This window comes from Caenispirillum salinarum AK4, from assembly GCF_000315795.1.
GTDB classification, from domain to species: Bacteria; Pseudomonadota; Alphaproteobacteria; order Rhodospirillales; family Rhodospirillaceae; genus Caenispirillum; species Caenispirillum salinarum.
On record NZ_ANHY01000007.1, the window covers coordinates 170,554 to 225,342 of the forward strand.

A 54,789-nucleotide genomic window follows, 5' to 3' on the forward strand; every position below is an offset into this window, starting at 1 on the left:
CACCGACGGCGAACCGCCGCCTCCCGCTTCGGAGAGGCGGCGGAGTTCCGCGTTGGTGCTGTCGATGGCGTCGAGGGCCACGAGCCGCCATCCGGGCGGCAGGGTGACGTTCGACAAGGCCTGCGCCTCCTCGCGCGGGAGAGGATGCCGGGCCTCAGCCCGGCATCTGGAACAGCGAGGCGGCGGCGGCCGACGCGGCGGCCAGGATTGGCGCCGGGTAGACGATGAACAGCGTCACGAACAGGCCGCAGATGCCCAGGATGGCGCTGGTCGCGCGGCTCGGGCGGTCAAAGGCCTCAACCGGTTCGTCGAAGTACATCACCTTGATGATGCGCAGGTAGTAGAACGCGGCCACCACGCTGGTCAGCACGCCGATCACCGCCAGGCCGTACAGCTCCGCCTGAACGGCCGCCAGGAAGACGTACAGCTTGCCGAAGAAGCCGGCCAGCGGCGGGATGCCCGCCATGGAGAACATGAAAATCGCCAGCCACAGCGCCATCACCGGGTGGGTCTTGGACAGGCCCGACAGGTCGCTGATCTGCTCCGTCGCCCGGCCCTTGAACCGCATGGACAGGATGACGGCGAAGGTGCCGACGTTCATGAACAGGTAGATGGCCAGGTAGATGAGCATGCCGCGCACGCCCTGCTCGTCCGCCACGGCGAGGCCAATCAGGGCATACCCGACGTGCCCGATGGACGAATAGGCCATCAGACGCTTGATGTTGGTCTGGGTGATCGCGGCGAAGCCACCGATGAACATGGACAGCGCGGCCACCAGCCAGACCACCTGCTGCCACTGGTCCGCCATCTCGTAGAACGGCCCCATCAGCACGCGCGCCATGAGCGCCAGCGCGGCCACCTTGGGCGCGATGGCGAAGAAGGCGGTGACCGGCGTCGGCGCGCCCTCGTAGACGTCGGGCGTCCACATGTGGAACGGCGCGGCGGAGACCTTGAAGGACAGACCGGCCAGGATGAAGACCAGGCCGACGAGCACGCCCGTACCGGCGTGACCGGCGCCAATCACCTCGGCGATGCCGGCAAAGGTGGTGGTGCCCGTGAAGCCGTAGAGCATGCTCATGCCGTACAGCAGCAGGCCCGAGGCGACGGCACCCAGCACGAAGTACTTCAGGCCGGCCTCGGTGGAGCGCAGGTTGTCGCGGTTGAAGGCGGCGATCACGTAAGCCGACAGCGACTGCAACTCCAGCCCCAGGTAGAACGAGATCAGGTCGTTGGCGCTGGCCATCATCAGCATGCCGGTCGTGGCGAACAGCATGATGATGCAGAACTCGAACCGCGCGATCTTCTCCGCCTTCAGCCATTGCAGGGCCATGATCAGCGTGAACGCGCCGCCCGCCAGGATCAGCACCTTGGCGAAGGCCGAGAAGCTGTCGGTGATGAACGACCCGCCGAAGACGAGCTGGTTGGTCTCGCCGGTCACCACGAAGATGGCCGCGACGATGAAGGCAATGACGGTCATCCACCCGACGGAGGTGGTGGTGTCGCCCTTCCGGAACACGCCGTACATCAGCAGGGCCATGCCCGCGACGGCCAGGAAGATTTCCGGGAGCGCGGCACCCAGGTTCAGAGCCGAGGTCATGATAATTCTCTCTCCCTCAAATCCTCAGCGGGCCGCCAGGGGCTGGCTGCCGGCGGCCTCGAGCGCCACCTGGTAATTGGTAATCAGGTTTTCCACGGCGACGCTCATGGGGTCCAGGAAGCTGGCCGGATAGATGCCCATCCACAGGACCAGGACCACCAGCGGCGCCAGGATGGCGATTTCGCGCTTGGACAGGTCGAGCATCGCCTTGACGTCGTCCTTTTCCAGCTTGCCGAAGATCACCTGGCGGTACAGCCACAGCATGTACATGGCGCCCAGGATCAGGCCGGTGGCGGCCAGCAGGGCGACCCAGGTGTTCACCTGGAACACGCCGAGGATGATCAGGAACTCGCCGACGAAGCCCGAGGTGCCCGGCAGGCCGACGGAGGCCAGCATGAAGATCATGAACACCAGGGCATAGCGCGGCATGTTGTTGGCAAGGCCGCCGTAGCGGGCGATCTCGCGGGTGTGCAGGCGGTCGTAGACGACGCCGACGCACAGGAACAGCGCGCCCGAGACGATGCCGTGGGACAGCATCTGGAAGATGGCACCCTCCACCGCCTGCTGGGTCAGCGCGAAGATGCCGATGGTCACCATGCCCATGTGCGCCACGGACGAGTAGGCGATCATCTTCTTCATGTCGTTCTGCACCAGCGCCACCATGGAGGTGTAGACGATGGCGACGACCGACAGGGTGTAGACCAGCGGCGTGAAGGCCTCGGTGGCCTCGGGCAGCATGGGCACCGAGAAGCGCAGGAAGCCGTAGCCGCCCATCTTCAGCAGCACGCCGGCCAGAATGACCGAGCCCGCCGTCGGCGCCTCGACGTGGGCGTCCGGCAGCCAGGTGTGCACCGGCCACATGGGCACCTTCACCGCGAACGAGGCGAAGATGGCCAGCCACAGCCAGATCTGCATGCCGTAGGCGAAGTCGTAGGCCATCAGGCTCGCGATGTCGGACGTGCCCGCCGTGAAGTACATGGTCAGGAACGCCAGCAGCATCAGCACGGAGCCGAGCAGCGTGTACAGGAAGAACTTGAACGCGGCATAGACGCGGCGCGCGCCACCCCAGACCCCGATGATGATGAACATCGGGATCAGGACACCCTCGAAGAAAATGTAGAACAGGAAGGCATCCAGCGCGCAGAACATGCCCACCATCATGGTCTCCAGGACCAGGAAGGCGATCATGTATTCCTTCACGCGCTTGGTCACCGCCTCCCAGCTCGACAGGATGCAGATGGGCGTCAGGAAGGTGGACAGCAGGACAAAGAACAGCGAAATGCCGTCAATGCCCATGCTGTAGCCGATGTTGAACGCCGGAAGCCACTCCTGCTGCTCGGTGAACTGGTACTCGGCCGTCGTGTTGTCGAAGCCGAACCACAGGAAGAGCGACAGGATGAAGGTGGCGACCGAGGTCAGCAGAGCCACGTTGCGGGCGTTGGCGGCCACCTGGGCCTCCTCGCCGCGCACGAAGAGGATGAACCCGGCGCCGACCAGCGGCAGAAAGGTGATGATCGTCAGAAGCGGCAGATCGGTCATCTTGGGGTCATCCCTTGATCATGTACCAGGTCACGAAGACGAACAGCCCCGCGATCATGAAGAAGGCGTAGTGGTAGACATAGCCCGACTGCATGCGCGACAGGCGCTGCGCCACATTCTTCGCCGCCGCGGCGACGCCGTTGGGTCCGACGCCGTCGATCAGGGCGCCGTCGCCCGACTTCCAGAAGCCACGGCCCAGGTACCAGGTCGGGCGGACGAAGATCGCGTCGTACAACTCGTCGAAGTACCACTTGTTCAGCAGGAACTTGTAGACCGGCTGGAACGTCCGGGCGAGCATGCCCGGAATGCCGGGCGCCAGCATGTAGAACACGTAGGCGGTCAGGATACCCGCCACGCCCATCGCCGCCGGCAGGATCGGCACCCAGCCCGGCACATGGTGGGCGGCGCCCACGCTGTCGTTGTCGGCCAGGATCAGGATGCTCTCGCCCCAGAACTCGCCGCGCGCCGGGCCGACGAAGACGTCATACCCGATGTAGCCGGCGAAAACGGCACCCACGGCCAGCACGATCAGCGGAATGGTCATGACCGCGGGGCTTTCGTGCACGTGGCTCATCACGTATTCGTCGGCGCGCGGCTTGCCGTGGAAGGTCATGATCAGCAGGCGCCAGCTGTAGAAGGCCGTGAGGAACGCGGCGATGATGCCGATCCAGAAGGCGAACATGCCGACCCCGGAGTGCGCGCCGTAGGCGGCCTCGAGGATCATGTCCTTGGAGAAGTAGCCGGCGAAGAACGGCACGCCCGCCAGCGCCAGAGAGCCGATCCACATGACGGCATAAGTCAGCTTGATGTGCTTCCAGATGCCGCCCATCTTGCGCATGTCCTGCTCGTCGGACATGGCGTGAATGACGGAACCGGCACCCAGGAACAGCAGCGCCTTGAAGAAGGCGTGCGTCATCAGGTGGAAGATCGCCGCCTGATAGGCCGAGACGCCGATGGCGAAGAACATGTAGCCCAGCTGCGAGCAGGTCGAGTAGGCGATGACGCGCTTGATGTCGTTCTGCACGCACCCAACTGTCGCAGCGAAGATGGCGGTCAGCGCACCGACCACGGTGACAATGGCAAGCGCCGTCGGCGCGTACTCGAACACCGGCGACATGCGCGTGACCATGAACACGCCGGCCGTCACCATGGTGGCGGCATGGATCAGCGCGGAGACCGGCGTCGGGCCTTCCATGGCGTCCGGCAGCCAGGTGTGCAGGCCGAGCTGGGCCGACTTGCCCATGGCGCCGATGAACAGAAGGATGCCGATGATCGTCAGCGCGTGCCACTCGACGCCGAAGAAGGTCACGGTGGTGTCGGCGTGCTGCGGGACGGCGGCGAAGATCTCGGAGAAGTTCACCGTGTCGAACAGGAAGAACACGCCCGCGATGCCCAGCGCGAAGCCGAAGTCGCCCACGCGGTTGACCAGGAACGCCTTCATGGCGGCCGAGTTGGCGGACGGCTTATGATACCAGAAGCCGATCAGCAGGTAGGAGGCGACACCGACGCCCTCCCAGCCGAAGAACAGCTGGATCAGGTTGTCGGACGTCACCAGCATCAGCATGGAGAAGGTGAAGAACGACAGGTAGGCCTGGAACCGCGGGATCGACGGATCATGATGCATGTACCCGACCGAGTAGATGTGCACCATGAACGACACCCAGTTCACGACGATCAGCATGACCGCCGTCAGGGTGTCGATGCGCAGGGCCCAAGACGTGTCCATGTCCCCGGAGCGGATCCAGGTGAACAGTTCGATGACCTGCGGGTTTCCGTTCAGCGCGACGGTGACGAAGATCGGCACCGACAGGATCGCGGCGGTGCCCACGCCGAGGATGGTGACGATCTGGGCACCACGGTCGCCCAAGAAGTGGCGGCCGAAGCCCGCCACGATCGCGGCGAGCAGCGGCAGGAAGATGGCTGCGACGTACATCGGGTGCCCCTTAGCCCTTCATCTGGTTGATGTCTTCAACTTCGATGGACCCGCGGTTGCGGAAGAACACAACCACGATGGCGAGACCGATGGCGGCTTCCGCCGCGGCCACGGTCAGCACGAACATGGTGAACACCTGGCCCACCAGATCGCCCAGGAACGCCGAGAACGCCACCAGGTTGATGTTGACGGCCAGCAGCATCAGCTCGACCGACATCAGGATGATGATCACGTTCTTGCGGTTCAGAAAGATACCGAACACGCCCAGCGTGAACAGGATCGCGGCCACCGTAAGGTAGTGGCTGAGTCCGACGGCCATCATCATCAGATGCCCCTCCCCGTCTCGACCTTCTTGACCTCGACCGACGCCGCCGGATCGCGCGCCAGCTGCCTGCCGATCTTCTGCTTGCGCACACCCTCACGCGAGCGGTGCGTCAGCATGATCGCACCGACCATGGCGACCAGCAGGATGATGCCCGCGGCCTGGAAGAAGTACACATAGTCGGTGTAGAGGATGTGGCCGAGCGCCTCGGTGTTGCTCAGGCCGGCGGCCTCTGCCGCGGCGATCGGTGCCGCAAGCTGGCCTTCGACCTCGGGCAGCAGCGCCCAGCCCGCACCAACGGTCGCCAGTTCCACCAGCAGGACGAGGCCGATGGCAAGACCCAGCGGCATGTACTGCTGGTAGCCCTCGCGGAAGTTCAGCGTGTTCAGGTCCAGCATCATGACCACGAACAGGAACAGGACCGCGACGGCGCCCACGTACACGACCACAAGGAGCATGGCCAGGAACTCCGCCCCCAGAAGGACGAACAGGCCGGCCGCGTTGAAGAAGGCCAGGATCAGCCACAACACCGAGTGAACGGGGTTCTTGGCCGTGATGACCAGGAGGCCGCTGATCACAGCGACCACGGCGAACAGATAGAAGGCAAAGGTGGCGATAATCATAGACCCCCCTTCCCGGCGGCTCCGGGAGCCCGCTCCATAACCATGATCAGTCCCGTCTCTTTATCGTTGGCGCGCCCGCCGCGGGAGGCCGCGGGCGCCGGCGTCGTCAGCGGTAGGGCGCGTCGAGTTCGATGCGCGCGGCCAGCTCCGGCTCCCAGCGGTCGCCGTTGGCCAGCAGCTTGTCCTTGTTGTACAGCAGTTCTTCGCGCGTCTCGGCAGAGAACTCGAAGTTCGGGCCCTCGACGATGGCATCCACCGGGCAGGCCTCCTGACAGAGGCCGCAGTAGATGCACTTCGTCATGTCGATGTCGTAGCGCGAGGTCCGGCGGCTGTTGTCCTCGCGCGGCTCCGCCTCGATGGTGATCGCCAGCGCGGGGCAAATGGCCTCGCAGAGCTTGCAGGCGATGCAGCGCTCTTCCCCGTTGGGGTAGCGGCGCAGGGCGTGCTCACCACGGAAGCGCGGGCTCAGCGGACCCTTTTCCATCGGGTAGTTGATGGTCACCCGAGGCTTGAACATGTACTTGAACGACAGCGCCATGCCCTGAAGCATTTCCAGCAGCAGGAAGCTGCGCGCCGTCCGGTCGATGAAACCCATGTCGTCAGACTCCTCGGATCACTTCGGCAGCTGGTCGGTGAACAGCAGGAACCCAGCCGTCAGGACCACCCAGATGCCGGAGAACGGCAGGAACACCTTCCAGCCCAGGCGCATGAGCTGGTCATAGCGGTAGCGCGGGAACGCTGCACGCGCCCAGATGAAGACGAAAAGGCAGAGCGCCACCTTCAGCGCGAACCACACGACGCCCGGCACCCAGGTGAACGGCGCGACCTCGAACGGCGCCAGCCAGCCGCCCAGGAACAGGATCGTGACCATCCCGCTCATCAGGATCATGTTGGCGTACTCGCCCAGGAAGAACAGGGCGAAGGTCATGGACGAGTATTCGACGTTGTAACCGCTCACCAGCTCGGCTTCGGCCTCGGGAAGGTCGAAGGGATGGCGGTTGGTTTCCGCCAAGGCCGAGATGAAGAACAGGATGAACATCGGGAAGTGCGGAATGAAGTACCACAGACCCTCGCGCTGCGCCTCGACGATGGCCGACAGGTTCAGCGTGCCCGCCGTCAGCAGCACGGAGATGATGATCAGGCCGATGGAGACCTCGTACGACACCATCTGCGCGCTCGACCGCATGCCGCCCAGGAAGGCGTACTTCGAGTTGGAGCCCCAGCCGGCCATGATGATGCCGTAGACGCCCAGCGAGGACACCGCGAACAGGTACAGCACGCCGACGTTGATGTCGGCCAGCACCCAGCCCTCGTTGAAGGGAATCACGGCCCAGCCGATCAGCGCCAGAATGAAGGTCAGCATCGGCGCCAGCACGAACACCGCCCGGCTGGCGCCGGTCGGGATCACCGTTTCCTTGAGGAACAGCTTCGCACCGTCGGCCAGCGGCTGCAGCAGGCCGAAGGGACCCACCACGTTGGGACCGCGACGCAGCTGCATGGCACCGATGACCTTACGCTCGGCATAGGTCAGGTAGGCGACCGCCACCAGGATCGGCAACACGATCGCAAGAATCTGCGCGATGATGATCGCGCCCGGCCAGATGTAGCCTTCCCACAGCTCAGTCATCGGTTCCCGTCTTCTTCTCGTCGTTGCCGTTGATGTACACGTCGGTGCACTCCGCCATGATCAGCGACGCCCGGCTGATGGAGTCGGTCATGTAGAAGTTCTCGATGGGCAGGGCGAACGCCTTGGCATCGGCCGACAGCGGCGTGTCGTCGCCAAAGGTCGCCCATTCGGCCGGCACGATCTCGTCGATGCGGCCGAACACCCCGTTGGCGGCGGTCATGCGGTCGCGGAGTTGCGCCAGCGTGTTGTACGGCAGGGTCTTGCCCAGCACTTCGGACAGGGCGCGGATGATGGTCCAGTCCTCACGCGCCTCGCCGGGCGGGAAGACGGCCAGGCGGCCGCGCTGCACGCGCCCCTCGGTGTTGACCCAGGTCGCGTTCTTCTCTGTGTAGGCCGCGCCCGGCAGGATCACGTCGGCGCGGTGGGCGCCGCGGTCGCCGTGGTGGCCCTGATAGATGACGAAGGCCTTGCCCAGACGCTCGCCGGCGATCTCGTCGGCATGGTGCAGCCACACGACCTCGATGTCGCCCTTGGCGGCACCCTCGACGATGGCGTGGGTGTCGCGGCCGCCCTCGCCCGGCACGAAGCCGACGTCCAGGCCGCCGACGCGGCCGGCGGCCGTGTGCAGGACGTTGAAGCCGTTCCAGTCCTCGGTCACCGCGCCCACGGCATCGGCCAGCTTGCGCGCGGCACCCAGCACCTGAAAGCCGTCGTCGCGCATCAGCGCACCGGTGCCGACGATGATCATTGGACGCTTGGCGCCCTTCAGAACCTCGGCGAAGGAGTGCTTGCCGTCCACCAGCTCCTGCAGGGTCGCCGGGCCGGTGCCCAGGTGGTCCACCTTGTAGGTCAGGTCCACGTTCTGGCCGATCAGGCCGATCTTTAAGCCGCCCATCAGGTAGCGCTTGCGGATGCGGGCGTTCATCACGGCCGCTTCCCAGCGCGGGTTGGCGCCCACGATGAGCAGCGCGTCGGCCTCTTCAATGCCGGCGACGGTCGAGTTGAACAGGTAGCTCGCGCGCACCGCCGGGTCGACCTTCATGCCGTCCTGGCGGCAGTCGATGGAGGTGCTGCCAAGACCCGTCATCAGGTCCTTGAGCGCCGCCATGGATTCCACGTCGGCCAGATCACCGGCGATGGCCGCGATCTTGTCCCCCGACAGGCCGTTCAGCTTCGCGGCGATGGCCTCGAAGGCTTCCTTCCAGGTCGCCGGCTTCAGCTTGCCGTCCTTGCGGACGTAGGGGCGGTCCAGACGCTGACGCAGCAGGCCGTCGACGGCCTGGCGGGTCTTGTCGGAGATCCACTCCTCGTTCACGTCGTCGTTGACGCGCGGCAGGACGCGCATGACCTGCGGGCCACGGCTGTCGACGCGGATGTTCGACCCCACCGCGTCGAACACGTCGACGCTTTCCGTCTTCTTCAGCTCCCACGGGCGGGCGTTGAACGCATAGGGCTTGTTGGTCAGCGCGCCCACCGGGCACAGGTCCACCACGTTGCCGGAAAGCTCGGAATGCAGGGCCTTCTCGACGTAGTTGGTGACCTCCATGTGCTCGCCACGGCCCGTCGCGCCCAGTTCGGGCACGCCGGCCACTTCCTGCGCGAAGCGGATGCAGCGCGTGCAGTGGATGCAGCGCGTCATCTGCGTCGCCACCAGCGGGCCCAGGTACTTGTCCTTCACCGCGCGCTTGGCCTCGGCGTAGCGGCTGGTGTCGGCGCCGTAGGCCATGGCCTGGTCCTGCAGGTCGCACTCGCCGCCCTGGTCGCAGATGGGACAGTCCAGCGGGTGGTTGATCAGCAGGAATTCCATGACGCCCTTGCGGGCCTTCATGGCCATCGGGCTGTTTGTCTTGACGGTCATGCCGTCGGCCACGGGCATGGCGCAGGAGGCCGCCGGCTTCGGCGGACCCGGCTGCACTTCCACCAGGCACATGCGGCAGTTGCCCGCGATGCTGAGACGCTCGTGGTAGCAGAAGCGCGGGATTTCGACCCCCACCTGCTCGGCGGCCTGGAGGATCGTCGTCCCCGGCTCGACCTCGACCTCGATGCCGTCGATCGTCAGCTTAGGCATGTGATCTCACGTCCCCCAAATCAGGCCGCGGCGCCGGCGGCGGCGCGGTTGCGTTCCAGGATCTTCTGCTCCATTGCCGGGCGGAAGCGGCGGATGAGGCCCTGCACCGGCCACGCCGCGGCATCACCCAGAGCGCAGATGGTGTGGCCCTCGATCTGCTTGGAGACGTCGAAGAGCATGTCGATCTCCTCCACCGTCGCGTCGCCGCGCGCCATGCGCTCCATGACGCGCCACAGCCAGCCCGAGCCCTCGCGGCACGGGGTGCACTGGCCGCAGCTTTCGTGCATGTAGAAGCGCGACAGGCGGGCGATGACCTTCACGATGTCGGTGGACTTGTCCATCACCATGACGGCGGCCGTGCCGAGGCCCGACCCCGCATCACGGAGCGAGTCGAAGTCCATCAGCACGTCGTCGGCGGTCGCCTTGTCCAGCACCGGCACCGAGGAACCGCCAGGAATGATGGCCAGCAGGTTGTCCCAGCCGCCGCGCACGCCGCCGGCGTGCTTCTCGATCAGCTCCTTCAGCGGGATGCCCATTTCCTCTTCCACGTTGCACGGATTGTTCACGTGGCCGGAAATGCAGAACACCTTGGTGCCGGTGTTCTTCGGGCGGCCCAGGTTGGCGAACCACTCGCCGCCGCGCCGCAGGATGGTCGGCACCACGGCGATGGACTCGACGTTGTTCACCGTCGTCGGGCAGCCCCAGACGCCGACGCCGGCCGGGAACGGCGGCTTCAGGCGCGGCTGGCCCTTCTTGCCCTCCAGCGACTGGATGAGCGCGGTTTCCTCGCCGCAGATGTAGGCGCCGGCGCCCCGGTGCACGTAGCACTCGAAGTCCCAGCCCGAGCCGCAGGCGTTCGGCCCGATCAGGCCGGCCTCGCGGGCCTCGGCGATGGCGTATTCCAGGTTCAGGGCTTCCTGGACGAATTCGCCGCGGATGTAGATGTAGGCGGCATGGGCGCCCATGGCGAAGGAGGCGAGCAGGCAGCCCTCGATCAGCTTGTGCGGATCGTGGCGCATCATGTCGCGGTCCTTGCAGGTGCCCGGCTCGCCTTCGTCGGCGTTGACCACCAGGTAGTGCGGACGCTCGCCCACTTCCTTGGGCATGAACGACCACTTCAGGCCCGTCGGGAAGCCGGCGCCGCCGCGGCCGCGCAGGCCGGAGTCCTGGACTTCCTTGATGATCGCCTCGCGGCCCCGCTCCAGCAGCGCCTTGGTGTTGTCCCAGTCGCCGCGCTTGCGAGCACCGGCCAGACGCCAGTCGTGGAAGCCGTAGAGGTTGGTGAAGATACGATCCTGATCGCGCAGCATCAGCTGTCTCCCTCGGGCTTGAAGCCCTCCGTGTTCAGCGAGGTCAGGCCACCGGCCGGCGCCGAGGTCTGCCGCCCGATCTGGGAGCCGGGCTTCGGCGACTCGCCACGCTTCAGCGTGTCGATGATCGCCTTCATGCTGTCCTTGTCGAGATCTTCGTAATAGTGATCGCCGATCTGGATCATCGGCGCGTTCACGCAGGCGCCCAGGCATTCGGCCTCGGCCAACGAGAACTGGCCGTCCTCGGTCGTCTCGCCCACGTGGATGCCCAGGTGGTCCGAGCACGCGCCGACGATCTCGTCGGAGCCGCGCAGCATGCAGGCCACGTTGGTGCACACCTCGATGTGGTGCTTACCGACGGGCTTGAGCTTGTACATGGTGTAGAAGGTCGCCACCTCGTACACGCGCATCGGCGGCACGTCGAGCATCTCGGCGATGGTGTCCATCGCCGCTTTGCTGACCCAGCCTTCCTGGCGCTGCGCGAGATCGAGAAGCGGCAGGGTGGCGGAACGCTGGCGGCCTTCCGGATATTTGGCGATGATGGCCTTGGCGCGGTCCATCATCTCGTCCGTGAAGGCGAAGGTCGCCGGCTGCTGGATATCCTGGTCTACTGCACTCATCGGTCAATCTCACCGAACACGACATCAATGGAGCCGATGATCGCCGGAATGTCGGCGAGCATGTGTCCCTTGGCCATCATGTCCATGGCCTGCAGGTGGACGAACCCCGGCGAGCGGATGTAGCAGCGGTACGGCCGGTTGGTCCCGTCCGCCACCAGATAGACACCGAACTCGCCCTTGGGCGCCTCGGTCACCGTGTAGGTTTCGCCGGCGGGCACGTGGAAGCCCTCGGTGAACAGCTTGAAGTGATGGATGAGCGCCTCCATGGAGCGCTTCATCTCGCCGCGCTTGGGCGGCGTCACCTTGTTGTTCTCCACGCGCACCGGGCCGGGCTTCATCTTGTCGAGGCACTGCTCGATGATGTCGAGCGACTGGCGCATCTCCTCGACGCGCACGAGATAGCGGTCGTAGCAGTCGCCGGCCTTGCCGACCGGAATGTCGAACTCGACCTGGTCGTAGGCATCGTAGGGCTGCGACTTGCGCAGGTCCCACGCGTAGCCGCAGGCGCGCAGGTTCGGACCGGTGAAACCCCAGTCCAGGGCCTGCTCTGGCGTCACCACGCCGATGTCGACGGTGCGCTGCTTGAAGATGCGGTTGCCCGTGATCATGGTTTCGAGGTCACGGATGTACTGGCGGTAGTGCGGCACCCAGGTGCGGATGTCCGCCTCCAGACCCTCGGGCAGGTCCCACGCCACGCCGCCGGGGCGGAAGTAGTTGGCGTGCATGCGCGCGCCCGATGCCCGCTCGGTGAACTCGAACAGCGTCTCACGCTCCTCGAAGCCCCACAGCATGGGGGTCATGGCGCCGACGTCCATGGCGTAGGAGGTGATGTTGAGGATGTGGTTGGCGATGCGCGTCAGCTCGGCGTACAGGGTGCGGATCCACTTGGCCCGCTCCGGCACCTCGATGCCCAGCAGCTTCTCCACGGCCAGCACCCAGGAGTGCTCCATGTTCAGCGGCGAGCAGTAGTCCAGCCGGTCGAAGTACGGCCCGGCCTGGAGGTAGGTCTTGTACTCGATGAGCTTCTCGGTGCCGCGGTGCAGCAGGCCGACGTGCGGGTCGGCGCGCTCCACGACCTCGCCCGCCAGCTCCAGGACCAGGCGCAGCACGCCGTGGGCCGCCGGGTGCTGCGGGCCGAAGTTGACGCTGGTCGAGGTGTTCAGCGTGAGGTTCTTGATTTCAGCTTCGGGCATGTCACTTCTTCCCCTTGTCGCCCAGCTGCACCTGATCGGGCTCGGTGGCCTTCTCGTCGCCCGGCAGGCTGTAGGGATGGGTCAGGCCTTCCCAGGGGCTGAGGAAGTCCCACGAGCGGAAGTCCTGCTGCAGCTTCACCGGCTCGTAGACGACACGCTTCTGTTCGTCGTCGTAGCGCAGCTCCACATAGCCGGTCAGCGGGAAGTCCTTGCGCAGCGGATGCCCCTCGAAGCCGTAGTCCGTCAGAATGCGGCGCAGGTCCGGGTTCTCGGCGAAGATCACGCCGTACATGTCCCACACCTCGCGCTCGAACCAGCCGGCGGTGGAGAACACGGGCACCATGGTGGGCACCGGCGTCATGGCGTCGGTGGTGCACTTCACCATGATGCGGGTGTTGTGCTTCATGCTCAGCAGCATGTAGATCACCTCGAAGCGCTCCTCGCGCTCGGGGTAGTCTGCCCCGGTGATGCCGACAAGCTGCGAGAACAGGCAGTTGCTGTCGTCACGCAGGAAAGTCAGCACCTTGGGCACCGCGCCGCGGGTCACGGACACGATCAGCTCGTCCTGAGCGAAGTCGGTCGTGATGACGTCCTGCGGGAACTGGGCGGCGACGTATTCGCCGAGGTCCCGCAGCGTCTGGATCTGTTCGTCGGTCTGAATCATGGGTCCTTCGCCGATCGTTCCGGGCCTCAGCGCAGCAGGGTGCCGGTGCGCTGGATCTTCTTCTGCAGTTGCAGAATGCCGTAGACCAGCGCCTCCGCCGTCGGCGGGCAGCCGGGCACGTAGACGTCGACCGGCACGATGCGGTCGCAGCCGCGCACCACCGAGTAGCTGTAGTGATAGTAGCCGCCGCCGTTGGCGCAGCTGCCCATCGAGATCACCCAGCGCGGCTCGGCCATCTGGTCGTAGACCTTGCGCAGGGCCGGCGCCATCTTGTTGCACAGCGTGCCGGCGACGATCATCACGTCGGACTGGCGCGGGCTGGGGCGCGGCACGACGCCGAAGCGGTCGAGGTCGTAGCGCGGCATGTAGGCGTGCATCATCTCGACGGCGCAGCACGCCAAGCCGAAGGTCATCGGCCACAGCGAGCCCGTGCGGGCCCAGTTCACAAGCGAATCGACCGTGGAAAGGACGAAGCCCTTTTCCGTCAACTCGTGCTGGACGCCCTTAATCAGGGCGTCCTGATCCGCGGTCGGGGGAACGGCGCCGGTCGGCTGAGGACCGGCAACACCCTTGTTCACTCCCATTCCAGTGCTCCCTTGCGCCACTCGTAGATGAAGCCGATGGTCAGCACGCCCAGGAAGACCATCATCGACCAGAAGGCGAACTCGCCGGTCGCACCCAGGCTGACGGCCCAGGGGAACAGGAAGGCGATTTCCAGGTCGAAGATGATGAACAGGATCGCCACCAGATAGTAGCGGACCTCGAACCGGCTGCGCGCGTCGTCGAACGCCTCGAAACCGCACTCGTAGGCGGAGTCCTTTTCAACATCCGGGTGCTGCGGCGCGACGATGTACGACGCTCCGACGGCGACCGCCGAAACGACGACTGCGATCCCGATAAAGATCAGGATCGGCAGATATTCCCGGAGCAGATCCTCCATGGCGATGCTCCTGCTCTCCCAACTGCGTTGGCGGCTGCGTTACTCGGCGGGCTGTACGGTGTCGGCGGTTCCGTGGAGCATCCGACGGGGTAGGAAATGCTCCGGCGAGGCCTTGGGGAGGGACCCGCGCGCATCCGGGTTCGAAGAACCCGGCGTCGGAAATGGCAACGCCGCTGTTTGCCTGGGCCGCGTAATGCCTCCGTGCCTCGTTAAGACCGATCCGCGGCAGCCCGACCGTTCCCAAAAATGGGCGTCGCGTGGTCGGAACCCAACCACCCGACCGGGTGGACTCCCCCGCGGGATGCGGCGATGTAACCCGCCGCTTCCTGCCAAGTCAAGAGAACAAGCCCGTTGACAAGCAAGTTTCCGCACTGCCGAAATCAGGCCGTGCAACGGTGGTGCGGCCCCACCGGCAGAGGTGCGAGGATGCTCCGTGCCGGCCGGCTCGCCGCGCCGCCATTCGACCCTGAGACAGGAAGGCCGCCCCCATGCCCGCCCGCACCGTGTCGCGTACCGTTCCGTACTCGCCGGAGCAACTGTTCGACCTTGTGGTCGATGTCGAGCACTACCCGCTGTTCGTACCCTCCTGGGCGGCGGCGCGCGTCATCAAGCGCCTGCCCGACGGCGGCTACCGCACCGATCAGATCCTGCGCGTCGGCCCCATGCGCGAGGAGTTCATCACGGAGACCCACGTCGACCGCCCCAACCGCATCGAGGTGGTGGACGTGAAGGGCCCGTTCGATCATCTTCACATTCTCTGGAATTTCACGCTGGTGCCGGAAGGCGCCTGCCATATTGACCTGTCCGTCGACGTGCAACTGCGCTCGCGGGCGCTGCGGGCGTTGAGCAGCCTTCTGGCCGGGGACAGCGTGGAGCGGCTCGTGCACGCCTTCGAGGAACGCGCCCGCCACGTCTACGGCCCGCCGCATCCGCTGGCGCAGGCCGTCGCCCGCGACGCCGACACCGCCGCCGCTCGCTCTGACCGCCTGGACGGGTAGAAGGAAAGAGACCTTGAACGACCGTTTCGTGCCCCGCACCACGCCCGCCGACGACGCTTCAGATCCCATCAGCCGCCCCGCCCCCCGCGCCGCCGCCACTGCGCCGGCGGCGGGGTCGTGCGGAGCCGGCGGCCTCGCGGTTCCGGCCTACCTGAGCGATACCTACACCTGGGCCTATCTCAGCGACCTGGGGACCAGGGTGTTCGACAAGCACCTGATCGTGCAGGCCATTCTGTGGGGCAATGCCGACCGGCTGATCGACAGCGTGGTTGCTGAACTGAAGCCCGGATGGCGGGTGCTGCAGCCGGCCTGCGTCTATGGCGATTTCAGCCTGCGGCTCGCGCGGGCGCTGGGGCCCGCGGGCCGGCTGGACGTACGGGACATCGCGCCCATCCAGGTGGCGCTGACTCGGCGCAAACTGGCCGGAGTCGCCCAGGCGACCGTCGACCAGGAGGACGCCGCAGCCCCGGGAAAGGGCCCCTACGACGCCGTCGCATGCTTCTTCCTGCTGCACGAGGTGCCGGAGGAATACAAGCGCGCCATCGTCAACAACATGCTGGACGCCGTGGGGCCCGACGGCACGGTGATCTTCGTGGACTACCACCGACCGCACGCCGCGCACCCCCTCAAGCCGGTAATGAGCCTGGTGTTCGACCGGCTGGAGCCGTTCGCGAAGGCCCTGTGGAACAACGCGATCGAGGACTATGCCGACCGCCCCGGTGACTGGACCTGGACGAAGACCACGGTATTCGGGGGGATGTACCAGAAGGTGATCGCGCGGCGCCGATCGCAACCTCGGGTTACCCGACCTTCCCGCTCATGTATCTGAAACAAAACGATATTTCGCAATCCGCTCGTAGATTAGAGGATTCGAATTTGCTATAGTTCCCCGTGGACGTGGCTCCCGGAGGACCGCGTCCGCATGGTTCATTCCGACCCGGGGGACAGGGCGATGATCACGCGAACACAGCGTCCCGGCCTCGGCCGTCTGGCCGCGGCGGGACTGACCGCGATGAGCCTCGCCGTCCTCGTCTGGACGACCCCAGCCGCCGCCGCGGACGTGATGGCCCAGCTGCCGTCCGCGACGACCGCCACGGCTTCCAAGACGACGACGGCGGATCACAGCAAATTCAAGGAATTGGAGGGGCCGTTTGCCACCGGGCCCGAGGTGACGGAAGCGTGCCTCGAGTGCCACACGGAAGCGGCCGACCACATCCAGCAGACCACCCACTGGACCTGGGCCTTCGACCATCCGGTCACCGGTCAGGACTTGGGAAAGCGCAACGTCGTCAACAACTTCTGCGTCGCGACCGCCACCAACTGGCCGCGCTGCACCAGCTGCCACATCGGCTACGGCTGGACCGACGACAAGACCTTCGACTTCGCCGCCGAGCGCAACGTGGACTGCCTCGTCTGCCACGACACCACGGGCAACTACAAGAAGTTCCCGACCGGCGCCGGCCATCCGACCTATGAGCCCAAGGAATTCCCGCCCAAGTCCGGCAACGTCTGGCAGCCGCCGGACCTGGTGAAGATCGCGCAGAACGTGGGCCCCACCAGCCGCGAGACCTGCGGAGCCTGCCACTTCTACGGCGGCGGCGGCGACGCGGTGAAGCACGGCGACCTCGACAGCACCATGGCCCGGCCCAGCAAGGCGCTGGACGTGCACATGGCGCCCGACGGGCTGAACTTCCAGTGCTCCACCTGCCACACCACCGGCAGCCACGAAGTCACCGGCAGCCGCTACGTCACCAAGGCCGTGGACCGGCTTGGCATCGACGTGCCCGGCCACACCGACGACACCCGCGCCACCTGCGAGTCGTGCCATGCCATGACGCCGCACGAGGAGGCCAAGCTGAACGACCACACCGACGTGGTCGCCTGCACCACCTGCCACGTCCCGGAATTCGCGCGCGGCGGCAAGGCCACCAAGATGTGGTGGGACTGGTCGACCGCGGGCAAGCTCAACGAGGAAGGCAAGCCCTTCACGGTCAAGGAGGGCGCGGACGTCATCTACGACACCAAGAAGGGCGACTTCCTGTGGGAAGCGAACGTCGTGCCCGAGTACCGCTGGTTCAACGGCGCCATCGAGTACACGCTGATCGACGACACCATCGACCCGTCGGGCGTCGTGCCCATCAACACCCTTGGCGGCGGCCCGGACGATCCCGACTCGCGCATCTGGCCCTTCAAGGTCATGCGCGGCAAGCAGCCCTACGACTCGGTGAACAACGTGCTGGCCGTGCCGCACCTGTTCGGCAAGGACGAAAGCGCCTTCTGGGGTGCGGGCAAGTTCGACTGGATCAAGGCCATCGAGGCCGGCATGCAGGCCCGCAACGTGGACTTCAGCGGTGAATACGACTTCGTCGAGACAACGTATCACTGGCCCATCGTGCACATGGTCGCGCCCAAGGACGAGGCCCTCGAGTGCGAGGCCTGCCACGCCGAAAACGGCCGCCTGGCCAACCTGGGCGGGTTCTACATGCCCGGCCGCGGCGACTTCGGCTGGCTCAACACCCTGGGCTGGTCGCTGGCCGGCCTGACCCTCATCGGCGTCATCGTCCATGCGCTGCTGCGCGTGGTCGGCGCAAGCCGCAGGAAATAGGAGGCAACCATGGCACGCGAGGTCATGTTCACCCGTTTCGAGCGGCTGTGGCACTGGACCCAGGCCCTGATCATCGTCGGCCTGGCGATCACCGGGTTCGAGGTGTTCGGCAGCTGGACCGTCTTCGGTTATGAAACGGCGACGGAGGTGCACCAGATCCTGGCCTGGCTACTGCTCGGCCTGTGGGCGCTGGCGATGTTCTGGCACATGACGACAGGCGAGTGGCGGCAGTACATCCCCACGTTCAGGAACATGGGCGCGGTGATGCGCTACTACACCGCCGGCATCTTCGACCCCAGCATCGAGCACCCCTACAAGCCGACGCGCAAGGCCAAGCACAATCCCATGCAGCGCCTGGCCTACCTGGGCTTCCTGGTGGTCATCATGCCCGTCCTGTGGATCACCGGCCTGTTGTACATGTTCTACAACGGCTGGGAGGCGCTGGGCCTCGGGTTCCTCAGCCTGGGCGCCGTCGCACTGGTCCATGTGATGGCGGCCTTCGCCCTGGTGATCTTCTTCATTGGCCATGTCTACATGGGCTTCACCGGCCGTCCCGCGACGGCCTACGTCAAGGCCATGATCACCGGCTACGGCCACGACCACTCCGAAGGCGAAACGCCCTCCACCGGCCGGACTCGGCCCGCCGAGTGAGCGCGGCACCACACACGCCCTACCCCAACGGGCGGGGCCGTCGCGGAAGCGTGGCGGCCCCGTGGTGCGTGCGGACCAGGCCACGCCTGGATTCTTCAAAGACCATGAAATCTCTGTAACTTTCGGTGAAGGGCCCGCCCCTGCCCTTTTTGCAGCGATAATCTTTGGTATGGTGTTGGGGCTGCGGCACAGGAGGAGAGGTTTTCCATGGACGTGATCAAGACCGACGTCGCCATCGTCGGCGCCGGCGGAGCGGGCTTGCGGGCGGCCATCGCCTGCGCCGAGGCCGACCCGTCGCTCAACGTGGCCCTGATCAGCAAGGTGCTGCCCATGCGCAGCCACACGGTCGCCGCCGAGGGCGGCGCGGCGGCGGTCATCAAGGAGAACGACAGCCTCGAGAACCACTTCAACGACACGGTCTCGGGCGGCGACTGGCTGTGCGACCAGGACATCGTGGAGCTGTTCGTGAACGAGGCCCCCAAGGAGATGATGCGCCTGGAGCACTGGGGGTGCCCCTTCTCGCGCGATCCCGATGGCCGCATCGCGGTACGCCCCTTCGGCGGCATGAAGGTGGAGCGCACCTGCTACGCCGCCGACAAGACGGGCTTCCACCTGCTGCACACCCTGTTCCAGACCTCCATGAAGTTCCCTTCGGTCAAACGCTACGACGAGTTCTTCACCGTCGATCTGATCGTGGAGGACGGCCGCGCCCGCGGCGTGGTCGCCATGGAGATCCGCACCGGCAAGCTGTTCGCCTTCGCCGCCAAGGCGGTCATCATCTGCACCGGCGGCGCCGGCCGCGTCTTCCCCTTCACCACCAACGGCGCCATCAAGACCGGCGATGGCATGGCCATGGCCTACCGCGCCGGCGTGCCCCTGAAGGACATGGAATTCGTCCAGTACCACCCGACGGGCCTGCCGGGTACCGGCATCCTGCTGACCGAGGGCTGCCGCGGCGAGGGCGGCATCATGGTCAACAAGGACGGCTACCGCTACCTGCAGGACTACAACCTGGGCCCGCCGGACCCGTGGCCGCGCAAGAAGGCCATGGAGCTTGGCCCGCGCGACCGCCTGTCCCAGGCCTTCTGGCACGAGCAGCAGAAGGGCCGCACCATCAAAGGCCCCTACGGCGACGTCGTGCACCTGGACCTGCGCCACCTGGGCGAGGAAAAGATCAACGAGCGCCTGCCCTTCGTCCGCATGCTGGCGAAAAGCTACGTGGGCGTCGACCCGGTGACGGACCCCGTGCCGGTGCGTCCCGTCATCCACTACACCATGGGCGGCATCGACTGCGACATCGACGCGGCGACGCCCCTGCCCGGCCTCTACACCGCCGGCGAGGCCTCGTGCCTGTCCATCAACGGCGCCAACCGGCTGGGCTCCAACTCGCTGACGGAACTGCTGGTCTTCGGCCGCCGCGCCGGCGAGCACGCCGCCGCCTTCGCGCGCTCCACCGAGGGCCGGACGGGCGGCGAGAAATCCGTCGCCGGCGCCGCCGACGCCCTGGCGGGCCGCGTCACCGACCTCCTGGACGAGCGCCACGGCACCGAGAGCATCGCGGGGCTGCGCAAGGAGATGACGGCCACCATGGAGTCGGGCTGCGGCATCTACCGCTCCGAGGACACGCTCAAGGAAACCACCGCCAAGCTGGCCGAGCTGCGCGAGCGATACCAGCGTGTCCACGTCACCGACAAGAGCCGCGTCTTCAATACCGAGCTGATGCACGCCATCGAGCTGGGCAACATGCTGGAACTGGCCGAGGCCATGGCGCATTCGGCCCTGGAGCGCAAGGAAAGCCGGGGCGCCCACCAGCGCCTGGACCACACCGCGCGCGATGACGCCAACTACCTGACCCATTCCATGGCGGTCCGCGGCGATGGGCTGGAGGCGCCGCGCATCGAGTACAAGGACGTGGTCATCACCAAGTCCCAGCCGGCCGAGCGCGTCTACGGCGGAGAGGCGAAATGACGACGGAACGCATGATCGAGTTCGAGGTGCTCCGGTATCGCCCGGACACCGACCACGAACCCGTGTTCGAGACCTACAGGGTCCCCTGCAACGAGGACTGGGTGGTGCTGGACGCCCTGAACCACATCAAGGACGAGATCGACGGCACGCTGTCGTACCGCTGGAGCTGCCACATGGCCGTCTGCGGGTCCTGCGGCATGCAGGTCAACGGCGAGCCCAAGCTGGCCTGCAAGGCCTTCGTCCGCGACTACGGCAACCGCATCCGCGTGGAGCCGCTGGCGACCTTCCCCATCGAGCGGGACCTGGTCGTCGACATGGACGACTTCACCGACAAGCTGCAGAGCGTCAAGCCCTGGATCATCCGCGACGACGGCGAAAAGCCGGCCGAGGACGGCGAATACCGCCAGTCCATGGGCGAACTGCGCAAGTACCGGCAATTCAGCATGTGCATCAACTGCATGCTCTGCTACTCGGCCTGCCCGCAGTACGCCCTGAACCCCGAGTTCATCGGTCCCGCCGCCCTGGCGCTGGCGCACCGCTACAACCTGGACAGCCGAGACCAGGGGGCCGAGCAGCGCCGCGACGTGGTCGCCAGCCACGCGGGCGTGTGGGACTGCACCTTCGTCGGCCAGTGCTCCGCCGTCTGCCCCAAGGACGTGGACCCGGCAGCGGCCATCCAGCAGGGCAAGATCGAAAGCTCGAAAAACTTCTTCCTCGACCTGCTGAAGCCAAAAAAGACGGGAGCGAAGTGACATGGCGAGCCCCGACACCTCCCACACCTCCGCCCCGGCTGCCGACCGCCCCACAACCGCCGCCGGCGGACAGCGGAAGCCCTTCCGCCGCCCGTGGAAGAACGACTGGTGGCTGCACAAGCGCGCCTTCACCCTCTACATGATCCGCGAGTTGACGTGTGTCGCGCTGGCCGCCTATTCCGCCGTGCTGATCTACGGCCTGGGCCAATTGGCCGAAGGCCGCGCGGCCTGGGAGGGCTTCGTGGACGCCCTCTCCTCCCCGGCGTTTCTCACCTTCCATGTCCTGGCCCTGGCGCTGATGCTCTACCACACCATCACGTGGTTCAGCCTGACGCCCAAGGCCATGCCGATCATGCGGGGCGACAACTTCGTGCCCGGCCGCTACATCATAGGCGCCCATTACGCCGTCTGGGCGGTGGTGTCGCTGATCGTGCTCATCATCGCGGGGAGCGTCTGAGCCATGATGCACCGTAGCAAGTCAAAGCCCATCTTCTGGGGCCTGTTCGCCGCCGGCGGTACCGTCTCGGCCTTCCTGGCACCGGTGATGATCCTCATTGCCGGTATCCTGGTGCCACTGGGGATCATGACGGACGCCCTGTCCTACGACTCCATGCACGCACTTGCCGACAACTGGATCGGCAAGATCATCCTGTTCGGCGTGCTGACCCTGTTCCTGTGGCACTTCGGCCACCGGATGCGCGTGACCCTGCACGACCTGGGCATCCACAACAAGGGCCTCGCCGTCGTGGTGTGCTACGGCGTGGCCGGAATCGGAACTCTCTGGGCGCTGGTGACGCTGTTGAGCATCTGAGCGATCGGGCGCCTCCGGCACCCGCCCCAGCCCCACGGCCGGCAGGGACAGGCTCGCCGCCCTTCCAGCGGTTGCGGGGGAACGGGCGGCGCCCCCGCCGTCCGGCCGATTTTAAAAATGCGATGGGGTGGAGGCGTGGAGGCGTCAGCCGCCACCGGGCGCGCGGCTCGGCCCGCGCCGCAGGCGATCAGGCTGGCGCGGCCGCTTCTCCGGTCTTCCCGCCAAGCAGCTGGACAAGAGCCGCCTTCTTGGGCAGGCCCGTGACCTCGATCCTGGCTTCGAACACCGTGTTCGCGTTGATGTTTCGCAGGGTCTCGATGCCCTTGCGGTCCAGCAGGCCCTCCAGAACCGATCCGGCGGCGGGGATTTCGCGGCAGTCGGTCATCAGGCTGCACCCGCCCCCGTTGACCTCGACCAGCGCGACACGGCGCCGGGCGTTGACGGCAATCACCACTCCGAGCATGGCGTGTCCTCCCGTCGGACCATCGTTTGTTATCACTAAGGGTCCCGCTATCCGGGCGGATCGTCAACGATGCCTTACGGCCGTATGCCCTCCGGCACAGCCGCCATGCGACCTATTCGGCCGCGGCGCCCAGGCAGTCGCTGAGGAACTGCCGGTCGCGCTCGAGGTAGGCCACCAGCAGCGTCGCCACGCCAGCATAGAACCCGTCCGGGTCATGGGCGTCGCAGGCATCGCGGAAGGCCGGCAGCCAGGACAGGAGGTTGTCGTCGATGAAGGTGCGCTGCTCGCGGCAGGTGGCCACCAGATCCACGACAGCGTCCACGGGGGTATCAGACGCCGCTTCGGCAGGATGCGCCTTGCGCCAGACCGCCAGGCTTTTCTCCGACGTCTGCGCCATGACGTCCAGCAGCACCGCAACGTGGTCCGGGTCGCTCGGCAGGCTCGGCCGCAACCCCAGCCCGGAGTGGCGTAGCAGCGCCTTCATGCGTCCCAGAATGTCGGCCTTGTGGGGCGCGACCGGCGGCTCCGCCGCGGGCGGCGCGTCCCCTTTTCCATCGTCGCCTCCGCCGGAGCGGTTCCAGATGGAGGCGCGGGGAATGGCGGCGCCCTTCTCGAACAGTACATGGAAATCGTCGGCAAGCGCCGCGGCCAGATCCTTGTCGGACGCGCCATGGTCGAGCGCGGCTTCCATGCGCCTGGCCCCGTCAGACAGCGCGGGCTGCGCTGCCAGATTATCCAGCACCGCCCGCCCCGGGCCCTGCCGGTAGGCACGCAGCAGCACCGGGTCCAGCCGGTCGGCGAACAGCCCGGCGAACCACCGGTACAGTTCCGCCCGTCGCAGGCTTTCGCTGATGAAGGCGGCGCTCGTGGGCGTCGCGGTGCTGGAGGATGGGGAATTCGTCATGCGCGGGCTCCCGACGGCCGCGCACTCGGGGCACGGCCGGTGGTTCCCGCGCGGCGCGGACAGTACTCTTTGGCCCCTGCGGAGCCGCGCCCCGCACCGGGCGGGAGGATGGTGGGCGGTGACGGGTTCGAACCGCCGACCCTCTCGGTGTAAACGAGATGCTCTACCAGCTGAGCTAACCGCCCGTCGAAGCGGCACCGTCATAACGACAGCCGCCTGATATGAAAAGAAAAACCGCCGCGATGTTCCGTGTCAAGCGTCGCGGGAACGAAGAAGGCCGGCCCCCCGGGCCGGCCTTCTCCGCAGGATGCGTCCGACCTTAGCCGTTGACGGCGTCCTTGAGGCCCTTGCCAGCCTTGAACTTGGGCTGCTTCGAAGCCGGAATCTTGATGGTTTCGCCGGTGCGCGGATTGCGGCCTTCGCTCGCGGCGCGCTCGGCAACCGCGAAGGTGCCGAAACCGACCAGGCGCACTTCGTCGCCCTTCTTCAGGGCGTCGGTGATGGAGTTGAACACACCGTCCACGGCCTTGGTGGCATCGGCCTTCGACAGGCCGCTGGAATCCGCGACGGCGGCAACGAGATCGTTCTTGTTCACTAGAGGGCCCCCTCTGCTAAAAGCAAAGACAAAAACTCGGTCCAATCAATTCGGTCAATTAGACCCTTGATTTAACGGAAGGGAGTTTAAGGCGGGCCTTCCAAGCCCGTCAATCCGGGAAACGCCGTTTTCCCCAGTTTTTCGCCATTTTCAGGCCCATACCCCTGTTCAGAGACGGGTCTTTCACGTCACCTGAGGCTGATCGGGCCCAAGAAAAGATAAACTTTTACGCTCTTTCTCCTTCCGATTCGGAAAGGATCACCACAAGAACTCCCAAGCATAAACTCGGACGGCCACGAAAAAGGGGCCGGACGTGCGCCCGGCCCCGATAATGCGGTCCTGCTTAAGGATCAGTGGGTAATAATCGCGTCCCCGCCATCGCCCTCGGTCGACTTGACGGCCGGAGCCGCTTCGTCTTCCGCCTCGCTCCATTCAATGGGCGTCAGGTCGTTGACAAGCGCGTGTTCCAGAACCTCGTCCACAGTGGACACGGGAATGATCTTGAGGCCGCGCTTCACGTTGTCGGGAATCTCCGCGAGATCCTTCTCGTTGTCGCGCGGGATCAGCACCCGCTTGATGCCGCCACGCAGGGCCGCCAGCAGCTTCTCCTTCAGGCCGCCGATAGGCAGGACGCGACCACGGAGCGTGATCTCGCCGGTCATGGCGATGTCCTTGGCCACCGGGTTGCCCGTCAGCGCCGAGACGATGGAGGTGCACATGGCGGTGCCGGCCGACGGACCGTCCTTGGGCGTCGCGCCCTCGGGCACGTGAACGTGGATGTCGCGCTTTTCGAACACCGTCGGCTTGATGCCGAAGGACACGGCCCGCGAGCGGACGTAGGACCGCGCCGCCTGGATGGACTCCTTCATCACGTCGCCCAACTGGCCCGTCAGCGTGACATTGCCCTTGCCGGGCAGCACGACGCTTTCCACCGACAACAGTTCGCCGCCGACTTCGGTCCAGGCCAGGCCGGTAACGACGCCCACGAGGTCCTCGCGCTCCGCCTCGCCGTAGCGATAGCGGCGCACACCGGCGTACTTTCCGAGGTTGCGGCGCGTGATGCCAATCTTCTTGAGCTTGCTTTCCACCAGGCGCTTGATCGCCTTGCGCGACAGGTTCGCCAGCTCGCGCTCCAGGTTGCGGACGCCGGCCTCGCGCGTGTAGTACCGCACCAGGTCGCGCAGCGCATCGTCGCTGATGGTGAACTCAGCCTTCTTCAGGCCGTGCGCCTCCATCTGCTTGGGAATGAGGTGGCGCTTGGCGATCTCGACCTTTTCATCCTCGGTGTAGCCGGACAGCCGGATGATCTCCATGCGGTCCATCAGCGGCTGCGGCATGCGCAGCGTGTTGGCCGTAGTGACGAACATCACGTCCGACAGGTCGTAGTCGACCTCAAGGTAATGGTCGGCAAAGGTGGAGTTCTGCGCCGGGTCCAGCACCTCCAGCAGCGCCGACGACGGGTCGCCGCGCCAGTCCGCGCCCAGCTTGTCGATCTCGTCCAGCAGGAAGAAGGGGTTCGACGACTTGGCCTTCTTCATGCCCTGGATGATCTTGCCGGGCATGGAGCCGATGTAGGTGCGGCGGTGGCCGCGGATCTCGCTTTCGTCGCGCACGCCGCCCAGCGACATGCGCACAAAGTTGCGGCCCGTGGCCTTGGCGATGGACTCGCCCAGCGAGGTCTTGCCGACGCCCGGCGGGCCGACGAGGCACAGGATCGGACCCTTGAGCTTCTTGGTGCGCTGCTGCACCGCGAGGTACTCCAGGATGCGTTCCTTGACCTTTTCCAGGCCGTAGTGATCGTCGTTCAGCACCTTGCTGGCGCGCTTCAGGTCGTAGTTGACGCGCGTCTTGTTCTGCCAGGGGATCGAGAGGATCCAGTCCAGGTAGTTGCGCACCACCGTGGCTTCCGCCGACATGGGGCTCATGGTGCGCAGCTTCTTCAGCTCCGCCTGGGCCTTTTCCTTGGCTTCCTTCGAGAGCTTGGTCTTGTTGATCCGCTCCTCGAATTCCGCGGCCTCGTCCTTGCCTTCCTCGCCCTCGCCGAGTTCCTTCTGAATGGCCTTGAGCTGCTCGTTCAGATAGTACTCGCGCTGGGTCTTCTCCATCTGCCGCTTGACGCGGTTGCGGATCTTCTTCTCGACCTGCAGGACGCCGATCTCGCTTTCCATGAAGCCGTACACGCGCTCCAGGCGCTCGGCGACCGTGGTGCTCTCCAGCAGTTCCTGCTTGTCGGCGATCTTCAGCGACAGGTGGCTGGCGACGGTGTCGGCCAGCTTGGCCGCGTCCTCGATCTGGTTGATGGAGACCAGAACCTCGGGCGGAATCTTCTTGTTGAGCTTGATGTACTGCTCGAACTGCGCCACCACCGAGCGCGACAGGGCCTCAAGCTCCTGGTTGTCGGCCTGCTCGTCATCCAGCAGTTCGACCTCGGCCTGGAAGAAATCCTCCGTGCCGGTGTAGTTCTTGATGCGGGCGCGCTGGCCACCTTCGACCAGCACCTTGACGGTGTCGTCGGGCAGTTTCAGCAGCTGCAGCACGGTCGACACCGTGCCGACGGTGTAGATGTCGTCGGGGTCGGGGTTGTCCTGGGCCGCGTTCTTCTGCGCGACCAGCAGGATCTGCTTGTCCTCCGCCATGACGTCTTCCAGGGCCTTCACCGACTTCTCGCGGCCGACGAACAGCGGCACGATCATGTGCGGGAACACCACGATGTCACGCAGCGGCAGGACGGGGAGGATGTCTTCGCGACCAGTCTCCACGACAGTATCCCTCTTTTATTGCTTGGCGGCCGGTTGACGCACCGCCAGATTGACCGGCTCGTCCGACCGATATGGGAGGCTCGGACGCCGGCGACCAGGGGTGGGAAGCACACAAGGCCCGGTCGCCCCGGTGCTGGGCGCGACCCTGTCCGGGCGCTGGCGCTTGTAAGGAAGGGCGCCTATGCGCCCTTCCCCACTTCCTCGGAGCGGTCCGAGTAGATGTAGAGCGGCGTGGCGCGGTGCTCGGCCACCTCGCGGTTGACCACCACTTCCTCCACGCCTTCCATGCCCGGCAGGTCGAACATGGTCTCCAGCAGGATGCCTTCGATGATGGAGCGCAGGCCGCGGGCGCCGGTCTTGCGCTCGATGCCCTTGCGCGCGATGGCGCGCAAGGCGTCGTCCGTCAGGCTGAGCTTGACGTCTTCCATCTCGAACAGCTTCTGGTACTGCTTGACCAGGGCGTTCTTGGGACCGGTGAGGATCTCGACCAGGGCGTCCTCGTCCAGGTCCTCCAGCGTCGCGATGACCGGCAGGCGGCCGACAAATTCGGGGATCAGGCCGTACTTCAGCAGGTCCTCGGGCTCGACGCCGCGCAGGATCTCGCCCATGCGGCGCTCTTCCGGGTCCTTTACGTCGGCACCGAAACCGATCGACGTGCCCTTGCCGCGCTGGCTGATGATCTTGTCCAGGCCCGCGAAGGCGCCGCCGCAGATGAACAGGATGTTGGTCGTGTCCACCTGCAGGAATTCCTGCTGCGGATGCTTGCGGCCACCCTGCGGCGGCACGCTGGCGACCGTGCCTTCCATGATCTTCAGCAGGGCCTGCTGCACGCCCTCGCCCGAGACGTCGCGGGTGATGGACGGGTTGTCGGACTTGCGGCTGATCTTGTCGATTTCGTCGATGTAGACGATGCCGCGCTGCGCGCGCTCGACGTTGTAGTCGGCGGACTGCAGCAGCTTGAGGATGATGTTCTCCACATCCTCGCCCACGTAGCCGGCCTCGGTCAGCGTGGTGGCGTCGGCCATGGTGAACGGCACGTCGAGGATGCGCGCCAGCGTCTGGGCCAGCAGCGTCTTGCCGCAACCGGTCGGGCCGACCAGCAGGATGTTGGACTTGGCGATCTCCACGTCGGGCGACTTGCCGCCGCCGTGCTGGAGCCGCTTGTAGTGGTTGTGCACCGCCACCGACAGCACCCGCTTGGCGTGGGGCTGGCCGATCACGTAGTCGTCCAGCACGCCGAGAATGTCGCGGGGTGACGGGACGCCGTCGCGGGAACGGACAAGACTGCTCTTGTTCTCCTCGCGAATGATGTCCATGCACAGTTCCACGCATTCATCGCAAATGAATACCGTCGGACCGGCGATGAGCTTGCGCACCTCGTGCTGGCTCTTCCCGCAGAACGAGCAGTACAGGGTGTTCTTGGATGAATCGCCGCCAGAGGACTTCGTCATCGTGTCTCCACTCCGTGCGCGGCCGAAAATGCCGGCGCGCCCTGATCTTTTCGCGGCCTGCCGGCCCGCTGGACTTCCATGTTAGCCGGACCGTCCGGCCCAAAACAATGCCTAAAACCTCTACGCCCTTGCCAGCGTAACGGATCGGTCATCGTTGGTGCAACATGGGGAGATGGCGGCAGGGCCGCAAGGTATTGGCAGGTTTGCCTGATCGTCCCGAAAGGCGGGTCAGGCAGGCGGCGGGCATGGTCCGAGGCGGCGGTCAGAGACCATACCCTGGTACCGGCGACGACGGACGGAGAACGTCCGCCGCGCCGATTGTGGCGCCGGCACCCGCGTGGTGCCGGCCGGGGTCGGGTTACTTGTCGCCTTCGCCCTCGCCCTTCTTCTGGGCCGCCTCTTCGCGGGCCTTGGCCTCGGCCTCGCGGCTGAGCACGACACTGTCGATCAGGCCGAAGGCCTTGGCCTCCTCGGGCGTCATGAACTTGTCGCGTTCCATGGCCTTCTCGATTTCCTCGAGCGGCTGGCCCGTGTGCTTGACGTAGATCTTGTTCAGCCGGTCGCGGATGGACAGGATTTCCTTGGCGTGGATCTCGATGTCGGCCGCCTGACCCTGGAAGCCGCCGGACGGCTGGTGGACCATGATGCGCGAGTTGGGCAGCGAGAAGCGCTTCTCGGGCGCGCCGCCGGCCAGCAGCAGCGAGCCCATGGACGCCGCCTGGCCGATGACCATGGTGGCAACGTCACAGCGGATGTACTGCATGGTGTCGTACATCGCCAGGCCCGACGTCACCACGCCGCCCGGCGAGTTGATGTAGAACGCGATGTCCTTCGACGGGTTGTCGGCCTCCAGGTACAGCATCTGGGCGCACACCAGGGCGGAGACGTTGTCCTCCACCGGACCGGTGAGGAACAGGATGCGCTCCTTCAGCAGGCGGGAATAAATGTCGTAGGACCGCTCCCCGCGGTTGGTCTGCTCGACCACCATGGGGACCAGGTAGTTGTTGTAGACGTCGATCGGATCACGTTCTCTCATCGGCTCCATCCATTGCTGTGGTTCCCCGATATGCGGGGCGATCCGCTCTCATGCAATCGGGGCGGCGGCCGGAAAGCCACCGCCCCGACAGTCTCATGCGACGCGAGGGGACGCGACGGACGCCGTCACGCGGACGTCTCGCCCTCGTCCTTGCCCGCCTCGTCCTCGCCGGCCTCGGCTTCGTCCGCCTTCTTGGCGGCGGCCTTCTTGGCAGGCGCCTTCTTCTTGGCGGCGGCCTTCTTCTTGGGCTTGTCCTCGCCCTCGCCTTCGGCCTCCTCGCCGTCCTGCTTCATCAGCTCGTCGACGCTGACCGGCTTGTCCTCGACCTTCGCCACCTCGAGGATGTAGTCGACGACCTTGTCCTCGTAGATGGGGGCGCGCAGCTGGTTGATGGCGTCCTGGTTCTGCAGGAAGTACTGGAACACCGCCTGTTCCTGGCCCGGGTACCGGGTCGCCTCGGCCATGATGGCGCGGTTCAGGTCGTCCTGGTTGACCTGGATCTCGTTCTTCTGGCCGACCTCGGACAGCAGCAGGCCCAGACGCACGCGGCGCTCGGCCAGCTTGCGGTAGTCGTCCTTCAGCTCGTCGTCGGACTTGCCCTCGTCCTCAGGGTCCAGGTTGCCCTGTTCCTTGGCCTGCTCGACCTGCTTCCAGATGCCGTCGAACTCCATGTCGACCATGGACTGCGGCACGGGGAAGTCGTGGGCGTCGGACAGCTTGTCCAGCAACTCGCGCTTGACCTTCTGGCGGGCGACCTTGTCGTACTCGCCCTGGATCTGCTCGCGGATGGCGGTCTTCAGGGCCTCCAGGTCGTCCATGCCGACCTTCTTGGCCAGCTCGTCGTCGATCTCGGGAACCTTGGGCTCGCGGATTTCCTTGACGGTGACGTCGAAGGTGACTTCCTGGCCCGCCAGGTGTTCGGCCGGATAGTCCTCGGGGAAGGTCAGGGTGACGACCTTTTCCTCGCCGGCCTTCATGCCGACGACCTGGTCCTCGAAGCCCGGAATGAAGGTGCCCGAGCCGATTTCCAGGCTGTAGTCCTCGGCCTTGCCGCCTTCGAACTCCTCGCCGCCCTTCTTGCCGACGAAGTCGATCACGGCGACGTCGCCGTTCTTGACCTTGCGGGCCTTGCTGGCGACCGGCTCGCTGGACTTCTGGCCCTCGGCGATGCGGGTCAGCGCGTCCTCGACTTCCTTGTCGTCGACGTCGGCCTTGGGGCGGGTCAGCTCGAGGGTGGAGAAGTCCACCGGCGTGATCTCGGGCAGGACCTCGACGGACATGGTGAATTCCAGGTCCTTGCCCTCGTCGAAGGTCTCGATGTCGATCTTGGGCTGCATGGCGGGACGCAGCTCACGCTCGGCCACCGTCTTCTCGGCGGCTTCCTGAACCGACTGCTCCAGAACCTCGCCCAGGACGGCGGACCCGTAGCGCTTCTTCATCAGGCTGACGGGCACCTTGCCGGGACGGAAGCCCGGCATCTTGACCTGCGTGCTCAGCTCCTTCAGGCGGGCTTCGCTTTTCGCGGCGATGTCGGCGGCGGGCACAACCACCTTGAAATCGTGCTTCAGGCCCTCGGCGTTGGTTTCAGTAACCTGCATCTAGAGTCTCTATTCGTGAATTCGTTGATCGACTCGGCGGGCGAGCCACGGCGTGGCGCGGTTATAGCAGACTAAACCCCCGCCGCAACGGGGTGAGGCAAAAAACGGCGCCGCGTGGGCCCGCCACCGGCCGGAAGGAGGGCCGGCGCGGCATGAATGTTTGGTGCGGCCGGAGGGACTCGAACCCACACACCTTGCGGCGCTGGAACCTAAATCCAGTGCGTCTACCAGTTCCGCCACGGCCGCGTCGGAAACCGGTCTTGTGCAACGGATGGCCCCGCACGTCAAGGGCTGGTGCCAGCCCGCCGCCGCGTCGGGCGGACCCTCGGCCATGCACCTTGGTATACATCGATACGCTATATGACCTCCACATACCCCTCCCGGCCTTTTCGCCGGCTGGAAAATCGTATATGACAATCGTCGACAGCGCGGCCGTGGGGACAATTCGGGGCGCGCGGGGGATGACGCACAAGCGGAGAAGACGATGGCGGACGATCTGGATCGCGTCGGGCGGCTGCAGTTCCTGCAGATCGACGAAGAGACGCGTGCTCTGTTGCGCGAGTTCCGGGGCATCCTGGAACAGCATATCGACGAAGTGCTTGACGCCTTTTACGGCTACATGACCAAGCACCCGGACATGGCCGCCATGTTCAAGTCCGATGCATCCATGCGTCACGCCCGCGACGAGCAGCGCAAGCACTGGCTGAACAACGTCTTCACCGGCGAATTCGGCGACGACTACTTCCGCACCGTCACCATCATCGGCCGCACCCACGAGCGCGTTGGCTTGGAGCCGCGCTGGTACATCGGCGCCTACGCCTTCACCATGAACAAGCTTGTGCAGTTGGTCTTCAGCCGCTACCGCAAGAAGCCGGAGCGCGCCTCGGCCATCATCCAGGCCATCAACAAGGCCGTGTACCTGGACATGGACATTTCCATCTCCGTCTATATCCGCACCGCGCGGGAGACGGCGGCGCGGACGCTGAACGAGCACGCCTCGAAGTTCGAGAACGAGGTCCACGCCATGGTGGAGATCGTTGCCGCCGCGGCGACGGAGCTTCAGTCCACCTCGCAGAACATGGCCGAGACCGCCGACCGCACCTCCAGCCAGTCGGAAGTGGTCGCTTCCGCCGCCGACCAGGCCGCCGGCAACGTCCAGACGGTCGCCTCGGCCGCCGAGGAACTGCACGCCTCCATCTCGGAGATCAGCCGCCAGGTCGCCGAGGGCAACCGCATCAGTTCAGAGGCCGTGGAAGAGGCCGAGCGCACCAATGAGATGGTCAACGGCCTGGCCGCCGCGGCCGGCAAGATCGGCGAGGTGGTCAAGCTGATCAACGACATCGCCAGCCAGACCAACCTGCTGGCACTGAACGCCACCATCGAGGCCGCCCGCGCCGGCGACGCCGGCAAGGGCTTTGCCGTGGTCGCCAACGAGGTCAAGAACCTCGCCAACCAGACCGCCCGGGCCACCGAGGACATCTCCAAGCAGATCGGCGAAGTCCAGGGCGCGACCGAGCAGGCGGTCGGCGCCATCCAGGGCATCGGCGGCACCATCGGCCGCATCAGCGAGATCACCGGCGCCATCGCCGCGGCGGTGGAGGAGCAGTCGGCCGCCACGCAGGAGATCGCCCGCAACGTCCAGGAGGCGTCCAGCGGCACGACGGAAGTGACCAGCAACATCTCCACCGTCACCGAAGCCGCGACCGAAACCGGCCACGCCGCCGGCGAGGTGCTGACCGCCGCCCGCGAACTCTCCAACCAGTCCGAGCGACTGAAGGCGCAGGTGGACGAGTTCCTGCACGACATCCGGGAAGCCGTGTAAGCGGCTGCAGCGCAAACAAAACGAGGGGACCGGCGTGATCCCCTCGGGCGCCCCGCGCTGCGGGAAAGGATGAAGGGCCGGCACAGCGCCGGCCCTTTTCGAGTCGTCAGGCGTGAAGCGCTTCGTACTTGGCCCTCAGCTGGTCCTCGGTCTCCTGATGCGCCGGGTCCTTGACGATGCAGTCCACCGGGCAGACCAGCACGCACTGCGGCTCGTCGTGGGCGCCGACGCATTCCGTGCAGCGGTCGGGGTCGATCACGTAGATTTCGTCGCCCTGATAGATCGCCTCGTTGGGGCACTCCGTCGGGCAGGCGTCGCAGTTGATGCAGGTGTCCTGGATGACAAGGGCCATGATATCTCTCGCTGTCTCGATCTCTCGACGAACCGCCACCGCGCCTTCCGAAGCGTCAGGATGCCAGCAGCAGGCGCCGCTTTTCGGCCAGACGCTCGCGCGATTCCCGCAGGGCGGCGTCAGGGGCGATGCATTCCGTGGGGCACAGCGCCGCGCACTGCGGCTCCGGAAAGGCGCCGACGCACTCCGTGCAGAGCGCCGGATCGATGACGTACCCGTCCTCGACGCTTTGCAGCGCGATCGCCATGTTCGGGCACTCGTCGACGCAGCCGCCACAGCCGATGCAGTCCTCGCCGATGCTCATTGCCATTGTCGCACCCCACTCCGCAGCACGAATTGATAATTCGCAGAATCGAAAGGGTTTTTCCGATCCCTTTCACGGGTCACCATACCCCAGCATAGGCTGAAATTGCGTTAAACCTTTCGGCATATCCGGGACGGCCGGGCGAGGTCGACGGAAGGGCTGGAGACGGGTGCAGTGCAAAAAGGCGCTTTCATCCGGAAGGAATTTCCGGTTATATGGGCGCTGGCGCCACGACTGGCCGCGCCGGTAGCCCCCAGACCGACGCACCCCGAGGCCCCGTCCCGTCCCCGCCGGCCCACTGCACGCCGGCCGCGATGGTGCGGACCCGGCTTCATGTCGAGCGCTCAACGGGAACGCAGATTGATGGGGATCTCTTCATGGCCTTGAATTCCGTCTCACTCGCGCTGACCGGCAGCGGCGGCGCCGGCGTCATGACGTCCGGCCAGGTGCTGGTCGACGCCGCCGCCAAGGCCGGCTGGTACGGCCTGATGGCGCGCTCTTTGGGTCCGCAGATTCGCGGTGGCGAGTCGGCCGCGCTGTTGCGACTTTCGCCCGAGCCCGTGCAGTCCATGGACGACTGCTACGACCTGATGCTCGCCGTCGACTGGGGCAACATCGAGCGCTTCGCGTCCGAGATCCCGCTGACGTCGAAGTCGATCATCGTCACCGACCCCGCCCAGGGCGAGGTGCCGGAGATCATGCGGCGCAACAACCCGATCATCGTGGAAATCCCGCTCAAGGAGATCGCCAAGTCGGTCGAGGGCGGGCGCATCAACATGGTGGCGCTGGGTCTGGTGGCGAAGGTGATCGGCCTGCCCGAGGACTACTGCATCGAGGTGCTGTCCAAAGCGCTGGCGAAGAAGGGCCCGGAGGCGCTGGAGAAGTCGATCGCCGGCATGCGGGCCGGGGCGGAATACGCCGACAAGCTGACCGGCGTGCCGACTCTGGACGCCCCACGGACCGACCACGGCGAGCGCTGGTCCATCACCGGCAACGAGGCGACCGGCCTGGGCGCCCTGCGCGGCGGTGTGCGCTTCGTGGCCGCCTACCCCATCACGCCGGCGACGGAAGTGCTGGAGTACATGGCCCCCAACCTGCCCAAGCTGGGCGGCGCGCTGGTGCAGGCGGAGGACGAGCTGGCCTCCATCAACATGGCCATCGGCGGCAGCTTCGGCGGCGTGCCAAGCCTGACGGCCACCTCCGGCCCCGGCCTGGCGCTGATGACGGAAAGCATCGGCCTGTCGGTGGCATCGGAGACCCCGGTGGTCATCATCAACGTGCAGCGCGGCGGCCCGTCCACCGGCATCCCGACCAAGTCGGAGCAGGTGGACCTGAACATCGCCATCAACGGCCTGCACGGCGACGCCCCGCACCTGGTGACGGCGCCGACCTCCATCGCCGACAGCCTGTTCACGGCGCAGTGGACGGTCTACCTGTCCGAGGCCATGCAGGCGCCGGCCATCGTGCTGACCGACCAGGCCATGGGCCAGGCACGCGCCATTATCGACAAGCCGGCCGACCTGGCCTTCGTCGGCCAGCGCCGCAAGCCGGAACTGGTGTCGGGCGCCGTGGAGGACGGCTACCAGCGTTACGCCGTGACCAACGACGGCGTCTCTCCCATGGCGATCCCCGGCATGAAGGGCGGCGAGTACACCGCCGACGGCCTGGAGCACAGTCCGCGGGGCACGCCGTCCACCCAGGCGCAGCACCACCAGGAGCAGCTCGACAAGCGCGAGCGCAAGCTGAAAACCTTCGACTACGGCGACCACTGGGCCGACATCGAGGGCGACGGCGAGATCGCCATCATCACCTGGGGCTCGGTGACCGAGCAGGTGCGCGAGGCGATCGACCGTATCGCCGAGACCAAGGGCCTGACGGTGAAGCTGATCGCGCTGCGCCTGCTGTCCCCCGCCCTGCCCGAGAAGATGACGGAGGCGCTGAAAGGCGTGAAGAAGGCGCTGATCGTCGAGCAGTCGCACAGCAAGCAGTACACGCTGATGCTGAAGGCGCACTACGACCTGCCGCCGGTCTACGACACGCTGCACCGCCCCGGCCCGCTGGCCATCCGGCCCCATGAAATCGTGACGGCGCTCGATGCGCTGGTCGCCAAGTCCTGAGCCAGGAGGGACTTCGCATGAACATTCAGACCCCCGCCCCCCAGGCCCTGACCTTCGCCGACTACAAGTCGGACCTCAAGCCCGTGTGGTGCCCCGGCTGCGGCGATTTCTCGGTGCTGTCGGCCATCACCAAGGCGCTGGCGACGCTCCAGTTGCCGCGCGAGGACGTGGCGCTGGTGTCGGGCATCGGCTGCTCGTCGCGCATTCCGGCCTATACGTCGGTCTACGGTTTCCACAGCGTGCACGGCCGCGCCCTGCCCGTCGCCACGGGCCTGAAGTCCGCCCGCCCGGACCTGACGGTGCTGGTCGCCGGCGGTGACGGCGACGGCTTCTCCATCGGCGGCAACCACTTCCTGCACGCCTGCCGCCGCAACGTGGACCTGACCTACATCGTCATGGACAACTCGGTCTACGGCATGACCAAGGGCCAGGCCTCGCCGACCACGGAAGGCGACTGGACGGGCTCCAAGCTCACCCCGGAAGGGCCGGGCGTGGCCGAGTTCCAGCCGCTGGAGATCGCCCTCTCGGCCGGCGCGAACTACATCGCGCGCGGCTTCTCGGGCAAGCCGAACGAGTTGACCAAGCTGATCTGCGACGCCGTGGAGCATCCCGGCTTCTCGCTGATCCACGTGCTCAGCCCCTGCGTGACGTTCCGGCCGGAGCAGCGCGAGTACAAGACCATGGTGCACGACGGCTTCGGCGGCGCGGCCTTCGACGAGGGCACGCCGGACCGCCGCGAGGCCTTCCGCCGCCTCATGGACGACGACGGCTATTCCTGCGGCGTGCTGTTCAAGGGCAACACGCCGGCCTTCAAGCCGCAGACGGACGCGCCGCGCACCATCGAGGAGATCCAGGGGGACTTCATCCTATGAGCACCGCCTTCAAGGACATGACCGGCGCGCCCGAGTTTCTGGCCCACGCCCTGCAACTGGAGCAGGAAGCCGCCGTGCGCTTCGACGAACTGGCCGACATGCTGGAGGTCCACAACAACCACAAGGGCGTGGTGGAGCTGTTCCGCAAGATGGCCCACTTCTCCCGGCTCCACCTGGCCGAGGCGAAGGAGCGTGCGGTGGGCGTCGACGTTCCCGCCCTCAAGCCGTGGGAGTTCAAGTGGCCGGGCGACGAGGCCCCGGAGTCGGGCGAGATCACCGACGCCCACTACCTCATGACCCCGCACCACGCCCTGAAGCTGGCGCTTGCCAGCGAGACCCAGGGGTTCGACTTCTATCAGGGGCTGGCCGACAACTCGGCGCACCAGGACGTCCGCGCCATGGCGCGGGAGTTCGCGGACGAGGAGGCTGAGCACGTTGCCACGCTCAAGGAATGGCTGGACCGCTATCCCGAGCCGGACAGCACCTGGGACGAGGACATGGACCCGCCGGTCTCGGTGGACTGACCGGCATCCGGCCTTGACCGGGCCATGACGGCAACGGGGCGGCTCTGGCGGGCCGCCCCGTTTCCATTGACTCGTCCTGTCGCCGCGCGTCACCACCAGAACCGGCGGCGGCGGTAATGGCGTGCCAGTGCGCGTGGCGTCAGGCCGATGTCGCGAAGCAGACGCTCGTCCAGCGCCAGCAGCGCCTTGAGGTCCTGCCGCTCCTTCAGCCACGCCCTCAGGCGGGTGAAGAGACGGGGCGCTATGGCCGCCACGCTCGCCGGTCGTGACACGACGGGGCTTGTGGGGCATCGGCTATGGGACATGGTATGACCTCCTCTGTCGATGACCGATGTATGCTTGAGGGTGGGCCACCCAGCCCCCTGCCGACAAACGAGGTCTTCCTGCGGAGCCCTTAGAAATTCTAATGAATGAAGTCGGCCGCAATTCCCGCTCATGATCCATGGGTATAGGTGGGAACATACCTCCGGCCCGATGCGATAACCGCCCGCGCCATTGACGACGCCGCTAGAAGAGGGCGTAGACTTTATCGCGGGAGAATGGTGCGGAACGCGACCCCGAGCGGTCGCCGAGCGCAAGGAAGAGGCGCGGCATGATGACGCAGTTCTTCTGTCCGCACTGCGGCCGGCGCGTGGAGGCTCGCGCTCCCGCCTGCCCCCGTTGCTTGGCGCCGATCCACTACGGCATGCCGCGCCGCTGCATGGTGATCCTGGTGACCGTCGGCCTTCTCGTCTTCGCCTATGCGGCAGGCCTGCCGGCCCTGGCGTGCGAAGCTCTCGCCCCCTCTGCCGATTGCGACTGGGAGGCCGTGCTGCGGCTGCCCGCCCTGTGCCTGATCGCTTTTGGCGTCCGCACCCTTGTCGTGGCCGCACGCCAGCGCCGAGCCGTCTTCGGGGCACCGCGCCTGACCTTCGCCGCCCCCGCCGACAGCGCCGAGTCCGCCAGCACCGCCGCCGCGTGATCCCCCCACCTGCGCCAACCGTTGAGGCGTCAAGAGCGACCCCTGACACGACGGGAGCAAGGCACAATGGCGCACGACACCGACGCGCACGTCACCACCGATCACGACACTATCCGCAAATGGGCCGAAAGCCGCGACGGCAAACCCGCCGCCGTCAGCGAGACCCACTCCAAGAGCGATCCGGGCATCCTGCGCATCCTGTTCTCAGACGAGGCCGAGCATGACGGCCTGGAGTCCATTTCCTGGGACGCGTTTTTCGAGAAGTTCGAGGAAAAGAACCTGGCGTTCCTCTACCAGGACGAAACCAAGTCCGAGCACGGCACCAGCCGCTTCCACAAGTTCGTCGACCGCGATCAGCACAAGGACGGCTGACCTCCAGGCCACGCCGCACCCGGAGGCCCACCGCCCCATCAGCCGCCGCACCGGCCAGTTCCGGGCGGCGGTTTTTCTTTTAAGCGCTGGGGTCTGCCTTCCCAAAAGTTTCACCAGATGAATTCATGGAGGATCGCGTCTTTTTTGGAATGAACGTAATAAAGACGCGCTACGCCGAAATGATTTCCGGCAACCTACTCCCGTACTTGTCTCGTTATGCGGCCACAATTCCCGCAGCGGACGGAGCTTCCCATGGAAGAAAGAAGAGACCAGAGCGTTTCGGCAGCCAGGGACGAGGCCAAGCAGCGTGCGTCCTCGGCGGCGGACGATGCGCGTCGGGTCGCCACCGAGCAGGGCGACGCCTGGCGCCACAGTCTTTTGTCGACCGTCGACCATGTAGCCGAGGCCATGGACGCCGCCGCCTCCAGCCTGCGCGACGACGAACCTCGTCTGGCGGGCGCGGTGGAGGACCTGTCACGGCACGTCAAGCGCTTCGCCGGTGACGGCCACAACAAGAGCTTCGATGAGTTGCGCGGCGACCTTGAGCAGGTGGCGCGCCGCAATCCGACCCTGTTCATGGCCGGCGCCATGGCGCTGGGGCTGGGCCTGTCGCGCGTCCTGAAGAGCACGCCGCCGGAACACCGCGAAAGCAGCGCCTCCGGCCATCGCGGCCATACCGCGGGGGCGGGCGCCACACCGCCGCCGGCGACCTCGCGCGATACGACAACACCGCCGCGGCCGGGTGCCTCCACCACGCCCGCAGGCCAGCCGGACAGACCGTCGGCCGCCTCGGGCACCTCTGCCCCGCCCAGCCCGTCGCCCTCGCCCGCCCAAAGCCCGGCTGCCGTGCCGGGCAGCGCCGCGCCCAACACCGGGAGGAGCATCTGATGCCGGACAGCACCCCCACCACCGACCGTTCGATCCCGGAGCTGCTTCGGGACCTGACCAACCAGTACAGCCAGCTCATGCGTGACGAGTTCGCGCTGATGAAGGCGGAGATGAGCCAGAAGGTCAGCCAGGTCAGTAACGGCGCCGTCATGCTGGGCGTCGGGGCGGTCCTGGGCCTCGCGGCCCTGATCTTCCTGCTGCTGGCCGCGACGCTGGCCCTGGCCAATGCGGTCGCGCCGTGGCTTTCGGCCCTGATCGTCGGCGGCGCGACGCTGCTGGTGGCCCTGATCGTCATCAACAAGGGCAAGTCGAACCTCAAGACCGCCAATCTTCAGCCCAAGCGCAGCATGGCCTCCGTCCGCGAGGATGCCCGGTTCACCAAGGAGCACGCCAAATGACACAGGATCGTCCGGAAGACGTCGAGCGCCGCATCGCGGAAGACCGCCAACGCATCGACGGCACCATCGACGCCCTGCAGGACCGTCTGTCTCCGGGCCAGTTGCTGGACCAGGCCATGTCCTACATGAAGCAGGGCGGCGGCGAGACGGCCGGCAACTGGGGCCGCGCCGTGAAGGAAAATCCCTTCCCGTTGCTGCTCACCGGCGTGGGGCTGGCGTGGCTGATGAAGACCACCACCAATCCCGACGGCCACGCCGCCTACGGTAACAGCTACGACCCGGAAAAGGCCGAGGCGGCGCATACCGCCTCAATGCGCCTCCAGCAGAACGCCGGCGAGACCAAGGAGAAGTTCGACGAGCGCAAGGTCGAGGCCAAGGCCAAGGCCCTGGACATGCAGCGGCGCGCCGAGGAAAGCGCCCACGACTTCAAGGCCCGCGTCGAGCAGCGGCTGTCGTCCCTGCGTCACGGCGCCGGCGCGCGCGGGGCCGACGCAAAGGGCCGGGGCCGCGATGCCGCCGCGCAAGGGGCGGAACAGGCGTCGATCTACGCCGCGCGCGCCCAGTCCTATTTCCAGGAACAGCCGCTGGTGGCCGCCGCCGCGGCCGTCGGTGTGGGGGCGCTGCTGGGCGGACTGCTGCCGCACACGCGCACCGAGGATGAAGCCTTCGGCCGCACCGGCGAGGCCGCCCGGCATCGCGCGACGGAAACGGCCCGCGACGCCGGTACGCGCGCGGAGCGGGTGGCCGGCGAGACGGCCCAGGCCGCGGCCAGGACCGCCGACAACTCCGCCCGCCGCGAGGCTGGCGACAACAACGCAGCGGCCGGCCGTTCCTGATCCCGCGGCCGGACCGACGCGAAACGGGCGCGGCGTCGAGGACGCCGCGCCCGTATTTTCGTCCATCCTCAGCGGTCGCCGCGCCGTCAGGCGGCTTCCTTGGCGCCCAACAGATCGCAGAGCGTGCTGTCGGGCTCATGCTCCAGGGCCAGCAGGGCGGCCGAGGCATCGCCATCCAGCCCCAGCGCGCCGGCGAAGGCCTGTTCCGTGCGCTGGCCGTCTTCCTTGCGCGCCAGCACTTCTTCGCGCAGGTCACCACCGCCCAGCCGCAGCAGCCGGTTCAACACGGCGTAGTGGCGATACGGAATCTGCTCCACGGTCGGACGGCCCTGGGCATAGATCTCCACCGGATAGGCCGCCGTCTCGATGCGGACCACAAGGGCCTCGGGCCCGTGATCGTCGGCCGGACGCCGGTACATAAGGAAGTCGTCGCTCGCGCCGTGCGTCTCGTGCATCTGCGTGGCGAAGGCGTCCAGGTCGGACACCTCCACCAGCACGTCGATGTCGCTGTCGGCCGTTCGCAGGCCCAACGGCATGGAGCCCACGATGCGCGGGCGGTAGGGCCGCAGGGCGTCGCGCAGCCCCAGGGCGTCGAGCACACGGTGGCAGGATGCCAGTTCACCCAGCTGACCGGGCGCGGTCTTCCGAGCCTTGGTCATGGTATCCCCATTTGGTCGTTGGCAGTCGCGTAATGCGGCGCCCCGTCTCGGGCGTTTACCACCTAACCTAGGACGCCGCGCACCGGATCGGCACCCCCCGTCCGGATAATCTGGGCAGGTTACTTATGCTCGGCCGACATTCCAAGCCTTTCGAGCAGGGCCATGTCCTTATTCTCTTCGGGGTTCTCGGTGGTCAGCAGCTTTTCGCCGTAGAAGATGGAGTTGGCCCCGGCAAAGAACGCCATGGCCTGCGCCTCGTCGGAAATGGAGGTACGGCCGGCCGACAGGCGCACGCGGGCCTTCGGCATGGTGATGCGGGCCACCGCGATGGTGCGGATCCACTCCAGCGTGTCCAGCTGCGGCAGGTTGCCCATGGGCGTACCGGGCACCGGCACCAGCATGTTGATGGGCACGCTCTCGGGGTAGGGCTCCAGGTTGGCCAGCGCCTCCAGCAGGCCGGCACGGTCCTCGCGGCTTTCACCCATGCCGATGATGCCGCCCGAGCACACGTTCATGCCGGTCGCCCGCACGTTGGCGAGCGTCTGCAGGCGATCCTCGTAGGACCGGGTCGTCACCACCTCCTTGTAGTACTCGGGGGAGGTGTCGAGGTTGTGGTTGTAGTAGTCCAGGCCGGCGTCCCGAAGCTTCTGCGCCTGGCCTGGCGTCAGCATGCCCAGCGTCATGCACGTTTCCAGGCCCATGCCCTTGACGTCGGAGACGATATCGCAAAGCGCGTCCAGGTCGCGGTCCTTCAACTCGCGCCAGGCTGCGCCCATGCAGAAGCGGCCGGCGCCCGCATCCTTGGCTTCGCCGGCCTTCTTCATGACCTCGTCCCGGTCCATCAGCTTGGACGCCTTCAGGCCGGTGTCGTAGGCCGAGGACTGCGAGCAGTACTTGCAGTTTTCCGCGCAGCCGCCGGTCTTGATGTTGAGCAGCGTCGAAAGCTGGACCTTGTTGGGGTCGAAGTTCTCCCGGTGCACGTCGTGAGCGCGCGCCAGCAGGTCCATGAACGGCAGCTCGAACAGGGCGAGGATCTCGCCACGGCTCCAGCGGGCCACGGTCTGAGCCGTCTTGGCCGCCTCGGCGAACGGGGTTTCGTCCAGCAGGTCGGCGGCGGTCGGGGCGGCGTCGGTCATGACAGGCAGTGCTCCGGCAAGGTCAGGAGGACAAGGAGTCGAGCGCACGATTAATGCCCTCGTAGGCGCGGGTCAACTGATCATCGCTGACGCAATACGGTGGCAAGAGATAGACCACATTGCCCAAGGGGCGAATGAGCAGCCCGTCGCGGATGAAGCTTTCCTTCAGCTTCGGCCCCACGGACGAGGCGTATCCGCCCTGCCCCTCGAGTACCTTGACGTCAAAGGCGGCGATGGTGCCCTGAAGGCGCGTGCGCTCCACCAGCGGGTGGCGGCCAAGTTCCTCCAGCCGCGCGGCGTGGAAGGCATTGATCCGCTTGCGCGCGGCCGTGCACTCGTCGGCCAGCAGCAACTCAAGGCTGGCGTTGGCTGCCGCACAACCCAGCGGGTTTGCGGTGAAGCTGTGGCCGTGCAGGAAGGCGCGGCCGATGCTGTCGTCCAGGAAGGCATCGTGCACGGCATCGGTGGTCACCGTCACCGACATGGGCAGGAAGCCCGCCGTCAGGCCCTTGGACAGGCAGATGAAATCAGGCTCGACGCCGGCTTCCAGGCAGGAGAAGACGCTGCCCATGCGGCCGAAGCCGGTCATCACCTCATCCAGGATCACCAGCACGCCGGCCGCCTTCATGCGCGCGACCATCGCCCGCAGGAATTCCGGCCGGTGCATCCGCATGCCCGACGCGCCCTGCACCAAGGGCTCGATGATGCAGGCGACCGTCTCGCCGCCGTGAGCCTCAAGGTGGGCGTCCAGCGCCGTCAGGGCCTCGGCCTCCTTGGCCTCGATGGTGTCGTCGCCGATCCACGTGGTGGGCACGGGCAGGATGTCGACGGGGAACAGCATCTCCCGCCAGGCATCGAAGAAGTTGCTGGAGACGCCGGCCGACATGGCGCCCACCGTGTCGCCGTGATAGCCGCCGTCGAACGCGATGAACCGCCGACGGTCGACATCGCCCTTGTTCAGGAAGTACTGGCTGGCGGCCTTCATCGCGACTTCCACGGCGGTCGATCCGTTGTCGCTGAAGAACACCTTGTTCAGCCCGCCGGGAAGAATTTCCGCCAGGCTCGCCGAGATGCGGATGGCGGGCTCGTGCGTGTGGCCGGCGAAGATGACGTGTTCCAGGGTCCGCGCCTGCTCGGCAATGGCCTCGGCCACGACGGGATGCGAATGGCCGTGCAGGTTGACCCACCACGAGGAAATCATGTCCAGCACCTCGCGGCCGCTCTCCTCCACCAGGACCGCGCCCTTGGCGGAGCGGATCATGACGGGGTCGGGCGCGGTCTGCGCCTGGGTGAAGGGGTGCCAGACGTGGGCGCGGTCCAGGCGCTTGAGATCCTCGGGGGTCATCGGGACAGGGCCTCCAGGGTCAGAAGGTTGGAAAGATCCGCCACCGCCTGGGGCGTCAGCGGGTCGACATGGGGCAGCTCCCCCAGGATGGGGCGGCCGCCGAGACGGATGATGGCGTCGCGGTTCATGGGCTTGGGCGGGCCGACCAGGATCACGCCCGCCACCTCCAGCTTGCGCCGGTCCAGCGCCTCCAGCGTCAGAAGCGTGTGGTTGATGGTGCCGAGGCCGGACCGCGCCACCACCACCACCGGAAGCGCCAGGCGCTGCATCAGGTCGAGCATGGTCGCGGTCCCCGTCAGCGGCACCAGCACACCGCCCGCGCCCTCCACCACTACCGGGCGGTCACGCTCAGGCAGGGTGGAGACGGCCTCAAGGTCGATGGAGGCGCCTTCCAGCATCGCCGCCTGATCGGGGCTGAGAGCGGCCTTGTAGGCGAGCGCGGTGGGCACGATGCGGTCCGGTCCGATGTCCGCCAGCGCCGCCACGGTGCCGGCGTCGCCCTCGGGCAGGTCGTCGGTGCCGCTCTGCACGGGTTTCCAGTAATCGGCGTTCAGCGCCCGGACGAGGCAGGCCGAGGCGACGGTCTTGCCGACGTCGGTGTCGGTGCCGGTGACGAAAACGCCGCGCATCACGCGCCCTCCCCGCCGTGGGGCGTCTTGCGGCGAATGCCGAACAGAACGTGATAGGTGGAATAGACCTGCCCGTCGACGGCCTCCAGCCGGCGCAGGATGCGGCGGAGCTGCCCGGCCGTCAGCGGCTCCTGGCCCTCGGCCCGGGTGTGGGCGCCGATGGATTTCAGGTCGCGCAGGAAGGCATGGCCCGAGGGGCTGGACACCACGGGCGAAAGCTCGTCAACGCCCGCACCCTCGCCCATCATCTCCGCCAGGCGTCCGGCGGTGGGATAGCCCCGGTCGAAGGGGTCGATACCGGTTTCCCGGGCCGCCGCGCGCCATTCATGGAAGGTGTCGGCGCCCAACGTTGCCAGTGCGAGATAGCCGCCCGGCTTCACGCAGCGCATCAGCTTCTCCACCGCTCCCGGCAGATCGGCGAACCATTGCGCGGCGAGGCTGGTGCAGACCAGGTCGAACCGCTCCGTTGGCGCGTCCGGGTTCTCGCCGTCCATGACGTGGGTGGAAACGTCCGGCAGCTCCAGCCGGGCCGTTGCGCGGACCATGGCGGGCGCGATGTCCGTCGCCGTCAGGTGCGGCTCCGGCAGGCGCTCGACCAGGGCGGCGGTGAGAAACCCGGTGCCGCAGCCGACCTCCAGCACACGCGGATGATCGGGCAGGCCGAGGCCCGAGACGCGCACCGCCAGGTCCTCGGCGATCAGGCGCTGCACGCGGGCAGCGGCATCGTAGGTTTCGGCCGCGGCAGCGGCATCGAAGCGCGCGGCGACGCGCTGCTTCCAGCTACTCATGGACAGGACGGGCCTCCAGGATGACGGCGGCGACCTCCGCCGGGTGACTGAGGGGCAGTAGATGGCCACCTCCGGCGACCATTCCAACCCCGTCGAAGGAAAAAGCGGCGCGGGCCATGGCGGGCGGAACGATGGGATCGGCGTCGCCCGCCAGCGCGACCGTGCCCGCCGGCGCCGGGCGGCCGTCCCCGTCGCGCAGAAGGTCCAGCCCCCGGGCGAGCCGTTCGGAATGCGGCGCAGCCCCGGCGGGGCCGGCGCCGCAACGGGCGCGGAACTCGTCGAGCACCGCCTTGGGCGTGGTCTCCAGGCGGCGCCTCATGCGCTCCACCATGCGCGGCGGCACGCCTTCGGGAAAGTCCGGCGCGGCGGCAAAGCGGGGAAAACCGTTGACGGACACCAGCCGGTCCCAGCGGCACGGGCGCTCCGTCAGCAGCCAGAGAAGGCCCATGGAATGCCCGACAGCCACGTCCACCGCCTCCGGAACATCCAGGCGGGGCGCGGCACCGAGAAAGCCGAACTCCACCGTGTGAACCACGGCGTCCGCCGGCAGCCGGGCGCGGACGGCATCCCATGTGGCGGCGTCGAAGCCCCAGCCGTGAACCAGCAGGATCGACGTCATGCCAACGCCTCAACGGCCGATATCAGTTGGTCCATGTCGGCGTCGGAGTGGGCGGCGGAGAGGGCGAAGCGCAGGCGGCTCGCCCCGGCGGGCACGGTGGGCGGACGGATGGCGACGGCCAGAACGCCGGCCGTTTCCAGCGCCGCCATGGCCGACAGCGCGGCGTCCTCCGTCCCCAGCACGGCTGGGACAATTTGCGTGGTCGAACCACAGCAGTCCAGGCCCCGGGCGCTCAGGACCGCCCGCAGACGATCGGCGTTGGCGTGGAGCCGGGCGCGCTCGGCCTCCAGCGTCGGCACAAGGTCGAGCGCGGCGTCGATGGCGCCCAGCACCGTCGGCGGCAGGGCGGTGGAGTAGATGAACCCACCGGCCTTGTTCACCAGCCAGTCCCGCACGGTGGACGAGCACGCCGCATAGGCCCCGAACCCGCCCAGCGCCTTGCCGAAGGTGCCCATGACCATGTGGATGCGGCCCGCCACCGCCGGATCGCACGTCAGCCCCCTGCCATGCGGTCCCAGCACGCCGGTGGCATGGGCTTCGTCCACATAAAGAAAGGCGCCGAACCGCTCCGCCAGGTCGCAGAGGGCAGGCAGGTCGGCACGGTCGCCGTCCATGCTGAAGACGCTTTCGGTGACGATGAAGCGCGGACCGGGCTCCCCCTCGCGCTTGCGCAGCAGGTCTTCCAGGTGCGCCATGTCGTTGTGGCGGAAGCGGATCTGCCGCACGCCGGCGGCCTTCAGCCCCTCGTGCATGGAGGCATGGGCCAGCCGGTCGACGAAAACCAGCGGCGCCTTGCCGGCGACGTCGGGCATCAGCAGCGCAGCCAGCATGGCCTCGTTGGCCTGATAGCCGGAATTGAGCACCAGCGCGGCCTCGGTGCCCTTGAAGGCGGCCAGCTTGTCCTCCACCGCCGCATGGGCCTCCAGCGTGCCGCAGACCAGGCGCGAGGCAGTGGCGCCCACGCCCATCGTTTCGGCCCAGGACCGCGCCCGCTCGATCAGCAGCGGGTGGCGCGACAGGCCCAGGTAGTCGTTGGAAGACACGTTGAGCAGCACCCGGCCGTCGCGTTCCACATGGGCGGCATCGGCTGCCGCCACCGGCCGCGTCACGCGCCGCCGGCCCGCCGCCGCCAGGGCGTCGAGCTGTTGGGACAGGCGGTCCAGGTATGCGGTCGTCATGGCGGGCGGTCGCCTCGGGCCGGTTCCGATCGGGGGCAACGGATTAGCAGCCCCGCCCCCCGCCCGCAAGACCCTTCGGGTGAACCATCAGGAACCGTGCTGTGTCCCGGCGGTGTCGGCCGGTTCCATGACAACCCGAACGGGCTCGCGCAGCTTGATGTCACGGTGCGGGTACGGAACCTGGATGCCTTCGGCCTTGAAGGCGTCCCACACCGCCAGCAGAACCTGGCCGGTCACGTTGACCACGCCGCCCGGCGCGTCCTCGATCCAGAAACGCAGGATGAACTCCAGCCCGTCGTCGCCGAAGGCGGTCAGGTGGCACACCGGCGCAGGCTTCTCCACCACCCGGCCGGGCTTGGCCGCCGCCTCCACCGCCAGCGCGCGGACGCGGTGCGGATCGGCGTCGTAGGTGACGGAAAAGGGCACCTCCAGCCGCACGTAGTTGTCGGTGTGCGACCAGTTGACCACGCGGTTGGTGATGAAATCCTCGTTGGGGATGAGGATTTCCTTGCGGTCGCGGGTGACCAGCGAGACGAACCGCGCCTGCATGCTGACCACCCAGCCGAAGGTGCCCTCCACCTCGATCACGTCGCCGGGCTTGACGCTGCGGTCCATGAGCAGGAACACGCCCGACAACAGGTTCGCCACCACCCGCTGCAGGCCGATGCCGATGCCCAGGCCAAGGGCGCCCGAGAACACGGCCAGCGCCGTCATGTCGACGCCGACGGCGGTCAGCGCCATCACCACAGCCAGGGCGATCAGGCCGAACCGCAGCAGTTTGCCGATCAGGACGCGCGCCGAAGGGCTGAGGTCGGTGACGGTCTGAAGGCGCCGGTCCACCACCTTCACCAGCAGCGTCGCCGCCCACAGCAGTACGCCCAGCCACAGCGTCGCCTGCACGAACAGCAAGGCCGACAGACGGAACTCGCCGGCCTGGATGGCGATGGCGTCCAGCACCGTCACCGCCGCGCCATAGAGCCCGGTGATGTCCAGCGCCGCCACCGTCCACACCACCACCGACACACCGCGCCGCGCCAGGCGCGTGCGCAGGATGGACGTGGCGACGCGGATGACGATCCAGGCGGTCAGAAGGCTCGACAGGACGCCCAGCGCACGGGCGTAGTCCACCGGCGCGAAAACCACGATGGCCCGGCCGGCAAACGAGATGAGAAGCACGAAGATCAACAGCCGCAGCTGCTTGGTCAGCGTCCAGGCAAGCCGTTGCAGAGGCCGGATGCGCTTGAGCCGCACCACCAGCCGCTCCGCCGGGTGGCGCAGCAGCTTGGCCAGCACGGTCGCCACCAGCCAGGCCGCGCCGGCGATGATGACCTGCCAGGCCACCGCCGCCGTCAGGATGTGCTCCGTCAGCCAACCCAGCACCTGCCGCGCCCAGCCCTCGGCCTCCGCCCAATCGGGGACCGGCAGGGTGTCCAGCGGCTGGATACGGTCGGCGGGGGGCAGCAGTCGTCCGTCGTCGGCCAAGAGGCCTCCATGAGTGGTGCGCACGATCTTTCCATCATACACAATTCACGACGATTTGATCGGGATCGTGTGCACTGCGACGGCCGGCTCTGCCATAATGTGTGAGCGCATGCACATGCAGGACCGTTACGCAGCTACCTCGTTCGACCACGGAGGCGCCTCATGCCCGCCATATCTCTTTCCCGCGCCGCCGCCGTCGCCCTGCTGATCGGTGTTGCGCCCGCCATGCCCGTGCTGGCCGAAGCGCCTGCCAATGCCGGCGTGGCCGAGACCACCGGGCTGAGTGCCGCCTCGCCCCTGCTCGCGCCCGACCGCCCCACCGTCGCGCCGGCGCTGACCGACGCACATGAGGCGGTGCGCACCTTCTATGCCCAGCGCCTGGACGCGCCGGTGTGGCACGATGCATCCGGCTGGAAGCCGGCCGCCGCCGCCGCGCTCAAGCTGCTCCAGGACGCCGACCGCCACGGCCTGCGCCCCGCCGACTATGTTCCGGCCGAGGGTGCGGCGCTGATCCAGGCACCGCCCACCGACCGGGCCGACGTGGCGCTGACGCGCGGCGTCCTGCACTACCTGCGGGACGTGACGGGCGGCCGCATTCCCGCCGCCCAGCGCCCCGGCCACCGCTACCCCCACGGCATGCCGGATGCACCGCAGGCCGCCGCCGCCCTGCTCGTCGAAGCCCTGGCGGCGCCGGACACGGCGGCAAAGCTGGCCGACATGATGCCCGACCACCCGCAGTATCCGCGCCTGATGCGGGCGCTGGCCGACCTGCGGCAGTTGCGCGACGCCACCGGCGGCTGGCCGCACGTGCCCGACGGACAGACCCTGCGCGAGGGCGACGTGGATCACCGGGTGCCGCTTCTGCGCGCCTCGCTGGTGCTGCACGGCGACCTGGACCCGACGGCCGCATCGACCGGTGAAACCCTCTACGACACGACGCTCGCCGGCGCGGTGGAGCGCTTCCAGCAGCGTCACGGCATTGCGGTGGACGGCGTTCTCGGGCCGGACACGCTGCGCACGCTGAACGTGCCCATCGGCCAGCGCATCGACCAGACCGTCGCCAACCTGGAGCGCCTGCGGTGGGACCCGGCGCCGCCCGTCATCGGCAAGTTCGTGGAGGTCAACGTCCCCGACTACACGCTGACCGCCTACGACAACGGCGAGGCGGCGCTGTCCATGAAGGTCGTCGTCGGCACCAAGAAGAACAAGACGCCGCTGTTCACCGACTACATGGACGACGTGGTGCTGAACCCCACCTGGACGGTGCCCCGCTCCATCGCCGCCGAGGAAATCCTGCCGCAGCTGCGCGCCGACCCGGGTTACGTTTTCGGCGAGAACATGAAAATCTATGCCTCCTGGAGCCGCAGCGCGGGCGTTGTCGACCCCTTCTCCGTGGACTGGTGGAACGTCAACGGCCGCACCATGCCCTACCGCTTCGTGGAACGGTCGGGGCCGGGCAACGCGCTGGGTGTCGTGCGGTTCTCGCTGAACAACGACTTCGCCATCTACATGCATGACACCCCGGCCAAGAGCCTGTTCGCCCGGCCGCACCGTTCCTTCAGCCACGGCTGCATGCGGGTGGAGGATTACGACCGGCTGCTGCAGTTCGTCGCCGGACCGGCATACCGGAGCATCCGCGCGAAGCTGGACACCGGCCGCACCATGACCATCCAGCTGCCCGAGCCGGTCGACGTGCGCGTCACCTACCGCACGGTCTGGCGTGACGACGCCGGCCGGCTGCATGTTCGTCGCGATGTTTATGGAAATGACACCGAGGTTCTGCAACGCCTGCAAGAAGAAGGACGCCAACTTATCGCGCTCAAGCCGCAAGACCCACAGGACTAGCAGGTGAAGGCGCCGTTTCGGCTTCTTCAAGTGCAATGTTTACTTGATCGAAACTCCGGGGCCCTCATACTCTGTCGCAGTCAGAGGCCGCCGCACAACAAGGCGGCCCAGGCGCTGAGAGACGAGAGAGAGCAGAGAGGGACCCAATGTTCCGATTCCGGACCGCCCAGGCGGCCCGGCCGGACATGAGCCGCCGACGCGTGCTCACCGGCCTTGTGGGCGCCGCCGCCGCCACCGCTGTACTGCCCGCCCTGTCCACCCCCGCCATCGCCGCCGTTCCGCGCATTCCCGCGGATGTCGGCCGTCTGAAGTTCAAGAACCTTCACACGGGCGAAATGCTGGACGTCACCTACCGCGAGGAAGGGCACTACCTTCCCGACGCGCTGGGCGAAATCAACCATATCCTGCGCGATCACCGCACCGGCGACATCTACGAGATGGACCGCGAATTGATGGACCTGCTGACGGACCTGGCCGCCAGCGTCGACCGCCCCATGGGCACCTTCAACATCATTTCCGGCTACCGCTCGCCCAAGACCAACGCGACGCTCGCGGCCAAGAGCAACGGCGTGGCGCGGAAGAGCTACCACATGCGCGGCATGGCCATCGACGTCTCCATGGACGGCGTCGACCTCATGGACCTGCACAAGGCCGCGCTGCGGCTCAAGCGCGGCGGCGTCGGCGACTACCCCCGTAGCGGGTTCATCCACGTCGACACCGGCCGCGTGCGCAGCTGGTAGATCCCGCCCCCGGCGTCCGGGAGCGACAGACAAGGCGGCGGAGCCCGGTGCACCGCCGCCTTTTCCATGTCCGCCGTCCCGTCTGCCGCTGTCAGCCCGTCGCCCAGCTTGCCGCCAGCAGCAGGCCGACCGGCAGCGGCGCCCAGCGGCCGATGGTCACGGCGGCGCGGGACACCTTCGGCGGCGTGCGCTCCATGACTGTCGCCCAGCGCTTGCCCGAGAGCGTCCACGCCAGCAGCGCCGCCCCCACCAGGCCGGACACAACGACCACGCCCGAGCCGGCGATGCTGTCCACGGCGTCCAGCACCGGCTGCCCGCGGACCTGCCAGCCGGGTGCGGCGTAGCTCAGCGCGGACGGCACGCCCAGCACGGCAATGGCGGCCATGCCCAGCCCGACGGCGCTCCGGTTGCCGAGGCCCCAGCGGTCGCTCAGGGCGGCGACCACCACCTTGGCCCCGGCGATGCAGCTGGAGAACGCCGCGAAGAAGAACAGGCCGAAGAACAGCGGCGCCACCCACGCCCCGGCGCTCATCTGGTCGAAGGCCTGGGGCAGCACCTTGAAGGCAAGGTCGGAGCCCGCCGCGGGGTCAAGGTCGAAACGGAACACCAGCGGGAAGATCATCAGGCCCGCCAGCAGGGCAACCATCACGTTGATGCCGGCGATGGCGCCCACCGACCTCACCACCCGGACCCCGCGCGGCAGATAACTGCCGTAGGTGATCAGGTAACCCTGGCCGATGGTCAGCGAGTAGAAGGCCTGCCCGAAGGCCGCCGCCCATATGTCCAGCCGGCCCAGATGGCCCATGTCCGGCCTGAACAGGAAGCTCACCGTCTCTCCGGCGGTGCCGTTGCTCAAACCGTAGACGGCAAGCCCGAGCACGGTCGCCACCAGGATCGGCACCAGCACCTTAGTGAACCGCTCGATCCCCGCCAGGCCCGCGGCGAGCACCACGCCGACGCCGGCCGTCACTGCGAGCAGGAACCACAGCGATCCGTAGCCCTGGGTAAAGGTGGAAAAATCGGGCGCGCCACCGGCCAGCGAATGGCCGGCGTAGGCGGCCGTCCAGCCGGTGACGACAAAATAGTAGCTGTTGATCACCAGCGTCAGCAACACCACCCCCCAGCCATAGATGCCGGCAAGGCGCGAGATGCGGGCGTAGGTGGTGACCGAACTGCCGTGCGCCAGCCGGCCGGCGGCGATCTCCAGGGCGGCGAACGGCACCCCGACGCAGACCATGGCGATCAGGTAGGCCACGAGGAAGGCGCCGCCGCCGTTGTCGCCCAGGATGTAGGGGAAGCGCCACAGGTTGCCGAGCCCGACACCGGCCGCCGCCGTCGAAAGGATGAAGGCGCGCTCCGACGTCCACTCCGGGCGCTCGCTGCGGTGGGTGTCGGCCGTGACACGCTCGACCTCAGCGGTTTCCGCCTGGGGCGACCGCTGCTTATCGGCTTTTTCCGTCATGCGGGTCTGCTGGTCCCTGAACCGGGGTGACTGGTGAACAACCGTGCCCGAAACGGTGGAAACGGCACGACCGTTCACAGTGGCTCTTTCGCCCGCCCGCCGCCCCGCGTTACAAGGCGGAGGAACGTCCCCACAGCCCTGAAAGAGGCCTGAGACCGATGACCGCCGTCACCCCCTTCCACCTCGCCTTCCCCGTCACCGACTTGGACGAGGCGCGCCGCTTTTACGGCGAGCTCATGGGCTGCCCCGAGGGCCGCTCCAGCGACGAGTGGATCGACTTCAGCCTGTTCGGCCACCAGATCGTCGCCCACCTGGCGCCCGATACCGGCCGCGCCCACCACAATCCGGTGGACGGCCACGCCGTGCCTGTGCCGCACTTCGGCGTCGTCCTGCCCTGGGCGGACTGGGAGGCCCTGGCCGCCCGGTTGAAGGAAGCCGGCGTCAAGTTCGAGATCGAGCCCTACATCCGCTTCAAGGGCAAGGTCGGCGAGCAGGGCACCATGTTCTTCCTGGACCCCTTCGGCAATGCCCTGGAGTTCAAGACCTTCAAGGACATGGACCAACTGTTCGCCAAGTGAGGGCGTTACCGCCCCTGGGTGTTCTCGAAGAAGGGATGACGCACCGTCATCCCTTTTTCTATGCCCATCTCCCGCGCCAGTCCGCCGCCGATTTCCAGGACGCCGACCGCCAGGCCGTCTGGTCCGCGCGGTGTCTCGTCGTGGGGCTGGGCCTGGCGCTCGATGTGGACGATTTCGCCGCGCCGGTCCATGAACAGCATGTCCAGCGGGATCAGCGTGTTGCGCATCCACATGCGGATCTGCGACGGGCGTTCGTACTGGAACAGCATGGCCCGGTCGCGCGGCAGGTGGTCGCGGTACATGAGGCCGATGGCCCGCTCCCCGTGGTCGTCCGCGATCTCGGTGGTGAAGGTCACCGGCCCGTCAAGGGTCTCCACCACCACCGGCTCTGTCGGCAGCGCCTGCGGCTCGGCAGCCTGCGAACAGCCGGCCGGCAGCAGCCCGGCAGCAACCACAAGAACGGCGGCAAGGGCGCGCGGAAGGCGGGTACGGGCCATGGGCAGGTCTCCTTGAGCGCGCCTCCGTGTCGGCGCGAGAGTGGTTTCCTTGGACGTTACTTGAAAGATGGGCGAGGACTCTTGGAGATGACACGGCCTCGTCACGGTGCTTTTACAGCGTCTACTATGGCAATCGGGACGCGAACTTGCTATAGTGGGTCTTGTCGATGGGACGCCGATCATCCTCACCTCCGCGACGGCGCCGCCACCGGCCGAAGACCAACCGCCAGAGGGTCCTCACCCTTCCCGGCGCGTGTGACCGACCCGGCCGGAAAGTTAGCCCCTTTCACCGGCCGGACGGGGAAAGACGGAAACGCCGCGTGGCAGCCTGCGCGGCGTTTCTTCTTTTTTCCAGTCCGCTCCCGACCTTACAACCCAGCGCCACCGCCGCCAAGCGCCGCCACTTGACCGGGCCCGTGCGGACACCCATAGTCATGCCACCACCGGGGGGAGCCGGCGTATCCGGCTGAGAGGTCTCCGTCCTCGGGAGACGACCCCTAGCATCCGCTGGAACCTGATCCGGTTAGCACCGGCGTAGGGACGTGTGAGGACGTATGACACCCGACGACAGCGCCCGGTCAGGCGCCCTGCCCTTCACCAAGCCGTCATCCGCCGACACCGCGCCCGAGGTGCGGGTCCATGCCGCGCGCCTGGACTGGCACGGCGTGCCGCTGTTCGACGCCCTGGACTTCACCATGCCGGCCGGCCGCTGGACATGCCTGCTGGGGCCGAGCGGCGTCGGCAAGTCGACGCTGCTGCGCCTGATCGCCGGCCTTGCCCCGCCGCATGCCGACAGCCGCGTGACCTGCGGCACCGGGCAAAGCCTGGAGGGACGCGTAGCCTACATGGCGCAGACCGACCTTCTGCTGCCCTGGGCGACCGTCCTGGAGAACGTCATGCTGGGCGCCCGCCTGCGCGGCGAAAAGCCCGACACCCGCCGCGCCCGCGATCTGCTCCAGGCCGTCGGCCTGCACGAGGCGGCGGACAAGCGCCCGGCCGAACTGTCGGGCGGCATGCGCCAGAGGGCGGCGCTGGCCCGCACCCTCATGGAGGACCGGCCGGTGATCCTCATGGACGAGCCGTTCTCAGCGCTCGATGCCGTCAGCCGCTTGCGCCTGCAGGATCTGGCGGCGCGCGCGCTGGAAGGGCGGACCGTGCTGCTGGTCACCCACGACCCGCTGGAGGCCCTGCGCCTGGGCCACCGGGTTCACGTGCTGTCCGGCCGTCCCGCCCGCCTGGACGCGCCGCTGACCCCCGAGGGGCCGCCGCCGCGCAAGGCGACCGACCCGGCGCTGCTGGCCCTGCACGCCGACCTGCTGGCCCGCCTGGAAGCCGCCGACGCCGAGGTGCCGTCATGA

The 54,789-nt window shown here is 67.0% G+C and carries 57 protein-coding genes and 2 tRNA genes (2 of these 59 cut by a window edge); 22 read left to right on the plus strand and 37 right to left on the minus strand.

Annotated features, from left to right (window positions below; translation table 11 throughout):
- The 15 genes from C882_RS09075 to C882_RS09145 form a co-directional block, all read right to left on the minus strand.
- Window positions 1–117 carry the start of a biotin--[acetyl-CoA-carboxylase] ligase gene (locus C882_RS09075; protein ID WP_009540286.1) on the minus strand. It extends 696 nt beyond the left edge of the window, so the window shows 117 of its 813 coding nt (coding positions 1–117); it begins with the start codon at window positions 115–117; its stop codon lies off the left edge, out of view.
- A gap of 37 nt (window positions 118–154) precedes the next feature.
- Window positions 155–1,597 carry an NADH-quinone oxidoreductase subunit NuoN gene (gene nuoN / locus C882_RS09080; RefSeq protein WP_009540287.1) on the minus strand — a complete coding sequence of 481 codons (1,443 nt, stop codon included), beginning with the start codon at window positions 1,595–1,597 and terminating at the stop codon, window positions 155–157.
- Between the two features lie 24 nt (window positions 1,598–1,621).
- On the minus strand, window positions 1,622–3,136 hold the full coding sequence (locus tag C882_RS09085; RefSeq protein ID WP_009540288.1) for an NADH-quinone oxidoreductase subunit M: 1,515 nt from the start codon (window positions 3,134–3,136) through the stop codon (window positions 1,622–1,624).
- A gap of 7 nt (window positions 3,137–3,143) precedes the next feature.
- The gene (nuoL, locus tag C882_RS09090) at window positions 3,144–5,069 is read right to left on the minus strand and encodes an NADH-quinone oxidoreductase subunit L (RefSeq protein ID WP_009540289.1); all 1,926 of its coding nucleotides are present in this window, start codon (window positions 5,067–5,069) and stop codon (window positions 3,144–3,146) included.
- A 10-nt stretch (window positions 5,070–5,079) separates the two neighbouring features.
- Entirely contained in the window at window positions 5,080–5,388 is a 309-nt protein-coding gene (gene nuoK, locus C882_RS09095; RefSeq protein ID WP_043644643.1) for an NADH-quinone oxidoreductase subunit NuoK, read from the minus strand.
- Between the two features lie 5 nt (window positions 5,389–5,393).
- The gene (locus C882_RS09100) at window positions 5,394–6,014 is read right to left on the minus strand and encodes an NADH-quinone oxidoreductase subunit J (RefSeq protein ID WP_009540291.1); all 621 of its coding nucleotides are present in this window, start codon (window positions 6,012–6,014) and stop codon (window positions 5,394–5,396) included.
- Window positions 6,015–6,120: 106 nt separating this feature from the next.
- Window positions 6,121–6,609: an NADH-quinone oxidoreductase subunit NuoI gene (nuoI, locus tag C882_RS09105; RefSeq protein WP_009540292.1), complete on the minus strand. Its 489-nt coding sequence runs from the start codon at window positions 6,607–6,609 to the stop codon at window positions 6,121–6,123.
- Window positions 6,610–6,627: 18 nt separating this feature from the next.
- Window positions 6,628–7,641, minus strand: a complete 1,014-nt coding sequence (nuoH, locus tag C882_RS09110) for an NADH-quinone oxidoreductase subunit NuoH (protein WP_009540293.1) — start codon at window positions 7,639–7,641, stop codon at window positions 6,628–6,630.
- Entirely contained in the window at window positions 7,634–9,709 is a 2,076-nt protein-coding gene (nuoG, locus tag C882_RS09115; RefSeq protein WP_009540294.1) for an NADH-quinone oxidoreductase subunit NuoG, read from the minus strand. Before nuoG ends, nuoH begins: the two co-directional genes overlap by 8 nt.
- A 20-nt stretch (window positions 9,710–9,729) precedes the next feature.
- Window positions 9,730–11,019, minus strand: a complete 1,290-nt coding sequence (gene nuoF, locus C882_RS09120) for an NADH-quinone oxidoreductase subunit NuoF (RefSeq protein WP_009540295.1) — start codon at window positions 11,017–11,019, stop codon at window positions 9,730–9,732.
- Complete coding sequence (gene nuoE / locus C882_RS09125; protein ID WP_009540296.1) at window positions 11,019–11,639, minus strand: NADH-quinone oxidoreductase subunit NuoE; 621 nt, start codon at window positions 11,637–11,639, stop codon at window positions 11,019–11,021. The genes nuoF and nuoE overlap by 1 nt, the downstream gene beginning before the upstream one ends.
- Window positions 11,636–12,832 carry an NADH-quinone oxidoreductase subunit D gene (locus C882_RS09130; protein WP_009540297.1) on the minus strand — a complete coding sequence of 399 codons (1,197 nt, stop codon included), beginning with the start codon at window positions 12,830–12,832 and terminating at the stop codon, window positions 11,636–11,638. The genes nuoE and C882_RS09130 overlap by 4 nt, the downstream gene beginning before the upstream one ends.
- Window position 12,833: 1 nt before the next feature.
- Complete coding sequence (locus C882_RS09135) at window positions 12,834–13,496, minus strand: NADH-quinone oxidoreductase subunit C (RefSeq protein ID WP_009540298.1); 663 nt, start codon at window positions 13,494–13,496, stop codon at window positions 12,834–12,836.
- A gap of 26 nt (window positions 13,497–13,522) precedes the next feature.
- On the minus strand, window positions 13,523–14,080 hold the full coding sequence (locus C882_RS09140) for a NuoB/complex I 20 kDa subunit family protein (protein WP_043644482.1): 558 nt from the start codon (window positions 14,078–14,080) through the stop codon (window positions 13,523–13,525).
- A complete protein-coding gene (locus C882_RS09145) occupies window positions 14,071–14,436 on the minus strand; it encodes an NADH-quinone oxidoreductase subunit A (protein WP_009540300.1) in 366 nt (121 codons plus the stop codon). Before C882_RS09145 ends, C882_RS09140 begins: the two co-directional genes overlap by 10 nt.
- Window positions 14,437–14,924: 488 nt before the next feature.
- On the opposite strand from C882_RS09145, the gene C882_RS09150 reads away from it, so the two are divergent.
- The 8 genes from C882_RS09150 to frdD all read left to right on the plus strand — a co-directional run bounded on the left by C882_RS09150 (window position 14,925) and on the right by frdD (window position 22,221).
- Window positions 14,925–15,434, plus strand: coding sequence for a type II toxin-antitoxin system RatA family toxin (locus C882_RS09150; RefSeq protein ID WP_009540301.1), 510 nt, complete (start codon window positions 14,925–14,927; stop codon window positions 15,432–15,434).
- 13 nt (window positions 15,435–15,447) lie between these two features.
- Window positions 15,448–16,263, plus strand: coding sequence for a rhodoquinone biosynthesis methyltransferase RquA (gene rquA, locus C882_RS09155; RefSeq protein ID WP_009540302.1), 816 nt, complete (start codon window positions 15,448–15,450; stop codon window positions 16,261–16,263).
- A gap of 123 nt (window positions 16,264–16,386) precedes the next feature.
- The gene (locus tag C882_RS09160) at window positions 16,387–18,039 is read left to right on the plus strand and encodes a tetrathionate reductase family octaheme c-type cytochrome (RefSeq protein WP_009540304.1); all 1,653 of its coding nucleotides are present in this window, start codon (window positions 16,387–16,389) and stop codon (window positions 18,037–18,039) included.
- Between the two features lie 9 nt (window positions 18,040–18,048).
- Window positions 18,049–18,690: a cytochrome b/b6 domain-containing protein gene (locus C882_RS09165; protein ID WP_009540305.1), complete on the plus strand. Its 642-nt coding sequence runs from the start codon at window positions 18,049–18,051 to the stop codon at window positions 18,688–18,690.
- A 207-nt stretch (window positions 18,691–18,897) separates the two neighbouring features.
- Window positions 18,898–20,658 (plus strand): fumarate reductase (quinol) flavoprotein subunit, encoded by a 1,761-nt coding sequence (gene frdA / locus C882_RS09170; protein ID WP_009540306.1) that lies wholly within the window; start codon window positions 18,898–18,900, stop codon window positions 20,656–20,658.
- The gene (locus C882_RS09175; protein ID WP_009540307.1) at window positions 20,655–21,410 is read left to right on the plus strand and encodes a succinate dehydrogenase/fumarate reductase iron-sulfur subunit; all 756 of its coding nucleotides are present in this window, start codon (window positions 20,655–20,657) and stop codon (window positions 21,408–21,410) included. The genes frdA and C882_RS09175 overlap by 4 nt, the downstream gene beginning before the upstream one ends.
- Window position 21,411: 1 nt before the next feature.
- Window positions 21,412–21,867, plus strand: a complete 456-nt coding sequence (locus tag C882_RS09180; RefSeq protein ID WP_009540308.1) for a fumarate reductase subunit C — start codon at window positions 21,412–21,414, stop codon at window positions 21,865–21,867.
- A gap of 3 nt (window positions 21,868–21,870) precedes the next feature.
- Entirely contained in the window at window positions 21,871–22,221 is a 351-nt protein-coding gene (gene frdD, locus C882_RS09185; protein WP_009540309.1) for a fumarate reductase subunit FrdD, read from the plus strand.
- A gap of 187 nt (window positions 22,222–22,408) precedes the next feature.
- On the opposite strand, the gene C882_RS09190 is transcribed toward frdD, so the two are convergent.
- From C882_RS09190 to C882_RS09230, 9 genes are all read right to left on the minus strand, one after another.
- Window positions 22,409–22,684: a hypothetical protein gene (locus tag C882_RS09190; protein WP_009540310.1), complete on the minus strand. Its 276-nt coding sequence runs from the start codon at window positions 22,682–22,684 to the stop codon at window positions 22,409–22,411.
- A gap of 112 nt (window positions 22,685–22,796) precedes the next feature.
- Window positions 22,797–23,588, minus strand: coding sequence for a molecular chaperone TorD family protein (locus tag C882_RS09195; RefSeq protein ID WP_009540311.1), 792 nt, complete (start codon window positions 23,586–23,588; stop codon window positions 22,797–22,799).
- Between the two features lie 109 nt (window positions 23,589–23,697).
- Window positions 23,698–23,773 (minus strand) — tRNA-Val (locus C882_RS09200).
- A 134-nt stretch (window positions 23,774–23,907) separates the two neighbouring features.
- Window positions 23,908–24,183 carry an HU family DNA-binding protein gene (locus tag C882_RS09205; protein WP_009540312.1) on the minus strand — a complete coding sequence of 92 codons (276 nt, stop codon included), beginning with the start codon at window positions 24,181–24,183 and terminating at the stop codon, window positions 23,908–23,910.
- A gap of 350 nt (window positions 24,184–24,533) precedes the next feature.
- Window positions 24,534–26,942: an endopeptidase La gene (gene lon / locus C882_RS09210; RefSeq protein ID WP_009540313.1), complete on the minus strand. Its 2,409-nt coding sequence runs from the start codon at window positions 26,940–26,942 to the stop codon at window positions 24,534–24,536.
- A gap of 179 nt (window positions 26,943–27,121) precedes the next feature.
- Window positions 27,122–28,393, minus strand: coding sequence for an ATP-dependent Clp protease ATP-binding subunit ClpX (clpX, locus tag C882_RS09215; protein WP_009540315.1), 1,272 nt, complete (start codon window positions 28,391–28,393; stop codon window positions 27,122–27,124).
- A 358-nt stretch (window positions 28,394–28,751) separates the two neighbouring features.
- On the minus strand, window positions 28,752–29,429 hold the full coding sequence (locus C882_RS09220) for an ATP-dependent Clp protease proteolytic subunit (protein ID WP_043644485.1): 678 nt from the start codon (window positions 29,427–29,429) through the stop codon (window positions 28,752–28,754).
- A gap of 125 nt (window positions 29,430–29,554) precedes the next feature.
- The gene (gene tig, locus C882_RS09225) at window positions 29,555–31,027 is read right to left on the minus strand and encodes a trigger factor (RefSeq protein WP_009540317.1); all 1,473 of its coding nucleotides are present in this window, start codon (window positions 31,025–31,027) and stop codon (window positions 29,555–29,557) included.
- A 161-nt stretch (window positions 31,028–31,188) separates the two neighbouring features.
- Window positions 31,189–31,273 (minus strand) — tRNA-Leu (locus C882_RS09230).
- 238 nt (window positions 31,274–31,511) lie between these two features.
- On the opposite strand from C882_RS09230, the gene C882_RS09235 reads away from it, so the two are divergent.
- Window positions 31,512–32,849 carry a globin-coupled sensor protein gene (locus C882_RS09235; protein WP_009540318.1) on the plus strand — a complete coding sequence of 446 codons (1,338 nt, stop codon included), beginning with the start codon at window positions 31,512–31,514 and terminating at the stop codon, window positions 32,847–32,849.
- 106 nt (window positions 32,850–32,955) lie between these two features.
- On the opposite strand, the gene C882_RS09240 is transcribed toward C882_RS09235, so the two are convergent.
- Together C882_RS09240 and C882_RS09245 are read right to left on the minus strand one after the other, a co-directional pair.
- Window positions 32,956–33,201: a YfhL family 4Fe-4S dicluster ferredoxin gene (locus tag C882_RS09240; RefSeq protein ID WP_009540319.1), complete on the minus strand. Its 246-nt coding sequence runs from the start codon at window positions 33,199–33,201 to the stop codon at window positions 32,956–32,958.
- 55 nt (window positions 33,202–33,256) lie between these two features.
- Window positions 33,257–33,511, minus strand: a complete 255-nt coding sequence (locus tag C882_RS09245) for a YfhL family 4Fe-4S dicluster ferredoxin (RefSeq protein WP_009540320.1) — start codon at window positions 33,509–33,511, stop codon at window positions 33,257–33,259.
- Window positions 33,512–33,882: 371 nt separating this feature from the next.
- Between C882_RS09245 and C882_RS09250 the strand changes: the two genes are divergently transcribed.
- The 3 genes from C882_RS09250 to C882_RS09260 are packed head-to-tail and all read left to right on the plus strand — an operon-like array spanning window position 33,883 to window position 37,018.
- Complete coding sequence (locus C882_RS09250) at window positions 33,883–35,622, plus strand: 2-oxoacid:acceptor oxidoreductase subunit alpha (protein WP_009540321.1); 1,740 nt, start codon at window positions 33,883–33,885, stop codon at window positions 35,620–35,622.
- 17 nt (window positions 35,623–35,639) lie between these two features.
- A complete protein-coding gene (locus C882_RS09255) occupies window positions 35,640–36,494 on the plus strand; it encodes a 2-oxoacid:ferredoxin oxidoreductase subunit beta (protein WP_009540322.1) in 855 nt (284 codons plus the stop codon).
- The gene (locus tag C882_RS09260; protein ID WP_009540323.1) at window positions 36,491–37,018 is read left to right on the plus strand and encodes a ferritin-like domain-containing protein; all 528 of its coding nucleotides are present in this window, start codon (window positions 36,491–36,493) and stop codon (window positions 37,016–37,018) included. Before C882_RS09255 ends, C882_RS09260 begins: the two co-directional genes overlap by 4 nt.
- An 89-nt stretch (window positions 37,019–37,107) precedes the next feature.
- Here C882_RS09260 and C882_RS25000 read toward each other — a convergent pair whose 3' ends face one another.
- Window positions 37,108–37,323 (minus strand): DUF1127 domain-containing protein, encoded by a 216-nt coding sequence (locus C882_RS25000; protein ID WP_160166779.1) that lies wholly within the window; start codon window positions 37,321–37,323, stop codon window positions 37,108–37,110.
- A gap of 287 nt (window positions 37,324–37,610) precedes the next feature.
- On the opposite strand from C882_RS25000, the gene C882_RS09265 reads away from it, so the two are divergent.
- From C882_RS09265 to C882_RS09285, 5 genes are all read left to right on the plus strand, one after another.
- Window positions 37,611–37,979, plus strand: coding sequence for a zinc-ribbon domain-containing protein (locus tag C882_RS09265; protein WP_009540325.1), 369 nt, complete (start codon window positions 37,611–37,613; stop codon window positions 37,977–37,979).
- Window positions 37,980–38,045: 66 nt separating this feature from the next.
- Entirely contained in the window at window positions 38,046–38,351 is a 306-nt protein-coding gene (locus C882_RS09270) for a hypothetical protein (RefSeq protein WP_009540326.1), read from the plus strand.
- A gap of 252 nt (window positions 38,352–38,603) precedes the next feature.
- Window positions 38,604–39,239, plus strand: a complete 636-nt coding sequence (locus C882_RS25005) for a hypothetical protein (protein WP_009540327.1) — start codon at window positions 38,604–38,606, stop codon at window positions 39,237–39,239.
- A complete protein-coding gene (locus C882_RS09280; protein ID WP_009540328.1) occupies window positions 39,239–39,637 on the plus strand; it encodes a phage holin family protein in 399 nt (132 codons plus the stop codon). The genes C882_RS25005 and C882_RS09280 overlap by 1 nt, the downstream gene beginning before the upstream one ends.
- On the plus strand, window positions 39,634–40,473 hold the full coding sequence (locus C882_RS09285) for a DUF3618 domain-containing protein (protein ID WP_009540329.1): 840 nt from the start codon (window positions 39,634–39,636) through the stop codon (window positions 40,471–40,473). Before C882_RS09280 ends, C882_RS09285 begins: the two co-directional genes overlap by 4 nt.
- A gap of 86 nt (window positions 40,474–40,559) precedes the next feature.
- Here the strand turns inward: C882_RS09285 and C882_RS09290 are convergent, their stop codons facing one another.
- From C882_RS09290 to C882_RS09325, 8 genes are all read right to left on the minus strand, one after another.
- A complete protein-coding gene (locus C882_RS09290; protein WP_009540330.1) occupies window positions 40,560–41,132 on the minus strand; it encodes a DUF4269 domain-containing protein in 573 nt (190 codons plus the stop codon).
- A 119-nt stretch (window positions 41,133–41,251) separates the two neighbouring features.
- Window positions 41,252–42,268: a biotin synthase BioB gene (gene bioB, locus C882_RS09295; RefSeq protein WP_009540331.1), complete on the minus strand. Its 1,017-nt coding sequence runs from the start codon at window positions 42,266–42,268 to the stop codon at window positions 41,252–41,254.
- Between the two features lie 22 nt (window positions 42,269–42,290).
- A complete protein-coding gene (gene bioA, locus C882_RS09300; RefSeq protein WP_009540332.1) occupies window positions 42,291–43,613 on the minus strand; it encodes an adenosylmethionine--8-amino-7-oxononanoate transaminase in 1,323 nt (440 codons plus the stop codon).
- Window positions 43,610–44,242, minus strand: coding sequence for a dethiobiotin synthase (bioD, locus tag C882_RS09305; protein ID WP_009540333.1), 633 nt, complete (start codon window positions 44,240–44,242; stop codon window positions 43,610–43,612). The genes bioA and bioD overlap by 4 nt, the downstream gene beginning before the upstream one ends.
- Window positions 44,242–45,030, minus strand: a complete 789-nt coding sequence (locus tag C882_RS09310; protein WP_009540334.1) for a methyltransferase domain-containing protein — start codon at window positions 45,028–45,030, stop codon at window positions 44,242–44,244. The genes bioD and C882_RS09310 overlap by 1 nt, the downstream gene beginning before the upstream one ends.
- Window positions 45,023–45,649, minus strand: a complete 627-nt coding sequence (locus C882_RS09315) for an alpha/beta fold hydrolase (RefSeq protein WP_009540335.1) — start codon at window positions 45,647–45,649, stop codon at window positions 45,023–45,025. The genes C882_RS09310 and C882_RS09315 overlap by 8 nt, the downstream gene beginning before the upstream one ends.
- Entirely contained in the window at window positions 45,646–46,827 is a 1,182-nt protein-coding gene (gene bioF, locus C882_RS09320) for an 8-amino-7-oxononanoate synthase (RefSeq protein ID WP_009540336.1), read from the minus strand. The genes C882_RS09315 and bioF overlap by 4 nt, the downstream gene beginning before the upstream one ends.
- Window positions 46,828–46,914: 87 nt before the next feature.
- Window positions 46,915–48,309, minus strand: a complete 1,395-nt coding sequence (locus C882_RS09325; RefSeq protein ID WP_009540337.1) for a mechanosensitive ion channel family protein — start codon at window positions 48,307–48,309, stop codon at window positions 46,915–46,917.
- A gap of 162 nt (window positions 48,310–48,471) precedes the next feature.
- Between C882_RS09325 and C882_RS23110 the strand changes: the two genes are divergently transcribed.
- Window positions 48,472–50,154 carry a L,D-transpeptidase family protein gene (locus tag C882_RS23110; RefSeq protein WP_009540338.1) on the plus strand — a complete coding sequence of 561 codons (1,683 nt, stop codon included), beginning with the start codon at window positions 48,472–48,474 and terminating at the stop codon, window positions 50,152–50,154.
- 185 nt (window positions 50,155–50,339) lie between these two features.
- A complete protein-coding gene (locus tag C882_RS09335; protein ID WP_201448354.1) occupies window positions 50,340–50,894 on the plus strand; it encodes a DUF882 domain-containing protein in 555 nt (184 codons plus the stop codon).
- A 91-nt stretch (window positions 50,895–50,985) separates the two neighbouring features.
- On the opposite strand, the gene C882_RS09340 is transcribed toward C882_RS09335, so the two are convergent.
- Window positions 50,986–52,356: a sodium-dependent transporter gene (locus C882_RS09340; protein WP_052000097.1), complete on the minus strand. Its 1,371-nt coding sequence runs from the start codon at window positions 52,354–52,356 to the stop codon at window positions 50,986–50,988.
- A gap of 158 nt (window positions 52,357–52,514) precedes the next feature.
- Between C882_RS09340 and C882_RS09345 the strand changes: the two genes are divergently transcribed.
- On the plus strand, window positions 52,515–52,934 hold the full coding sequence (locus C882_RS09345) for a VOC family protein (RefSeq protein WP_009540341.1): 420 nt from the start codon (window positions 52,515–52,517) through the stop codon (window positions 52,932–52,934).
- 5 nt (window positions 52,935–52,939) lie between these two features.
- On the opposite strand, the gene C882_RS09350 is transcribed toward C882_RS09345, so the two are convergent.
- Window positions 52,940–53,431 (minus strand): DUF192 domain-containing protein, encoded by a 492-nt coding sequence (locus C882_RS09350; protein ID WP_009540342.1) that lies wholly within the window; start codon window positions 53,429–53,431, stop codon window positions 52,940–52,942.
- 554 nt (window positions 53,432–53,985) lie between these two features.
- On the opposite strand from C882_RS09350, the gene C882_RS09355 reads away from it, so the two are divergent.
- Entirely contained in the window at window positions 53,986–54,789 is an 804-nt protein-coding gene (locus tag C882_RS09355) for an ABC transporter ATP-binding protein (RefSeq protein WP_009540343.1), read from the plus strand.
- A protein-coding gene (locus C882_RS09360) for an ABC transporter permease (RefSeq protein ID WP_009540344.1) crosses the window boundary here: on the plus strand, window positions 54,786–54,789 show its beginning. Its footprint extends 767 nt past the window's final position; only the first 4 of its 771 coding nucleotides appear in the window; its start codon is at window positions 54,786–54,788; the stop codon falls past the right edge of the window. Before C882_RS09355 ends, C882_RS09360 begins: the two co-directional genes overlap by 4 nt.

Bases quoted from the DNA above. Each gene is read 5' to 3' on its own strand.
- C882_RS09240 (WP_009540319.1), bottom strand. From the start codon at position 33,201: ATGGCCCTTGTCATCCAGGACACCTGCATCAACTGCGACGCCTGCCCG.
- C882_RS09345 (WP_009540341.1), top strand. From the start codon at position 52,515: ATGACCGCCGTCACCCCCTTCCACCTCGCCTTCCCCGTCACCGACTTG.
- nuoF (WP_009540295.1), bottom strand. From the start codon at position 11,019: ATGCTGCGCGATCAGGATCGTATCTTCACCAACCTCTACGGCTTCCAC.
- C882_RS09340 (WP_052000097.1), bottom strand. From the start codon at position 52,356: ATGACGGAAAAAGCCGATAAGCAGCGGTCGCCCCAGGCGGAAACCGCT.
- C882_RS09145 (WP_009540300.1), bottom strand. From the start codon at position 14,436: ATGGAGGATCTGCTCCGGGAATATCTGCCGATCCTGATCTTTATCGGG.
- C882_RS09085 (WP_009540288.1), bottom strand. From the start codon at position 3,136: ATGACCGATCTGCCGCTTCTGACGATCATCACCTTTCTGCCGCTGGTC.
- nuoH (WP_009540293.1), bottom strand. From the start codon at position 7,641: ATGACTGAGCTGTGGGAAGGCTACATCTGGCCGGGCGCGATCATCATC.
- bioA (WP_009540332.1), bottom strand. From the start codon at position 43,613: ATGACCCCCGAGGATCTCAAGCGCCTGGACCGCGCCCACGTCTGGCAC.
- nuoE (WP_009540296.1), bottom strand. From the start codon at position 11,639: ATGAGTGCAGTAGACCAGGATATCCAGCAGCCGGCGACCTTCGCCTTC.
- C882_RS09130 (WP_009540297.1), bottom strand. From the start codon at position 12,832: ATGCCCGAAGCTGAAATCAAGAACCTCACGCTGAACACCTCGACCAGC.
- C882_RS25000 (WP_160166779.1), bottom strand. From the start codon at position 37,323: ATGTCCCATAGCCGATGCCCCACAAGCCCCGTCGTGTCACGACCGGCG.
- C882_RS09160 (WP_009540304.1), top strand. From the start codon at position 16,387: ATGATCACGCGAACACAGCGTCCCGGCCTCGGCCGTCTGGCCGCGGCG.
- C882_RS09140 (WP_043644482.1), bottom strand. From the start codon at position 14,080: ATGGGAGTGAACAAGGGTGTTGCCGGTCCTCAGCCGACCGGCGCCGTT.
- C882_RS09190 (WP_009540310.1), bottom strand. From the start codon at position 22,684: ATGCTCGGAGTGGTGATTGCCGTCAACGCCCGGCGCCGTGTCGCGCTG.
- C882_RS09150 (WP_009540301.1), top strand. From the start codon at position 14,925: ATGCCCGCCCGCACCGTGTCGCGTACCGTTCCGTACTCGCCGGAGCAA.
- nuoK (WP_043644643.1), bottom strand. From the start codon at position 5,388: ATGGCCGTCGGACTCAGCCACTACCTTACGGTGGCCGCGATCCTGTTC.
- C882_RS09290 (WP_009540330.1), bottom strand. From the start codon at position 41,132: ATGACCAAGGCTCGGAAGACCGCGCCCGGTCAGCTGGGTGAACTGGCA.
- C882_RS09350 (WP_009540342.1), bottom strand. From the start codon at position 53,431: ATGGCCCGTACCCGCCTTCCGCGCGCCCTTGCCGCCGTTCTTGTGGTT.
- C882_RS09180 (WP_009540308.1), top strand. From the start codon at position 21,412: ATGGCGAGCCCCGACACCTCCCACACCTCCGCCCCGGCTGCCGACCGC.
- C882_RS09255 (WP_009540322.1), top strand. From the start codon at position 35,640: ATGAACATTCAGACCCCCGCCCCCCAGGCCCTGACCTTCGCCGACTAC.
- frdA (WP_009540306.1), top strand. From the start codon at position 18,898: ATGGACGTGATCAAGACCGACGTCGCCATCGTCGGCGCCGGCGGAGCG.
- C882_RS09280 (WP_009540328.1), top strand. From the start codon at position 39,239: ATGCCGGACAGCACCCCCACCACCGACCGTTCGATCCCGGAGCTGCTT.
- C882_RS09100 (WP_009540291.1), bottom strand. From the start codon at position 6,014: ATGATTATCGCCACCTTTGCCTTCTATCTGTTCGCCGTGGTCGCTGTG.
- C882_RS09135 (WP_009540298.1), bottom strand. From the start codon at position 13,496: ATGATTCAGACCGACGAACAGATCCAGACGCTGCGGGACCTCGGCGAA.
- C882_RS09235 (WP_009540318.1), top strand. From the start codon at position 31,512: ATGGCGGACGATCTGGATCGCGTCGGGCGGCTGCAGTTCCTGCAGATC.
- nuoG (WP_009540294.1), bottom strand. From the start codon at position 9,709: ATGCCTAAGCTGACGATCGACGGCATCGAGGTCGAGGTCGAGCCGGGG.
- C882_RS09270 (WP_009540326.1), top strand. From the start codon at position 38,046: ATGGCGCACGACACCGACGCGCACGTCACCACCGATCACGACACTATC.
- frdD (WP_009540309.1), top strand. From the start codon at position 21,871: ATGATGCACCGTAGCAAGTCAAAGCCCATCTTCTGGGGCCTGTTCGCC.
- C882_RS09220 (WP_043644485.1), bottom strand. From the start codon at position 29,429: ATGAGAGAACGTGATCCGATCGACGTCTACAACAACTACCTGGTCCCC.
- C882_RS25005 (WP_009540327.1), top strand. From the start codon at position 38,604: ATGGAAGAAAGAAGAGACCAGAGCGTTTCGGCAGCCAGGGACGAGGCC.
- C882_RS09265 (WP_009540325.1), top strand. From the start codon at position 37,611: ATGATGACGCAGTTCTTCTGTCCGCACTGCGGCCGGCGCGTGGAGGCT.
- C882_RS09315 (WP_009540335.1), bottom strand. From the start codon at position 45,649: ATGACGTCGATCCTGCTGGTTCACGGCTGGGGCTTCGACGCCGCCACA.
- C882_RS09195 (WP_009540311.1), bottom strand. From the start codon at position 23,588: ATGACGAATTCCCCATCCTCCAGCACCGCGACGCCCACGAGCGCCGCC.
- bioD (WP_009540333.1), bottom strand. From the start codon at position 44,242: ATGCGCGGCGTTTTCGTCACCGGCACCGACACCGACGTCGGCAAGACC.
- bioB (WP_009540331.1), bottom strand. From the start codon at position 42,268: ATGACCGACGCCGCCCCGACCGCCGCCGACCTGCTGGACGAAACCCCG.
- C882_RS23110 (WP_009540338.1), top strand. From the start codon at position 48,472: ATGCCCGCCATATCTCTTTCCCGCGCCGCCGCCGTCGCCCTGCTGATC.
- tig (WP_009540317.1), bottom strand. From the start codon at position 31,027: ATGCAGGTTACTGAAACCAACGCCGAGGGCCTGAAGCACGATTTCAAG.
- C882_RS09335 (WP_201448354.1), top strand. From the start codon at position 50,340: ATGAGCCGCCGACGCGTGCTCACCGGCCTTGTGGGCGCCGCCGCCGCC.
- C882_RS09310 (WP_009540334.1), bottom strand. From the start codon at position 45,030: ATGAGTAGCTGGAAGCAGCGCGTCGCCGCGCGCTTCGATGCCGCTGCC.
- nuoL (WP_009540289.1), bottom strand. From the start codon at position 5,069: ATGTACGTCGCAGCCATCTTCCTGCCGCTGCTCGCCGCGATCGTGGCG.
- C882_RS09285 (WP_009540329.1), top strand. From the start codon at position 39,634: ATGACACAGGATCGTCCGGAAGACGTCGAGCGCCGCATCGCGGAAGAC.
- nuoI (WP_009540292.1), bottom strand. From the start codon at position 6,609: ATGGGTTTCATCGACCGGACGGCGCGCAGCTTCCTGCTGCTGGAAATG.
- nuoN (WP_009540287.1), bottom strand. From the start codon at position 1,597: ATGACCTCGGCTCTGAACCTGGGTGCCGCGCTCCCGGAAATCTTCCTG.
- bioF (WP_009540336.1), bottom strand. From the start codon at position 46,827: ATGACGACCGCATACCTGGACCGCCTGTCCCAACAGCTCGACGCCCTG.
- C882_RS09250 (WP_009540321.1), top strand. From the start codon at position 33,883: ATGGCCTTGAATTCCGTCTCACTCGCGCTGACCGGCAGCGGCGGCGCC.
- clpX (WP_009540315.1), bottom strand. From the start codon at position 28,393: ATGACGAAGTCCTCTGGCGGCGATTCATCCAAGAACACCCTGTACTGC.
- C882_RS09245 (WP_009540320.1), bottom strand. From the start codon at position 33,511: ATGGCAATGAGCATCGGCGAGGACTGCATCGGCTGTGGCGGCTGCGTC.
- C882_RS09175 (WP_009540307.1), top strand. From the start codon at position 20,655: ATGACGACGGAACGCATGATCGAGTTCGAGGTGCTCCGGTATCGCCCG.
- C882_RS09165 (WP_009540305.1), top strand. From the start codon at position 18,049: ATGGCACGCGAGGTCATGTTCACCCGTTTCGAGCGGCTGTGGCACTGG.
- C882_RS09260 (WP_009540323.1), top strand. From the start codon at position 36,491: ATGAGCACCGCCTTCAAGGACATGACCGGCGCGCCCGAGTTTCTGGCC.
- C882_RS09355 (WP_009540343.1), top strand. From the start codon at position 53,986: ATGACACCCGACGACAGCGCCCGGTCAGGCGCCCTGCCCTTCACCAAG.